The organism is Microcoleus sp. MON1_C5, from assembly GCF_036701875.1.
GTDB lineage: Bacteria > Cyanobacteriota > Cyanobacteriia > Cyanobacteriales > Microcoleaceae > Microcoleus.
Genome location: NZ_JAUBRN010000038.1, coordinates 1 through 57,671, shown reverse-complemented (window position 1 = coordinate 57,671; position 57,671 = coordinate 1). Strand labels below are relative to the sequence as shown.

Here is a 57,671-nt window from a genome sequence, read left to right as displayed (position 1 = left end):
CGCCGCTTGAAGCATCTTTTCATTCCTGGCTAAAGCATTATAGTTCTTTGATGAAATTTTGTCAGAACAGTTCTTGAATTGCCGACTCTACCTTCTGTCCAATTGCTGACCACGAATATTCAGACTTTACCAGTTCATAGGCAGAGTTAGCAAGTTTTTGTCCTAAGGAAGGATCTGACCAAAGCTGACACACTCCTTCTATCATCGTTTCAATCTCGTCCCTAATCAGCAGGTGTTCCCCATCCTTGACGTTCAATCCTTCAGATCCCTTGGCGGTACTAACCACAAGACAGCCCGCCGCAAAAGCTTCCAGGATTTTCAGGCGAGTGCCACTACCGTGACGTAACGGTACAACCATCACATTGGCAGCAGCCAGATAAGGTTGAACATCTGGAACTTCGCCAGTGACGATAATTCCAGAATCTCGTTTGGCAGCTTCAAGCATCCGTTGAGTAGGGGAATGTCCCACGACTAATAGACGGCAATCTGGATAAACTTGCCGTAGTCGCGGATAAATTTGGTCGATCAGGATCTCAACGGCCTGGACATTAGGAGGATACGTAAATTGACCACAATAAAGTAAATTCCGCTGTTTTTTCGACAATCCCTCGGGCAGAGTGCATTTACCCAAGCGGACGGTGTCGTAGTGTGTGACATCAATCCCATTGGGAATTACCCGTGCGTGCGAGACTTGTCCGTATAAATCCTGTAGCAGTTTGTCATCCACATCACTGCACATCCAGACTTGGTCTGCTTGGTCAAGCAAGTCACGTTCAGCTAGCTTGGTTCGGGAAAGGTCAAGAGAACGCTCAATCTTCTCCTTAATCGTTAACTTTCGGTTCTCAAGTGCAGAGTATGCCGAGTAATGTCCCTCTCTCACAAGCACTTCTACGTTTTGCTCTTCTAAGATAAAGCGACATCCATAACGCTTGATTATAGGCGCATATTCATACGCCCGGATGTCTGCTAGCACCAGATCGGGCTGAAATTCTGCGAGGACTCTCTCTAACTCTTGGGCAGCCGCCTTCGTATACCGCCCAATTGTGCGGGAAAATTTACGGGGGTGCAGCCACCAAAACCAAAGTTCCAACTTTTCCCAGAATGAAAGCTGTGGCTCAACCAAGTTGTAATGATGTTGTGGGTCAACACCAGGAATCGTTTGGTCATTAGGTTTCCTAGTAAGAATATAAAAAACACCAACGGAGCCAAACTTCATCATGATGTTTATGTCTTGCCAGATACGTAAAGCTCCCCCTCCCATCGGTGGGTACGGTTCCTTAATGGCGACGATAATAAGTGTACGAATTGAAGTTATAGTCACTGCTGTGTTTTTTATAATACTTGCAATAAAACATCCTCTGACAGAGGCTCTATTGGTCGATAATCTCGACCTGCTACATATTCGGGACGTGGATTTTCCACGGGAATGGGAATGTTCTCCACACTGTTGTAGGCAATTACTGCAATTGTACGATTGAACGGAGACATAATATTAGGTGCTGAACCATGAACGCAACTGGGATGAAACAGGAGAACTGAACCAGCAGAACCTTTAGGAGCGACAATTCCATATTTTTCGACCAACTTGGTAACAGTTGGCCTACTCAGCATATACTGCGTTCGACGAGATTTAAGATATTGTTTCTCTTCAATGGCTGAAGACTCTTCTTCTTCAGTGATGGGGTTAATCAAGCCTTCCTTATGAGAACCCGGCATCAGCAAAATCGGACCATTAAATTCGTTAACTTCATCCAAGAAGACGATGGCGATCACTGCTTGGTCTGTAGGCATACCATCTTCTTTACAAAAATAAAAAGAATCTTGATGCCACGACCACATCGTGTCTTCAAATGCTGGCTTAAAGTTAAGGCTACACCGATGGATGTAGACAGCAGAGTCGCCCAATATCTGCATTACCGGCTTGAGAAGTTTTGGGTGACGGACTAATCGATGAAAAACTTTGTTTTCCAGATGCGTGCCATGAATCATTTTGACAGTTTTTCCGTCTTTTTTAAGAATTTTCCCAGCCAAATCTTGGAGACACAGAGCACTGGCTTCAGTCCGCATCACCTCTACTTCCCCAGGGGCCAAAGAATTGGGCAAGAGCAGATAGCCTTGGTCTTCATAAGTTTTCAATTGATCGCTTGTTAGTTGCATGGGAAATTCCTTTTCCTAATTCAGCAATATTGCTTGTTGACAATATGCAAGTGTGATGCTTATCAAAAAGTTTTGAGCAAATATCGTCCCGCTCTTCCATTAAGATAATATGATGTCAAGGGCAAAATCCACACAACAACTTAAAGGATTTGGCAGAGCTAGGCATGATTAAGGCTTATATCCCTGTTCTTCTTGGAAGTTCTCGAACCGGAAGGCAGAGTGTGAAGGTGGCTCAGTTTATTTTGGAACAATTGCGTCAGTGCGATCGCGTGCAAACGGAACTCATTGACCTGCGCGAATATAGACTTCCCATTCTAGAGGAGAGATTGAATGAAACATCAACTCCTCTACCCACTGTACTCCAGTTCTGTTCTAAACTTGGTCAAGCTGATGGTCTTCTCATTGTTACTCCAGAATATAAGGGAGGATACCCTGGAGTATTGAAGAACGCCCTTGACTACCTAGAACCCCAGGCTTTGCGGTATAAGCCTATTGGTATCTGTACTGTGTCCTCTGGTGGTTTTGGAGGGCTAAATTGTCTGACGCAGTTACAACTCGTCTGTCTGGCGCTCGGAGGCTTACCTATCCCAGACAAGTTACCCGTCTCCAACGTACAGGATCTCTTTGACGAAAGCGGAAACTTATGTAATTCAGCATTCAAACCCAAGCTGGAATCGTTTATCGAGGAACTGGTTTGGTATACGGAGGCTATGATTAACCAAAAACAAGTCTCTAGGGCATTAGTCAAGTAGTTAGAGCTGACATAAGTGCTTAGTAGTGCATCCCCAATTTTAGGGACTGAACATTTCTTAGAACTCTCCCTATCCTCGGCTACCGCTGATATAGGCTTCTGTAGTAGGTTGCTGAGGATTTTCAAAGATTTGTTTAACCGAACCCGCTTCAATCAGTCTGCCGCTGCCATCTTTGACCCAGAACAGAGCGACATAATCAGCAATTCGTCGAGCCTGAGCCAGGTTGTGCGTAACAATTAAAATTGTGTATTTTCCTCGCAAACTTACAATTAGGTCTTCCACAATACCTGTGGTGATAGGGTCGAGAGCGCTGCAAGGTTCGTCCATTAACAGAATCTCTGGCTGCAATGCCAAAGTTCTAGCAATACACAAGCGCTGCTTTTGACCCCCAGAAAGGCGAAGTGCTGGAGACTTCAGCCGGTCTTTGACTTCATCCCACAAACCTACATCTACCAGAACCTGTTCAACAATTTCATCAATCCTCTGGCGATCTTTTATTCCATGCTCTCTAAGGGGAAAAGCGATATTTTTCCAAATAGAGAGGGGGAAAGGATTGGGTTTTTGGAAGATGGTGCCCACCCGACGGCGAAGCGCAACTGTATCCGTTTTAGGATGGAGAATATCTAAGTCCTCCAGCCGAACTTGACCGCATATTTTGCAGTTGGGAATCAAGTCAGTCAAGCGATTGAGGCACGACAAAAAGCTAGTCTTGCCACATCCCGAAGGCCCAATAAGTGCAGTAATACAACCTTTGGGAATGGAGAGCGTCACGTCTTCCAGGGCAAGGTTAGAGTTGTAGTATAGGCTCAACCGCTCAGTGTACAGGCAAGGTAGAGGCAAATCCTCCTCAGAAGGAGAAGAAATCAATTGTGTTTCTGATGAAGGCATATCCATAAGCGAGTCGCGATCAAAATGCCAAGACTTGGTGCAAGCAGATATCAATTTTGAATCCTACTATGGAGCCAGTGCTCTCCTATCCAAATAGCAGCGCCATTAGTCACTAATAGTAGAATCATCAATACCACAACTGAGGCATAAGCACTGCTATCTCCACCAGAAACATTCATCGATAAGCTGTATATGTGCAGGGATAGAGTACGACCAGAATCCAGCAGGGATTCTGGCATCCGCTCAACGTAACCACTCGTATACATCAGAGCCGCAGTTTCAGCGATCGCCCGTCCGATACCCAAAATCAACCCAGCAGCTAAACTAGGAAATGCTGCGGGCAATAAGAGGTTTACGAGGGTTGTGCTGCGTGAGAGTCCTAGAGAGGCAGCGGACAAGCGGTATTCATGGGGAACAGACCGCAGCCCCTCCTCTACAGAACGGATCAGAAGGGGCAGCACCATGCAAGCCAGGGTTAAGCCTCCCGAAAGAATCGAAAATCCAAGTCCCAGTGTCACACAGAAAAAGGCATTACCGAATAAACCGAAAACAATAGATGGAACGCTGGCTAGCATATCTAAACTGCGCCGCACCAACCGTCCAAACCAGTTATTCAATACAGTAAATTCAGCCAAAAATATCGCTGTTCCCAAGCCCAGGGGTACGGCAACGAGCAAGCAAACGCTCAAAAGCAGCGCTGTCGAAACGAGAATTGAGGCAATGCCACCTTGGCGACCTGCCTCTTCTGGCTCTGTAGTCAGGAATTCCCAGGACAAATGTCCGGCACCATGCCAAACAATATCAACTGAGATCCAGAGGAAAACTGCGGTGACAGAAATTGCAACTGCCCAAACAAGCAAACTAAGTAGGATGTCTGCGTAGGCAATCTTTTTGCTTCGTGCTATGAGGTCAGATTTGGTTGCCGCCTGACTGCGGGGGACGCCTGCAGGATTGTTCTGAGTTGGAGGGATATTGTGTCTTGACATTTGGCTAAAACATCTTTCTTAACTGTGAATTCAGATGCAAGATTCTCAAAACCTAGTTGTGATAAATTTCCTCTTGTGCGATCGCCTCTGCTAGTAGCACTAAAACAAGGTTTACCCCCATCAACAGTAGCCCGCTAACAAACAAAGCCGAGCGGTGATCTCCCAAAGCAAAATCCATTTCTAGAGCAATGTTTGCAGGTAGAGTCCGAATCGGCTCAAATACACTGCTAGGAATCTGAACAATGTTGCCACAAACCATCAAAACGATGATAGTTTCTCCTATAGCCCGACCCGTTCCCAGGATGATACTTGTGAACAATCCCGATCGCGCAGCAGGTAGAACAATCTCCCTGATGGTTCCCCAGCGAGATAATGAAAGAGCCACTGCACCTTGCAAATACTCTTGAGGTACTCCAGCTAAACTGGCATCAGCAATTAAGGCAATTGTGGGTGTAATCAGGAGCGCTAGCAACAAAATACCAGCTAGCAAGCTGGTTCCTGGCGGGTGTAAGCGATTAATCAGCGGCACCAATACCACTAATCCCCAAAAACCGTAGACAACACCGGGAATTCCTGACATGATCTCCAGCAATCGTCGATACAGATTGGCAACCGGTTTGGGGGCGTAGTAGTGGCAAAACAAAGCTGACAAAATCCCTATAGGAGCAGCTAGTAGAACTGCACCCGCTACAACCAGCAGCGTACTGATAAGCATCGGTGTGAGACTATAGACTCCTTCCATGGGATTCCAAGAAGTGTTCCTCAAGAATGGAAGTACACCTACTTTCCGGAACACCGGCAGGGACTCCAGAACCAAGAATCCGATAATAAACAGGACAATTGTTCCTACAATCGCTGCAATACCCCGCAGGCTCCAGATAAGTAACCGATCAACGTTTTGCGGGAACGAAGTTTTCTTTGCGGAAGATGTCATAGTTTTCCTGAGCCTGAACAAAATCGATGAATTGCTTGGTCAATTCCGTAGGTTGTCCCTTTGTCACTAAGTTAAGTGATCGCTGCCAGGGGAAACTGTTATCCGCAACAGCAGCACTTGTTGCTTTAACACCATCGAGAGTGAGAAGTTTCACCTTTACACCCTGCTGAATGCTTTGTTCTGTAGAACCAATAGAAACGTAGCCGATCGTGTTCGGATTTCCAGCCACTGTTTTAATCCCCTGCTGGTCATCCCCAACGACAACATCAGCTTTAACCGCTTTATTGTCAATGCCAAAATAGTGCAAAAATAGCGTCAGTGTCGAACGTCCCTCTGCCTTGTGTACGAGGGTTATAGGAGCATCTTTACCGCCTAAGTCTTTCCAATTCTTGGTTTTCCCAGTATAGACAGCAACAACCTGTTTGCTGACAATCTTATCTAAGGGGTTGTCTGCATGAACAATTATGCTAATCCCATCACGACCAATGAGAAAGACCTGCATCCCTTTTTGCTCTTCTTCAGTTAGAGCCTCCGAAACCATACCGATGTGGGCCAATCCTTGACGTGCATCTGTCAACCCCCGCGCCGAACCGCCTGTATGGACATCTATGCGAGTACCAGGATGCTGTTTTTCAAACCGTTTACCCAGTTCTGAAACCAAAGGGGCGATCGTACTGGCTCCGGTAATAATTAACTTTTGCTGCTTCAATCCAGCTTTGGGTTGTTCGGCACAGCTCGGGGACAAAAGACACAAAGCTATACCCATTGCTAGATGTAGCGTTATTCTAGGACTCATCAGGTATCTGTGTTCCTATTACGAGTTATCTCTATAGGTTAAAAAACCTGCTCATTACCCTAGCAGCTTCGTCTGATCCCTTAATGATAATTTTTGTAATAAGATACGAAATATCCATTTTCACTTTCGCTGGAACTGAATGGGCAAGACTACAGGTACTCAAGGAATCCTGCTGTTTTTTTGCATAGTTGCAGGATGATGGTATTTGTAGGGTAGCGCCACTGTGCTGCGCGATGACGCCTAGTTTGGGGCAACTACAGGGGGATTGCCCCTACAGTTTCATCCTCATGAGTTGTATCCTAATAATCGGCTCACATTGATTAATTGCCACACCACATAAGTAGAGAGCTACATTGTGAAACAAACAACTCAATACGCATCTTACATGAAAGCCGATCTGCGACCCTCTGCCAAGGAGCCGCTCGATCTTTCGCCCCTAGTCGGTGAGTGGGTCAATACTAAGCCGGACAGCAGTTACTTGGTTCGAGTCGTCCTCACCTCTAGGGACGGTCGCCTTGTGTTTCGGGGTTATGGAGCCAACGAACCCGATCCCATTGACTGGGGTGAGGTTGAAGCTATGCCTTACGTTGCAGGAACCTCGCAGATGGCAGGGGGATTTCAGGCTACTTACAACTTGGATGGGATTGAGACGCAGGTGATGGCAAACCAAAAACTGGGGGTTCTGGTTCTTAACTTGTATACCCGCTATCTGGATGGCAGCGATCGCACCAGTCACTTTACCCGCGAGTTTTATCATCGCTAATGGAAGAGGAGGATTTTAAGATGGAGCGAAACGAACTTTACGGTCACCAGCCCGAAAGTGGCAAGATTATTGATTTCACGCCTGTTTTGGGTACTTGGATAAACACAAACACCAAGACCAGATGGATCGAGAAATTTACCCTGACCAAGCATGATGAGAAAATCATTATGCACGCTTATGGTACACAGTCCCCCAAAGATTGGGGTGAAACTGAGGTGACACCGTTTGTGGATAACTTGAATGAGAACGCTTTCTGTGCGCGATACGAACTCGATTCAGTGGAATCCTTGTTGGCAGCTAACATGAGCAAAGGCTTGTGGGTCATTGCCGCCTTTCTCACGTTCAAAGATGGCAACCAACCCAATTTTCTGTGCCGGGAGTTTTACTATCGGCTGGACTAAGAAAAGGCTCAAAGAGGTCCTGCTTGGCCTCATCAGCAAGCAAAAATAAGTCTATAAAACTCCATTAGATGATTTCCAATCTAACTCTCAATAAGCAAACCCTGATTGAGCGTATTAGCCAACTGGCCCGCGATAAATTCGCCTCTCGTGCCGTAGACTATGACCGCACTTCCAGCTTCCCAACGGAAGATTTTGAAGACCTTTTTAATGCAGGTCTTAATGGGCCTGCTGTGCCAACTGAATATGGTGGTTTAGGGTTAGGACATGATAGCGATATCTTTACCCTCTGGATGATGACCAAGGAACTGGCCAAGGTAGATTTATCCTTAGCCCGTTGTTGGGAAGGACACGCAAATGCCCAAGTTTTACTGACAGCTATGGCTAATGAGTCTCAGAAAAAGCGCTGGTTTGAGGGCATTGTCGATCGCGGGGAGAAATGGGCCGCTTGGAGTGGAGAACCGCAGTCTCAAATTCCAGGTCAAAAAGTTGGCCTGGGGACAACTGTTCAAGTGGTAAATGACGGCTACATCGTTAATGGCACAAAGGTCTTCGCTACCAGCGCCCCAGCAGCACAGTGGGCAGTTCTGCTTGTCAACCCAGCAGGGGCTGGGGGAGCGCGTCATAACAATAGCTCGCCGGCATCGGTACTGATGCTGGGCTGCAATTTATCCGACCCCAGTGTTAGTTTTGATGATAGTTGGTGGCAGCCAATTGGCATGAGAGGTACAGTGAGTTACCTGGTTCGCTTTGAGGAGACTTTCATCCCTAACGAAAACCTGATTGGCTATCCAGGACAGTACATCCTTGAGGAGTGGCAGACGCGGTTTACACCTCATTATGGGGCTGCTTTTCTAGGAGCTGCTGAGGGAGCCTATGAGTATGCTTTGGCATACATCAATAAGCAGGAAAAAGGGCACGATCCCTACGTACAGCACCGGATTGCTAAGGCGGCAATGAATATAGATACTATGCATTTCTGGTTGCGGCACACAGCCACTCTCTGGGAAACAGGTCAGCAGTTAGGGGCCAAACAAGCAGGCAATCGGGCCCGTTACATAACTGAGCAACTGGCTACTGAAACGGTGAACGACTGCATAAACACTTGTGGTGCTCGCTCCCTGATTCAACCGAGTCCGATAGAGCGAATATTGCGAGACTTGTCCTTTTACGTCCTGCACGATAATCGCGATCGCGTTTTGTCATCCATTGGTCAGGAAATTTTAGGGCAGTCCTACGATCGTTCCTATTTTGGATCGTCCCCTAATCCAACGCCCTAAGCCGAATCGTAGCTTACCAAATAACGATTGCTTCTGCTGGTCGTTTTGGAATGTGATTTGAACCCACATTAATACCCAGCTATACGTTTATTTATTGTTTAGCAAGAGAGTCGGTGATTTTTTGAGCAATGAAATTTTGTAAGGATTCAGGTCTTTGATTGGGGAAGAAGAGAAGGGATGAAAAAGTCACAACAATGGGCAGATAGAGCATCACGGAAAAAAGCTATTGCGCTTTTACCCTGAAACCGACAAGTCTGAATCACAGATAACAAATCAGCAGTTTGTTCAAACCGAGACATTGACCGGGAGCCCCCAGATACCTTACGTTTAGTCACGGCTAATCGCAAAGAACGTTCTGCCAAATTATTATCAGGAGGAATGGATGGATGGTCTAAAAAGTACCACCACTGTTGCGCTTTCTCACGCAACGAGCGCAGTAACAGTCCAGCAGCATGACCAACATGACCTTGCCAAGTATTTAACAATTCTGCCAACCTGGTCTTAAAGTCCCTTGCCCAAGTGTGATAATCAAGCTCTTCAGGGTGTTCCCGCCATTTTCGATGTTGTCGAAATGCCTCATCAATTAATTCCAAAAATGCAGAAGCGACGACAGTGTTATTACCGTGGCCCATTTGCAAAACTTTCTTAAAACGTCGCCGTAGATGGGCTAAACATTTCTGCTGCCCTCCCACAATCACACCGTTATAGACGCTAAAATCATCGGAACTCAACACACCAGCAAACTCGTTCCCCAGCATTGTCTCTAATTCGGCTCTACTGCGAGTGTCTGCGGCATGAAACAGGCAAAAATCTTGACCCGTAGCTGTCCATAACCATTCTTTGACTCCCTTGACACACCACGGAGTTTCATCCACATGGACGGAAAGCTTGCAATGGTGCCCATTGCCATAGCTCTTCAACGGCAGGCTTTACAGTATCAGCTACCCGCCCGTTTGTTGCTTGTAATGTCCCTATCCCAATTTCGATTCCACCTAGTTCGCGCAGGAACTCTTGTTGTTTTTCATAGGATATGTGCCCATAATTACCTAACCATACCAATAATGCTTGTAGGTCGATGCTTAAATCTTGTCCTGGAACTATCCCTGATGCTGGTGCACCCATCACCATTGCTCCACATTCATTACATTGACATTTGACTCGTTGATATTCCACCACTTCAATAGGTAAGGCCACCGGCACAGGCTACCTGCTGCGAGCTCAAACCAATCGCATCACTTAATTCAGGACTACCACAATGCTCACAATACTCAGGAGTGCTGATTTGATATCTATCTACTCGCCCAAATCCTTTTCGGGTTTTACCGATATGTCCCGGCTGTCCTCCTGGTTTGCGCTTTGGTTGGGACTCTGACTCTGACTCTGACTCTTTTGAATTGTCAACTTTGGCTGTCTCTGATTTCTGTATCAGATCGCTCGATGGTGGTTTTGATGATGTTTTACTATTACTGGGCTGTCTCTCTTGGAGCTTTTCGAGCTTTTGTTGTAATTTTTCAATCAGCTTCTGTTGGGTGAGCACAATTTTGACCAGCTCCTCACGGCTCAACTGGTCAACCATTTCTAATTTTAGTGCTGCTGATAACTCTGACTTTTCGCTCATCTGACTACATTACCCTATTGTTCGGCTCTCTGCGGAACTATTTTTACCTGAATCCTTACGAAATTTTTGGCGTTGCTGATTTACGGTATGAAAGGCTAAATATGCCAGTCATAGAAACCACTATCCACAAAGTTTCTGGATTTTAAACTTATTTTTTTCATACCCTGATTAAGCAACGCCGAACCCATTTGACATCTTTTCTTAAAAAATAAGGCAGACAAACAAGTCGTCTCACATAACTCAATAGCCACAAGATGAGAAATCATGGGGCAATGGTGGCAAAAGATCCCAAATCGATATCGCACAGGGCTTACGCTTACAGCAATAGATCTCAAATGGGTTCTATAAGCGTAAGTTCCGCTCGCGTGACCAAACTAAATACTTTATTTTTGATGAAAATGTAAATCCTTCGTATCCCAATTACCCCACTGCAAACTCAGTAAATTGACGCACGTAAGGGGCTTTAAAAGCTAAAACAATATCTTCCTTGGGAACTCCGGCGGCTACTAACTCATTCGCTATTCCTGCTTCCGTTCTATCCCTCTGAATCCAAAATTTACCATCTTTTATATCAACGTGAATCACACAGCCGTAAACCCGTTTTTGCTCGTCCCAGCCCAAATGAACCACATGATAATGCTCCCGTTCGGTATCAAAAAGTAATTGAACTTCTGTTTCAGTATCCAAGTCATTCCTTGAGTGTTGAGACAGAATTGTTTGGATTAATTCTCTGTAGTTTACTCTTTCCATAAAAGTATACCCTCTTGAATAGCATCAAAAATGAGTAATTTGAGCTGATGCTCAGCGATTAATTCTTGAATAAAACGATTGCTGAAAAAATCATTATACACATCTTGGTTTATTGCTAAATACAAAATTCTGTTTGGTTGCTTTTTTCTCAGGGCAGAACGATAGCTGAGAAATTGACCCAAAGCTATATAAAAGCTGGCTAAATCAGATGCACCGATAAAAGACTTAATCTCTACAGCAATCTTGAAGCCATCTTTCTCTGCTGCTAAAATTTTCTCCCCTGCTAAGTCGATAAAAAAATCAAGTTCCTCTACCTTGATAAAAAGAGGATCGTGAGTGATGATCCATCCCTCTTTTTCTAAAGCTGAACGAACAGCATTGTGAAAGATATCTTTAGCGGACATATCATACCCACGAAATTGCTTAACCGAGCAGTATTGATTGCCATTCCGCCATCATATCATTACAGCCATTCGCGATCGCACTCCCCAAAAATTCTCCCCACGGAGCATAACTCTCCCACCCACCAGCGATAAAGCAATATCAGGCCATTCACAGCAACTAGCCCAAAAAAACAGGCTAAAGCTGCATAAAGGTGTTCTTCTACGAACAGGAGGGAACACACGGGCTCGTCCCCGGACGGTGAGGGTTCACGAGGGAAGAGCCAAATCGATCGATCGCGTGAACCGTTAACGGCGTAAAATTTAGTATTTATAATGTCACTTATAAATACTAAATGCTCAACCGAATTGGAGAGCAACAGCCAGAAACCTTGAAGTTGCACGCACCGGTGCCACTGGCATTGCATCCTGCGGAGGTGTACCTTGACAGTTTGGGAAGCGATCGCTCGAAGGCAACTATGGGGGCGGCGCTGGACATCATGGCGAAGTTGCTGGCGGGCTCGGAGTGCGACCGGATGACGTTGAATTGGGCAGCCTTGCGCTACAAGCACACGGCAGCGCTGCGCTCGGCTCTGGAGAAACAGTACGCGCCAGCTTCGGTCAATCAAATGCTGTGCGCCCTACGGCGGGTGCTTAAGGAAGCTTTGCGGTTAGATTTAATCGACCCCCTGGATTACAGTAAAGCTGTGGATGTCAAGAGTATCAAGCAATCGGGAAAACCAAGGGGGCGGGCGCTATCCCCGGATGAAATTGCAGCGCTGGTGCAAAGCTGCTCTGGTGAGAGTACGGTTGATGTTCGAGATGCAGCCTTGATTGCTATCTTGCGTGGAGGTGGCATTCGTCGTGCTGAAGCAGTCAATCTGGATGTGGCAGATTTCAACCTATCTACGGGAGCGTTGGAAATTAGAGAGGGTAAGAGCAAGAAATACCGAACAGTTTATATCTCAGAACCGGCGATCGCTTTGGTAGAAAAGTGGCTCAATTTGAGAGGAGAGGAATCGGGCCCGTTGCTTTTTTCCATCCGTAAGGGAGGAGAAATTCAATTTCGGCAGATGACGGATGATGGTGTTTTGAAGATTTTGCAGCGACGGGCGTTCCTCGCTGGAGTGGATTCTTTCTCGCCTCACGATTTTCGGCGCACGTTTTGCTCAGACCTCCTCGATGCTGGAGTCGATATAGTGACAGTGCAGAAGTTGGTAGGTCACGCTTCCCCTGTGACGACAGCTAAGTACGATCGCCGGGGCGAAGAAACGAAGCGACGGGCCGTGCAGCACTTAGGGTTTTGATTTTGAGGGTGGGGGTGCCATTCGCAGATTTTCTTGAGCCAGCCAATTCACCCTAATCAGGCTATCTTGTACATTCTTAAAAATGGCGGTGTTTGAAAGGTTTAGGCTTAACTTCTGCCTCGAAAGCGTACTGGCATTCGAGCTGATGGATAAATTAACAGGTTTTGCTGTAATTGTTCCAGAGAAGAACGACCTTTGACTAACTCCCAATCGAAGTGGCGCAGCAATAATGCTAACATCATCGTTCCTTCCAGCATTGATAGATGCTCTCCTAAACAACGATGCGAGCCGCTCGCCAAAGTCTATCATTGGCAGTGAACTTGTTTCCTTATTCTTGTCTAACCAACGTTCCGGCAGAAATTCCTCTGGATGAGCATAAACTTCTGGATCTCTTCCGGCTGCAAGCATTGACCAGGATATTCTCGTCCCACGCGGAATCACTGTTGGACATCGAATGCGAGGGTTGTGCAACCAGCGCCTGAAGCACCGTTAATGACTCTGAGCAAACCGATCGCGAGTTCGCGCATAGATTGTCCATTCGGTTAAATTAATGTATTCGCTGTAGACTAAGCCAATCACCATCCAAATGAGTGTTTGTAGATGCCGATAGTCTGCCCAGGGCATGGATTGATCAAACAAAGTCTGTAGTTGATGATAGAGTTAGGAGGTTCTCATTGGTTTTTGTGGTTGTGTGGTAACTTTCACAATAAACCGGAAATGCCCTTCGACTATGGGTTGAACCTCCTTTCCCTTGGAGTTTTGTCAGTCAACCAGGCGTCAACGACTGTGTATAAGTTTCACCCGTGGGCATCGTCATTTTCCTTTTTCTGCACGTTGATACCGGGCTCGATGTTTCTGGCTAAATTTATGGATCTGGTTTTCGGTCTTCCTCTTTTGCCAAGCTGGTATCCGATAAACCCAACAGCATGAAAAATATGTCTGTGCCAACTATTCAGCAACGTCTTGATAAATTACTCCTTGCTTTACAAGACTCTCGCTTACTTAACAATCGCGGGATTGGCAACGAAATTGGCTTTTATATATTTGATTATGACCCCGAACACGAGCCATTAGTGCAGCAGCACGTTGCTCGTTTAAAGCTGCAACTAACAAATTCTATCAATAATCTGAAAGTAGAGGAGATTAACCTCTACCATGCCATTCTAGAAATCTTGCAAGGACGGCGAGTTTTGCAGAAAGCATTTGATTTGGAAGCAACTAAAGGTAGCGCAGTTCTGAATAAAACTATTTCTCCTTTGCTGCGTCCTGCCCAGGTTGTTGACCATATCCATAAAAAATTGAGTGGTCAGGAGCAACTTGTGTTTTTGACAGGGGTGGGCGCGAGTTGGCCTTTGCTGCGATCTCACACTATCCTCAACAATTTACACGCAGCTCTCGATCGCACGCCACTGGTGATGTTTTTTCCCGGTTCTTACGATGGTCAAGAACTTCGCCTATTCAACACTTTTAAAGACGATAACTACTACCGAGCTTTCCCACTTATTCCCCGGCAGGAGCGTTGATTATGAATATGAATATCTCTGAATTATTTCTTAAAGACATTCACCGTAATATCAATGGTGTGATTAAAGTTGGTCAACTTGACAGCGATAACATTCGTCAAGAACTTGAAGAATATGTCATCACTCACGAACTAGATAAACACTTTCGCAGTTTCTACGATCGCTATACTACTGCTCTAGATACCCCAACTGACAAAATGGGGGTTTGGATTTCTGGGTTCTTTGGTTCCGGTAAATCTCACTTCCTGAAAATTTTATCTTATTTGCTGGATAATCGCTCACTGGGGAACTGCCACGCTTTAGATTACTTCGATCAAGAGCGAGTTCCCGATCCAATGTTACGCGCTAGTATCACTAAAGCGACACGGAATTCTACAGATGTAATTTTATTTAATATTGATTCTAAAGCCGATGCTAATAGTAAAAATGATAAAGAAAGTATTATAAAAGTTTTTAAGAAAGTTTTTGACGAGCATTTAGGTTATTTTGGTACAGTTCCAGCAATTGCCGAATTTGAACGTCAATTAGACCAACAAGGGAAATACGTAGCTTTCCAAGACGAATTTCAACAAGTTTCTGGACTGGAATGGAAAGAAAATCGGGATGCTTGGGGATTTCACCAAGATGAAATTTCTACGGCTCTACAAACAGTTAGCGGAATGAGTGCGGAAGCTGCTGATCGTTTGCTTGACTTTAACGAACAAAATTATAGCTTAAGTAGTGAAAAGTTTGCTCGTCTTGTTAAACAATACCTGGATAAAAAAGGCAATCAGCATCGCTTACTATTCATGGTCGATGAAGTGGGACAATATGTAGGAGATGACAGCAACCTGATGCTAAATTTGCAAACGGTTGTTGAGGATTTAGGAATTTCTTGTCAGGGACGAGCTTGGGTTGTTGTTACTTCCCAAGAAGCAATGGATGAAATTACCAAAAATCGCATAAAAGGGCAGGACTTTTCTAAAATTATTGGTCGATTTAGCCGACCTTTAAGTTTGTCTTCAGCTAATACAGATGAAGTTATTAAACTGCGTTTGTTGAATAAAAAAGAGGCGGCTATTCGAGGTTTAGAAGCTCTTTACAATCAAAAAGTTGCTATCTTAAAAAATCAAATTACTTTTACAGCGGACTGTGCTGAATTACCGGGATATCGTAATGCAGAAGAATTTATTGCTGGCTATCCTTTTATTCCTTATCAATTCAATTTACTGCAAAAAGTTTTTACGGCTATTCGGATGATGGGGGCGGCGGGTAAACATTTAGCATCGGGAGAACGTTCTTTATTAGATGCTTTTCAACTAGCTTCCAAAGCAGTAGCAGGTCAAGGGTTAGGTGGATTAGTTCCTTTCAATACATTCTACTTAGCTGTTGAAGGGTTTTTAGATAGCGCCATTAGTCAAGTTATTGACCAAGCAGCACGAAATTCTCAATTGCAACCGTTTGATATAGATTTGCTAAAAACCCTATTTATGATTAAATATGTTAAGGAAATTCGCGCCAATTTGGATAACTTGACGACTTTATGCCTGAGTAATATTGACCAAGATAAATTGGCACTTAAGGCGCAGGTAGAAGCGGCTCTGAACAGCCTGGAAAAACAGACTTTAATTCAGCGAGTGGGAGATGAATATAACTTTCTCACTTATGAAGAACAGGATATCGGACGGGAAGTAAAAAATACTGAGATTGACCCCAGTGAAGTAACAGCAGAACTGCAAAAGCTAATTTGGGATTCTATTTTTACCGACAAGAAAATCCGTTACGACCAACGGCATCAATATTCCTTTAATAGGAAGTTAGACGATCAACCTTATGGACAACAAACTAGCGACCTTACCCTTCATATTATTACGCCTTATGCAGATCGCTATAGCCAACTCCAACAAGATACTACCTGTATTCTCAATACGGGAGCGGGACAGGAGGTTTTAGTTAGATTAGCTGACGACCAAACTCTATTAGATGAACTGACTGAACTGGTTAAAACTGATAAATATATCCGGCGCAAAAATAGTGGCACCCTCAGTACCAGCGTCCAGACAATTCTGACTACTCGCAGTGAAGAAAATAGTCGGCGAAAGGAACGTATTACTACTACTTTACAAGATTTAATTGAGCGTGCAGATGTATTCGCTTGCGGTAGCAAGGTAGAAATTAACACTCGTGACTCGAAAAATGTTTTAACTGAAGGGTTAACTTATTTAATTGATAATGTTTACAAGAAGCTGAATTACGTTAATAGTGGATTTGAAACTGAAGAACAGGTAAGTAATGCTTTCAGCCGCAAACATCAAGAACAAAATACTTCGGGACAGGCGTTTAATGCAGCCGCTCATAGTGAAATGCTAACTTGGTTAAATGATGAAGCAAGAACTCATCGGCAAGTGACAATTAAGGGTTTAATTGACAAGTTTGCAGCTCGTCCTTATGGTTGGTCAGAGTTAGATATTCTGGGTCTGATAGCAGAATTGGTTAATCAGGGTAACTTAGAATTGCGATTGGCTCAAGGGACGGTAAATTCTCAAGAATTAGGGTTAGTTGCTAAATTAAGAAGTCGCAAAGGACTAAGTGAATATACTGTACGTCTCAGTGAAGTAATCAATCCTGCTAGTTTGAGAGTGGCTAAGGATTTAGCAAATGATTTATTGGAAATTACACCACCAAACGACCCATTAAAGTTATTTGAAATTTACCAAAATAGCTTAAGAGTTAAACAGGCAGAATTAAAAACTTGGTTAGCACAAGCACAATTAGAAGGACTGCCTTTTATTAAACTATTAGACACTCATTTAACTCTGGTCACTGAGTTGGCAGGGAAGGAAAGTCCAGCAGATTTTTACAATGCTGTTCGCCTTCATAAAAATGATTTGGAAGATTTGATTGAAGATGGACAAAAGTTAAAATCTTTCTACACTGGACAAGTTAAGGTATTTGAGCAAGCGAAGCAGGATTTAAAATTTCTGGAACTGGAGTTGCGTCATATTAATCATGCAGAATTATTGCAGCGGGTGGAAACAGTGCGCCAAATTTTGGCAATGGCAGACCCAACGACAAAAATTCCCCAATTACCGATGTTATTGCAGCCAGTTAAAGATAACGTGCGTGAGGTTTTACAGGGACAAATTGAACAAGCTATTTCATTTTCTGAAGATATTAAACAACAGCTTGTTGAATATGTCCAAGTTGCCTATCCTACTCAACAGATTGATTTGGGGCAGTATTTTACAGAGATTGAAGGGGCAATTTCTGTGATTAAAAATGCTACTAATATTGATTCAGTGATCGCGCGACAAAGTGAATTAGAGGGATTTGTCAATAAGTTTAAACAAAAAATTGATGCTGCTGCGGCTCAAATCATCAACAGCGCTAAAGAAAAAACAGGTTTTTATCAGGTGAATGCGATAAAAGCTATTGTACCAGTCCGGGTGGTAAGCTATGCTCCTAAACCTTTTTTAGAAACGGCTGAGGATGTAGAGTCTTATTTAGCAGCTTTACGAGGAGCATTACTAGGAGAAATTGAGCAAAACCGCCGCGTGCGTCTAGAATAAAGATTATCTTCGTTTAATAGATACATTCAATTTGGACTGTTAGTCTCTTTACTGAAAATGAACCGCAACTCTATCAAAACTTTTGCTACTTGGGCGCGTCGTCACCTCCGGGAACAAGTTACGGCGCGGGCTGCTTTATATGGGATTAGTGCTAAACAATTGGTGGAACCAACAACGGTTTCTGGGGGGTTATTAGTTGCGGGACAAACTTTGGATGCGCGGGAGGCGAAGCAGTATGAATTATTGCGTCAACATTTGAAAGAGTTGATGCAGAAAGGGAAAGTGGCGGAAGCGGTAGAAACGTTAATTGATGAAATTGCTTATACTTGGTTTAACCGTTTAATTGCTTTGCGCTACATGGAAGTGAACGGTTATATTGGGCGGGTTTTAAGTAGTAGTGACTCGATGTTTGTTGACCCGGATATTCTACGGGAAGCTAGTGAAATTGCCGAATTAGAAAAGTTACCGGGATTAAATTTAGATGTTTTAAATCAGTGGCGCAGTTTGGCGAGTCGGGAACCTAATTCCGATGAGTTTCTGTATCGGCGCTTATTGCTGTGTCAGTGTGAGGCTTTGGCGGAGAGTTTGCCTTTTTTGTTTGACCGCAGCAAGAATTATATGGCGTTATTTATGCCGGGTAATTTGTTAAATCAAAATTCGATTTTGCGGCGGTTGGTGAATGATATTAGTGAGGAAGATTTGCTGGCAAAACGACCGGATGAGGAAGACCAACAGGATGTGGAAATTATCGGTTGGTTGTATCAGTTTTATATTTCGGAAAAGAAGGATGAAGTGATTGGGGCAAAGTCTAAGGTGAAGGCGCAGGATATTCCCGCAGCGACGCAACTTTTTACGCCTCATTGGATTGTCCGTTACATGGTGGAAAATAGTTTGGGGCGGTTGTGGTTGGCGTCTCATCCTGAGTCGAAGTTGCGGGATTATATGCCTTATTATTTGGAAAGTCCTAACCAAGAGGAGGAAAAGAAAAGTTTTAAACCGTTACAACCGGAAGATTTAACGGTTTGTGACCCTGCTTGTGGGAGTGGTCATATTTTGGTGTATGCGTTTACTTTGCTGTTTTTGATTTACCGGGAACAAGGGTATTTAGAAAGGGATATTCCTGAGTTAATTTTGACGCATAATTTGTAGGGGTTGGATATTGATGAACGGGCGGTACAGTTAGCTAGTTTTGCGGTTTTGATGAAGGCGAGGGCGATTAATTCGCGGATTTTTAAAAAGTCTTTGGCGTTAAATCTTACGGTGGTGCGTGCGACGAATAGCCAAAGTTTACCTCCTGCTTCGGAGTTGAATGTTAAAGATTGGCAAGGGTTGATTGAGGCGTTTAAGGATGCGGATAATTTGGGGAGTTTGATTGTTCCGCCTGCGTTTGATGGGGAAAAGTTAAAGGGGCAATTGGCGGCGTTAGAGGCGAGTGATTCGTTGTTTAAGGGGTTTGTTCCGGCGTTGCGGGGGTTGGTTTTACAGGCGGAATTGTTGAGGGAGCAGTATTGGGTGGTGGTAGCGAATCCGCCTTATATGGGGAGTAAAAGTTTAAATCCAATTCTTAAAGACTTTGCAGCAAAAAATTATACGGAGAGTAAATCTGATTTGTTTGCTATGTTTGTTGAAAGGATTATAAACATAGCTACAAAAGGCGGATTTATTGGTTTAATGAGTCCATTTACATGGATGTTTTTAAGTTCCTATGAAAAACTGCGTAAGCGTATTCTAAAAGAAACTACGCTAACAAGTTTAATTAGACCTGAATATCATGCTTTTTTTGATTCAGCTTATGTTCCTTTGTGTACTTTTACTCTTTTTACAAAAGCTTTACCTGAATATCAAGGAACTTTTATTGATTTGAATCAATTTTATGGCGCAGATTTACAACCTGTAAAAACATTGGAAGCTGTCAAAAATCCTAATTGTGGTTATCTTTATTATGCGAAGGCTGCTGATTTTGGTAAGATACCGGGGAGTGCGATCGCGTATGCGACTGGTCTTAATTCACTAAAAATATTTTCAGAAAATCAGAGACTACGAAAACATTTGGATACGAGAATTGGATTAATCACTGGAGCTAATGATGAATTTATTAGAGACTGGCAAGAAGTTAAACTTAATTCTATTCACTTTAATTGTAAGAGTCGAAATGATGCAAAGGAATCAGAAAAAAAATGGTTCCCACAGTTAAAAGGAGGTGATTATCGAAAATGGTATGGAAATTTAGAAACCATTGTAAATTGGCAGCATGATGGTTATATTTTGAGGACAAGAAAACATCATAAAGATGATAGGACGATGGCTCATAATTTTAATTTGGACAAAATTTTTCTAAGAGGAATAACTTGGACAAAAATTTCGTCTAGCTTTTTTGGTGCAAGATTACAAGAAACTGGATTTATTTTTAATGATGCTTCTGCATCAGGTTTTCCAATTTCTAATAATGAAAAAGTTATTGATTTATTTCTAGGATTTTTATGCTCAAAACTTTCCAATCATTTTCTTAAAATTTTGAATCCAACCCTAAATTTTTTACCTGGAAATGTTAGTGATTTACCGTTTAAAGAATCTCGAATTGATCAATATAGAGATGTGATCGAAGAACTTGTCATAAATTGCGTTTCAACTTCCCGTCAAGACTGGGATAACTTTGAAACCTCCTGGGACTTCCAAACCCATCCCTTATTAAGATATAAAACCCCCAAACTTTCAGAAGCCTTTAAAAACTGGCAAACCGATAGCGAAAACGCCTTTCAACAACTCAAACAACTGGAAGAAGAAAATAACAAATACTGGATAGAAGCTTACGGTTTACAAGACGAACTCACCCCAGAAGTACCCGACGACCAAATCACCATCCGTCGCGCCGACCAAAACTGCGATATTCGTTCCCTCATTTCCTACGCCGTTGGTTGCATGATGGGGCGCTATTCCCTCGATAAACCTGGATTAATTCACGCCGGACAACCCTTTGACCCAACACAACACACCATTTTTCCTGCCGATATTGATGCCATTATTCCCATTACCGACCAAGCTTATTTTGATGATGATATTGTTAACCGCTTTGTTGAATTTATCCGCATCGCTTACTCACCAGAAACCATCACGGAAAACCTTGATTTTATTGCCGATACCTTAACCCGAAGAAGTGGCGAAACCTCCCGTGATAGAATTCGCCGCTACTTCCTAACTGAATTCATTTCTGATCATATCCAAACCTATAAAAAACGTCCGATTTACTGGCTATTCACCAGTGGCAAAAATCGCGCCTTTAACGCCTTAGTTTACCTGCATCGTTACAGTCCAGATACTCTCGCCCGACTCCGCACCGACTATGTTTTAGAACAGCAAGTCAAACTTGATGGCGAAATTTCCCGCACTCAACAGCAATTTGATAATGCAACCATTAGCATCGCAAAAAAAGCGGCTACCAAACGCTTAAAAGAATTGCAAACCCAACAGTTAGAGCTCCGCGATTATCAAGCCAAATTACAAACAATGGCAGATGCCAGAATTAAACTCGATTTAGATGATGGAGTTGCTTATAACTATACTCGGTTTAAGGGTTTAGTGTATGAAGGTTCAGATCTGAAAATGGCAGATTTGGAAAAAGCAGCAAAATGGAAATTAGAATTGTTAAAAGTAGACGGTTAACTATTCCCTAAGATGAACACGACCCGCATCCAAAGTAGCATACTAAATTTATTTCAAGATGATAACCGCTGGTCGCACCCAGGACGACGGGTCGTGTTTTGGTACGATCCAGATGGGCAATTTGCAGATGCTTTCAAGGAATTACAATTAGATGGCATCAAAAAATTGCAACTTGGCGACACTCCCTTTACCGTCAAACATCACCTATTCATCGAACAACCAGAACAACCCTTTTTACTCTACGCACCTTTTCCAGAACCCCCAAACCAGGATAACTGGTTACTCGACATCCAACTGTCCGGCTTAACCTTTTCGGCTGACCCTGCTGCCCTCATCTACGCGGACTTAGGCTTCAAACAGCGTAGCCTGGAAATAACAATTCGCGATCGCCTCAAATTCTTCAACAGCCGCAAACGCACCGAAGCCTTGCAAAATATGGGCTTACCCCCAGATACCGACGAACGGGCGTTAATTTTGGCAATGCTATCGGTACTAGCTGGGTTAAAAGTCCCCGATGCAGGCACACTGATTCGCCAAGTCTTGTTAAAAGGATTATTGGAATCAGATAATCTGCTGTGGAAAGACATTGAGCGTTTTGTTCATCCCCATGACTTCTGGCGAGTCGTGCAGGAACATACAGGTTTTGCCGACGCCACCCCCAGCTTGCGAAAACTGTTTGTACAGGTACTCATCACTCATTTTGAAAAGTCCTTACACGGGCCAATTCCTATTCCTTTTAAAGCACAAGTTATTACCCCTGGACAGCGGGCTTACGCCTTCATCGACCAGTGGATGCGCGACCAACAAGACTCACCCGGATGGAAGGAATTAAGCCAACAAATAGCAGAGGAATTAAACATTCTTGATGCCATCCAGAATTTATCTCCAGAAGTCCTTTATGAAGCCGCTACTTTTGAAGTAGTAGACCAAGCCATCATTCGCGCCTGCGTCAAAGCCTTACGTTCCCCCACCCCTGACCTTACCCTTTGGCCTAACTGGTTACAAGCCCGACGCACTTTGTTTTGGTTCTCCAAATACGAACCTTTTTATTGCGCCCTGGATGCAGCCATTAAACTTTTAGAATTAAAGCGCCAATATCCCGAAGGCTTTCGGATGCCTGCACCCCAACTTTTTCAAGCTTATGCCAAACAACTGTACCGTTTTGACCAAACTTACCGCCACTTTATTGTTGCCAGCGATGCAGCCTTTGGCGATATCCTCAAAGGATTAATCGAGGATATAGAAAACCTTTACACCCAATGGTATTTAGATGAATTGGGGGAAGCCTGGTCAGATGCCTTAGAAAACAGTTGGCAATTAGCAAATATTCCCAGCCAAACCAGCTTTTTCGGAGGGCACGTACAACCAATTATTAGTAGAAAAGACCCCGAAAAAGCTTTTGTGATTATCTCCGATGCCCTTCGGTACGAAGTCGCCAGCGAACTCGCAGAAACCATTCAAAAAGAACTTCGGGGTAAAACCACTATTGAACCTCTGTTTGGCGTTTTACCCAGCGTCACCAAGTTAGGGATGGCGGCGCTACTACCTGGGATGAAGCTGGAGTTACTGCCTGGAAATAGTGATGTACTCCGAGACAGACTGAGTACCCAAGGGACAGCAGCGCGTCAGAAAGTATTAGACCAAAACAGTCGTGTTGAAGCAACGATACTGACTGCCCAGGAACTTTTGACAATGAATGCCGAACAGGGACGGGCAGCGATTTCCCCCTACCGCCTCATCTATATTTACCACAACACCATCGATGCCATTGGTGATAAAGCCGCTAGCGAACATCAGGTATTTGCAGCTTGTTCCCAAGCTATTAGCGAACTGGTGCGACTGCTGAAAAAGATTTGTAATTCTCTTAACGGAACCCATGTATTAATTACCTCAGATCATGGGTTTTTATACCAGCGCCGTCCGATTGCTGAAGCCGATAAACGCCCTTTGCCACGGGGGGAAGGAGTGCTGGAAACAAATCGCCGCTATGTTTTGGGGCGAAATTTAGAAGCTGATTCCGGGACTAAAGCCTTTAACTTACCTTATGATACTGGGGGCGCGATCGCGATCGCTCCTCGCGGTAGTTTGCGTTTTGCCGTCCAAGGTGCAGGTTCCCAATATGTACACGGTGGTGCTAGTTTACAAGAAATCTGCATTCCGGTGATTACCTACCATCACCAACGCGCCGTCAAGGGCGATGAAGGGCCAGCCCGCAAAGTGGGAGTGCAAGTCAACGCCAGGGCCCGAAGAGTGACCAATAACCGCTTTAGCCTCAGTTTAGTACAAACTGAAGCTGTAGAGGGGAGATGGCGATCGCGTCAGGTAACTGTTGCCCTTTATGACTCTGAGAGTTTAGCACCAATTACAGACGTGCCGGGAGCAGAATTAAGTAGTAGTAGTGTTAGTCCTAGCGATCGTGAATTCAGCATCCGTTTGACCGTAACTACTACCAATCCACCAACAACTGCTTACTTAATTGTGAAGGATACCGATGATGAGAGCGAAATTTTGCGAGAAACTTGGACAGTAAATTTGGGAATTACCAATGATTTTGGTGATTTTTAATAAGTCATAAAAGGAGCATTTAAAATGGCGAATGACAACACAAAAAAGGGCGACTCTGACATCTTTATAGCTAATGATGTTTATCCAGATCCATTGCCAATATTTAATTCAAAATTTAAGACCAGAGAAGAAATAAAAAATGATTGTTTTATAGTCCTTGATACTAATGCACTACTGCTTCCTTATACAATCAGCAAAGCTAGTCTTGAAGAAATAAAAAATACATATACAAAATTAATTTCAGAGAAACGCCTAATCGTTCCCGGTCAGGTAGCTCGTGAATTTGCAAAAAATCGCGCCAACAAACTGGTTGAATTATACCAAAACATCTCAGCTAAAAGAGATAATATTAAACTTCCAACGGAAGATGATTATTATCCTTTACTAGAAAACTTAGATATTTATCAACAAGCAAAAGAGTTGGAAAATGAACTCCATAAAAAGAGAAAAGAATATAGTAAAAAAGTAACAGAAATTTTAGAGTATATAAAGCAATGGAACTGGAACGATCCTGTGAGTTCTTTATATGCTGATTTATTTAGTCGGGAAGTGATTTTAGATATAGAAATAGAACAAGACAAAAAAGAAAAAATAAAAGATGATTTGAAAAGACGCTCTTTGCATAAAATACCACCAGGCTATAAAGATTCTGGTAAAGCCGATGAAGGAATTGGAGATTTGCTGATTTGGCAAACAATTCTGAAAATAGGGGAGGCTCATAAGAAGAGTGTTATATTTGTTTCTGGAGAAGAGAAGCCTGACTGGTGGCATAGAAGTAACGATCAAAAATTATATCCCAGATATGAGTTAGTAGAGGAATTTAGACGAGGTTCTGAAGGTCAATCCTTCTACATGATTAATTTGGCAGAACTTCTTAAAATTTATGGAGCTACTAAAGAGGTAGTTGAAGAAGTAAAGCAGGAAGAAAAAAGAGTTATTATAAACTTTTATCACGGTAAAGGAAATCAAATGGTTCAAAAAAATCAAGTTAAAAGTATCGGTTACAAAGCATTATCAGCAGTTTACGAATGGTTAAATAATCAGAACAAGTATCAAGAAATTTCCCTAAATCAACAAAATTTTCCCGACATAATTGGCATTAGTAATGAAGGTCATAAAATAGGTGTAGAAGTAAATCTTATAAGCTCTGATCCGTTTCATTACAATTTATTAGTCAACCAATGGATTGGACAGTTTCCTATGCTAGAGAAACAAAACTTTCACAAAATGATGCTATTTCTTGTTGCCGAAAATGAGGAAAATATTCTAAGGTTACAAAGTAAAATTAGAGGCAGTGAATTAGATGTTCCCACCAAAAATTTAATAATTGGCGGTTATCTTGACTCAGAGGGGAAATTCCAGCCTATCTAACTTAAACATTTTTACTATTGATGTTAATTGCCGATCATGGAAAAACATGGATTACCTCGACCAAAAACTAAATCAAACTTACCCCGGCAAAGTAGTTCGTAAAGACCTCACCCAAAGGATCAAGGAAGGTGCTAACGTTCCAGTTTATGTGCTGGAATATTTACTAGGAATGTACTGCGCCACTGATGACGAAACCACTATTGAAGAAGGTATTCAAAGCGTTAAACGTATCCTTGCCGAAAATTACGTGCGTCCTGACGAAGCAGAAAAAGTTAAATCTAAAATTCGGGAATTAAGCAGATTTACCATTATAGATCGCGTAACAGTCAAATTAAACGAAAAAGCTGATATATACCAAGGAGAATTAGCGAACTTGGGAATCAAAGGGGTAGAAATTGACCCTGATATTATCAAACGTAATGAAAAGCTTTTAGGCGGGGGTATTTGGTGTATCTTACAACTAGAATATAAAGCTGGAGCAGATCCAAGCCCCTTCATTGTCGGCAGCCTCAAACCCATCCAGATGCCAAATGTGGATATGGATGAACTGTTTGCAGGTCGCCCAGCTTTCAGCAAAAATGAATGGATGGATCTGCTAATTCGCTCTGTAGGACTAGAACCAACTACATTCACTGAAGATGTGAAATGGCATTTGCTAGCACGGATGGTGCCATTATGCGAAAACAACTATAATTGCTGTGAATTAGGCCCACGTTCTACAGGGAAATCCCACATTTATAAAGAAGTTTCGCCCAACTCAATATTAGTTTCAGGTGGTAAAACTACTGTCGCCAACTTGTTTTACAATATGGCATCACGCCGAGTAGGGCTAGTAGGCTTATTTGATGTAGTAGCCTTTGATGAAGTCGCCGGAATTAGCTTCCACGACAACGATGGCGTGCAGATCATGAAAGATTATATGGCATCTGGATCGTTTGCACGGGGTAAAGCAGAAATTTCTGCCAACGCTTCAATGGTATTTGTGGGCAATATTAATCAAAGTGTAGAGTCCTTGGTTAAAACTTCCCACCTGCTAGCCCCCTTTCCCGAAGCGATGATTGATACAGCATTTTTCGATCGCTTTCATGCTTATATTCCTGGTTGGGAAATTCCTAAGTTTAGTCCGCACAACTTTACTAAACAGTATGGCTTTATTGTGGATTACTTAGCCGAATGGCTGCGGGAAATGCGGAAACGTAGTTTTGGAGATGGGATCGATCGCTATTTTCGTCTGGGAAATAACCTCAAGCAACGAGATGTACAGGGTGTCCGCAAAACAGTATCAGGACTGTTAAAGTTACTATTCCCTGATGGCTCATTTAGTAAAGAAGATGTGCGCGAAGCACTGGTATATGCACTGCGAGTCCGCCGTCGCATCAAAGAGCAACTAAAGAAAATTGGCGGGATGGAATTCTATGATGTCTACTTTAGCTACATTGATTTGGAAACTCTAGAAGAACACTTTGTCTCTGTACCAGAACAAGGGGGTGTAAGTTTAATAGGTGAAGATGCCCTTGCCCCTGGTCATTTGCACTTTGTCAGCACAGGCGATAGTGAGATGATTGGCACATTCAAACTAGAGTTACAAACAGTACCAGGAAACGGGAAGCTAGTTCGCACCGGAGTAGCCAGTAGCAGCCGTATGAAAGACCGGATGAATATTGCCTTAAATTTCTTCAAAGCCAATGCCCACCGAGTTAGCGGCACTATTCATCCAGAAAACGTAGATTTCTTACTTCAGTTATTAGATTTGCAAGGGGCTGGACTTCCCCAAGAGTGCGGGCTGGCTTTGTTTATCTCCTTATGTTCGGCATCATTAGGACGGAGCGTACAGTCCCAACTAGCAATTTTTGGAGAGATGACCTTGGGTGGTACTATTACCCCAGTTAGTAATCTGGCAGGTAGTCTCCAAGTAGCATTCGATGCAGGTGCCAAGCGCGTTTTACTACCAATGACCAGTGCGGCTGACCTGCCTACCGTACCCCCTGAACTGTTTGTCAAGTTCCAAACATCTTTTTACACCGATCCTGTAGATGCAACATTCAAAGCACTGGGCGTTAGTTGAGCATCAAACGCAGGTAAATTTCTTCTCCATCAAGCAAGAGTTGCTGACGTAACGCCCCTGGAACAGGAATAGGTCTAATTTCATAATTCCCTCGTGGCTTGAGGGCTTGCAATAACCCTGCACTCACAAGTACCAGCACCGTATTACTTGCAGTTTTCTGGTAAGTTGAATCCGACCACTTTGCGATGGTTGGACTTTGCTCCCGCTTAGTCTCGAAAAAGGTTCGCAAGTCAGCAGGGTTAACCGTATAAACAAGGCGCTTGAGTTTATCTAACAATACTTCATCAATCAGTTCTCTTAGAAGAAGGTCAGAGCGCAAAATTAAAAACAGATTGGTCAGGCGACGAATATCAGTAATACCTGTGGCTAGCAATTTAATGTAACTAAGGTCTACTTTTTGCAGGCGGTGGAAGACCGTGTTCAATGCCCGACTACGGGAAGTGAGAGATCGCAATTGAAATAAGTCCTCTTCAATTACTTGTTGCCGAATTTCATCGAAAGTCGCTCCTTGGTATATCAGTTGAGCCACTTTTACTGTTTCGGTAAGGATAAAGGCATTATTTGTGTGAGCTACGTAGGAAGTAGAAGTCATAAGTTGAGGCTTTAGTAACTCTGAAATGTTTGCGCCGAATTCCTGGGATTGAATAGATGGAGAAATCCAATGGAAAATTTTCCATTGGGCCAACAGTAACAACTACTCAACCGAAAACTCTAGCGATCGCCAAAGTCCCTGTCAACATCAAATCCCCCGTAGCGCACAAAACTGGTACGTTGCGTACCGTTGATGGAGTGACGGCTGTAACCAATGATGTTGGACTCGTGACGCTCCTCAATGGACGACATCTGGCGATTGCAGTTTTTGTTTCAGATTCTGGAGCAAACGATGCGGTACGGGAGGAAGTCATCGCAAAAGTGGCTTTGGCAGCATGGGACGAATGGGACGAATGGAGCAAATAGTTGCTGAAGGCGAAGGTGTTAACCGGCGATCGCTCTGGCAAGGCAACTAAACATCAGATTAAAGATGCCGATCGTCCAATGGAACTTCAATGTTCGCATTTGCGCGTTGCGTCGATCGCTGCTGGGGTGGCTGCCGATGGTCGCGCATTCATTCTCGGCCAATTCAGGGGGCGACAATGCAGCTAAAGTGCTTGCCCTATAAGCTTTATGGCTCTCAATCCCTTCTGATAAAATGACTTTTTATTGCGAACCAAACTCAGCATTGAGTCTACCCACTCCTGGCAATAGTCAAAGGCAATTAGCCAATTTTCGCCATATAAACCAATCCAAAACTTGCTATGTCTTTTTCTATTTCTATCTGGCTCGCTTAGACGACACACATATTTTTCTTGTCCTTGAAGCTGAGTTTTTTTCCCTTTTAACCATGCTGAAGTCATCGCCAAAGCGATTACAATCATTAAAGCAATTAATTTATCCGGTGATGCTTGACACCCCTCTAGGTTATATCCTCCGGTTTTACAATCTTTAAACATTGCTTCGATACCGTAACGTTTGCTATAAACTCCGATCGCGCTTTTCAAATCAGGGAGATTAGTTAATAGATACCAAGGTTCGTCTTCTTGTTTTCCTCGATATTTGCGTTTCCAGGAAGCAACTAGGTTAAACCGAGAAAATCCTTTCTTTTGAGTAAAGCTAATTTTCGGATAGAATAGATGAATTCCTGGTTGAACTGGAATGCTATCTAAGGGTTGAAAAAATTGTCTTTTTTCTCGAAAAGTCGTGCTGCATTTTTGACGGAGGACAAAACTTAAACGCTGACGGTGTAACCATTGCGCCAGCTCTATGCTGTGAAATTCGCGATCGCCTACTAGCGCTAATTTATATCTTTTCAAAAGCCGAATTACCGGACGCAATACTTGTTGCTGTTCGGCGAGATTTGAAGCCCCTTGTTTATCTAGCAGCGTCCAGAATATAGGAAACGCCCTTTTTTGAACGATCGCGCTTACCATTAAGACATTATACTCTTTCCATTGGGTTCTATCCAATGCAATGACTAATTGACTCCCGGCTGTGAACTGACGAGATATCACTTCTTTCACGATCGGGAACCACAGCACAAGTATGCTGAGCGCTTTAATCTGTAAAAATCGTTGTATGTGACGGCGGCGACTACTTTGTAATATGGGTAATGGTAGAGTAGCGGCTAATCGTTCGATCCTAACTTGTTTCTGAGATTGTAACAACCACACCAGCATCTGCAGGGTGAGTAATTGTGCTGGTGTGAGATATTTTTCGAGAATCTGATGATAGAATGAAGGTAACATTTTATTGGTTTGGGTCTTGTGGTATTAGCAGGACCCTTCTTTTTTATCACAACTGGGTAGTTTTTCGTTGTTGAGATTATTTTGTCAATAAGCAGAATTTTTTGAGGCTGGTCCATCGCTCGAAAACATTTGCCTGTAAAGGTTCGGGGGCGCTTGTCGCCCCCTGAACTCGGCCAACGAGTACGGGGGTAAATGAGCAGTCGTACAGAAACTTACGCTACGGCTGAAACTTTTACTGGATAAGCATTCTGGGAACTACTCTTTTTGTCTATCAAAAACTTAAAGAGTTGAAAATTAAACTGTACCAATTAGAGCATAGATTTTTTGGTACAGCTTTTTTGTACGGCACAGTAAGGATTTGAGGCTTTTTAATTTCAGACTGATCAATTGGTACAGGTTTATAAGAGGCGAGCGCAGTATTCAAAACGACTAATCAATTCCTTAGCGTAAGTTTCTGTACGACTGCTCATTTACCCCCGGAGATTGGCGAATAGTATTAGCAACTCTTCCCAAAAATTGGGATATCCACGAGTTGCTTCAGTCTCAAGGTGGCTATGGCCTAACCCATATCTGTAAACTGGAGCGGTTAGAGCGAAACCCCTTCCCTGTGGACGATGCCCGCGACCAGTTAGAAGCATTTTCCTATTACCTTGTCATTTGCCAGAGGACTATGGCTTGCTCCCATGCTAATTACTGGTTTTGATGCACAGGGAAAGCAGGTTTTTGATGAGTGGTCAGCTTGTCGCGCCGACTCTTGGCAAAATACTTATACGTGGTTTTCTACGGATTCAACCGACCTAGTTGAAGCCTTTCCTGGTTTTATGCGTCGATGGCAGAATAAGAACTGGCGGAAGGTAGTGCAAGAGTCTATTCACTGGTATGTGGAGAGTAAAAAGCAAGCTGGAGGAGTAAATGGTTCGATTGTTTTACAGCAGGCAGCATTAGAACGACTGGCATGGGTCTTGTTGGTAGAAGATAAACGCAGCCGAGCGTCAAAATGGGTTTCACAAACTCCCAGGCGCTGATGAAGTGAAACTCTTGCTGTCATATTTGGGGATAGACTTAAAAATCCCAGAGCGCTTAACTAACTTGATTCAGCTAGCGAATAGGCAAAACTGGGTTGATGGCCCACAGGCGATAACTAAAATACGCAACGCAATCGTTGATCCTAACCCAAAAAGCCGTCATAAAGGATGCGGAGCTTCAAAAGAAACCAGAGCAGAGGCATGGAGTCTAGGTCTGAAATACCTGGAGTTTGCCCTGCTCAAGCTATTTGATTATCCGTATGTTTAGCTCTCTCACGCTTGATGCCAACTGGCTTGAGATAAGGAGCGAGATGGAGAATCTACCCCTGAAAGGAGAAAGAGGGTGGTTACAGGCGATTCTGAGAGGAGTTTTTTAGGGTGATCGCGAAGCTGGCAGAGTCTGATCGCACCTCAATTATTCAAGAGCCTGCTTTAATAACTCTCACAAAGCCCTCAGACCTAGTTGCAGCCCTTACTACTTTGCTATCAAAATAGTTTACTATCTTTGGAAAGAAATCACCAAAACCCTATTTATAACAAGTTAAACCAACGCATAATAGTTTGTCACGCTCAGCTTTCAAGCTATAATGATATCAAACTAGCAAGTAGCACCAATGTTCGTAGTTAGCCTTTTGTCGAGAAAAGGAGGTTCGGGAAAGACAACCCTGGCCGTCCACTGGGCAGTTGTTGCCGTAAAGTGCGGCTTGAGTGTCGTATTGGCAGACATGGATTCCCAGAAGTCCTCAGCATCTTGGTTTAACAAGCGAGAAGCTGAAACCCCGCTGCTGATACAGCCCCAACCGTCCAACATCTCTGACCACATTCAAGCTTGTGGCGACGGTGGTATTAACCTAGTGCTGATTGACACTCCCCCTGACATTGACACAAATGCCGTCCATGCGGCTAGAGTCTCAGACTTGGTAGTAATTCCGGTGCGGCCTTCTGTACTGGACTTGGAGGCGATCGCAGGTACGGTGGAACTGGTACGAGGCATAGGCAAGCCCGCTGTATTCGTCCTCAACCAAACACCACCCAGGTCAGGCGTTACCGATGAAGCTAAAACCGCCCTAGCTGCCTACGCTTTGCCCATTTGTCCTGTGGCATTAGCCTCTCGCATTGCCTACTCACGCGCCTTGATTGATGGTCGGGTAGCTTCTGAAAGTGAGCCAAGGGGAAAAGCCGCGATAGAGATTAAAAAAAGTTGGAACTGGATTGCTCAACAGTTGAAAGCAGGGAGTAAGTAATGCCCAAGAAGAAACCAAGTTTATCCGATTTGACACTCTCCAAGGGGACAACCACAGTACAAGCACCGTCCTCCACGACAGAAGCTGAACCAAAACGCAGGGGGCAGACGTTACGGTTAGATGAAGGGGCGTGGAAGCAACTCAAGCATCTGGCAACTGACTTGGGGAAGCCTTCTCACGATTTGCTCATAGAGGCCGTCAACGATCTGTTTAAAAAATATGGCAAACCGCCGATCGCTTAAACTTGCACTCCTCTATCAAGCATCAACCAATGGTAACGCCAGCTTGGTCGCACCTATCCGACCAAGCTGGACGACAAGCAATAAAGCTACTTTGCTATCAAAATAGCTTTATAAAAATTTGGGCTGGATTCTTTAATCTCAAAGTTAGAAACAAATTTTAGCTCCACCAAAACTCCAATTTTACATATCAAAGTATCTTGCTATCACAATATTAAGGTTTGCTATCCAAATATTAAAGGAGAATCCCCTGACGGGAGTGACAACGCCTCTGAAACCTTTATGGGCAAAGCGTTGAGGCTTCTGAGCTTTCCTCAAGATAGCAGCGATTATACAAGAGCTTATTGAGAATTATGATAGTAGCGCTCGCCGCCGATCCTTATTCTCCCTTATCGAAGCCCGAAAAAGTCGCTGCAGCTATGCCAGCCGCAGGCATCGCACGCACATATCTTTTTTGACGTAGCTTAACTCAAACCTTTACAAGTGTATGTCTTTCAACTTGCTTGTCACCCCGTCAGGACAATAGACATTCTCATTAGAATCAAATTACCTATTGTCCTCACACATCAAGTTCAACTACATTCCAATGGCACTGACGGAAGGACTAAGCTGTATTCAGTGCCATTCAACTACATACAGTAGAAGGCAAGACTACAGCTTGTACACCTACTCCTTATCCCTCAAGCCACATTCTTTGTCGCACCAGATTTTACCTTTTCTCCAGCAGAATTGTTTCGGTCTACGTTTTTTCCCCCAGTAGCCCTATCAATTTCTCTTTCAGCCTTTTCTCTCTGGAAATTTTGAATACTCTGTCCAGGGCTTGGTTGATCTGTATTGGCGGGAACTGGCTTCGACATATTTATAATCACTTCTGGAAGGCTCGGTTGACCGGCACTAAAATCACCCGGGTTTACCGGGCCCTCTATACGAGGGATTGTATCATCCAGCATTTGACGAATACGATTGAAAAAGCCTGCAAGAATCGGCTGACCAGAAGTAAAACCTAGTACACTATTGTTTTCCAAGCTAGCGCGTGTGTCTGCAAAAGCAGGACTCGGAACATATAGTATTAAGCCAAACACAACTAAAAGGCACAAAGCGATAAACCGTGAAAATTTGCTTTTCATAAAAACTCTAAATGAGTGATCCTGCACTAAGTGTTTGCGTACAGCTAGTTCAATTTTGCACGGGTACAAAGTTGATTCAGGACATATTATGTAAATTTATACTAAGATGTCCTGTTGCGTTTTATATGGAAGATTTAAGAATTTAATTTCTCATACTCCACTTTTGCCTGTTTCCAATCCATTATTGTCCAAGGTGCAAGAGCTGAGGGCTAATCGGTCTTTGGAATTTCGCTGTTCTACGCCCTTGAGCAGCAATGGAACGAAACTGTACGCTAAGACTTATAACCAAACTTAATCTGAGATACGACAACAAATAGAACACAAGCTCGCTTCTTTATATCCAAAATGCTGAAAGCCTTGGTTCGCAAAGATTTCACTCAATAGCTTCAAAGGGATGACAGAGTATAGGCTATACTCTGCCCTGGTTAACTGAGTGTTAGCCCAGCCCAAAGGCGCGGTCTGGTTGAAAAAAGGCTGTAATCTTTACCTGGTAATGGTTTAAAGTGCTACTTTGCGGCTGGTGTCACCTTCGCTATTTCTGCGCCAGTTTCCAGTAGTCTTCACGGGAGGAAAAATTCTATCACTCACTTTGGATGAAACTGCTCCCCCCGACATTCGACCTACAGATTATTTTTATTCAAAAGATCCCTCTAAATATTCTGATTCCTCTGAGTCTTCTGATGAATCAACCGGATCTTTGGCACTAACCGCATACTCTTTGGCCAAAGTAGCAAAAGGAAAGGGAAACGGCAAAGAAATCTCATCTGCAAAATAGGGCCAGCGGTCTCTGAGACTATGGACGAAAAAAGCCAATTTTTCTGAATCTATTTCAGGGCAATAAATGACAGCTATCTCTAGGAGTTTTGGGTTCCCAGCTTGTCTGCTACCATTATCAAGCCGAGACTGCTTTTGTTGTAAGGTGTTTGTACCTTGTTCAGTAGTTAACGGCTTTCTCATGCTTAGATAAAGCATATATTTTTTATCATCACACACATCTTTCCAACAGAATAAACCGCTAGTTCTGCTACCGGGAGAACCCTTGACAATACCGACAGGAACTTCGCCGTCTGGAACTCGCAACCGCACAAGCCACAAGCGATTTAGTTCTGATTCTGTCATGTGTTGTTTCAGTTCGTGGGGTAAATCGTTGGCGGGTAGCTTGGGGTTTTGTAGCCACGTCAACATTTTGCGGGCATTTTGCGCTTCCACCATGAAGAGTACGCGAGGTAATTTCTCATTTTCAACTGGTGTACTTAGACAATCACGCAAGCAATCAGCAATGAATTTATTAAGCAACTGCTGTTCGGGTTTTTTCTCACTAAATGACTGTTCTTCATCGCTGTCACCAATCGCTTCATCTACATAGGAATCCAAATCCCACTTTTCAGTAATGAGAGAGCTAAGTCCAACAGGGTACGATACCCATTTTTGCGTCCCGAATAAAGAAGGAGTAGTAACTTGTACGATTCCCTTTACGGGGTTAACTCGCACCATTAATGCAACAGTAGCAGGGGTGTTGGTAGCCGTTGTTTTTCGAGTACGGCGCAGGACGCGGAAGCACGTCAGCCACAAATTTGGATCGATACCATCCTTTTCTAGATCAATTAGAGAAGCAGGCAGAATTCCAAATTGTCGCAATAAATCCGAAACAGCTTTTTGCACTCGATTAGGAGCATCTTTAGTGACAGATTCTGTACCGTTTTTCAATTGAGTTGTTACTGCGTGAATGTGCTGATTGACATACCCAGCTTGCACCACTCCAATTCTTATTGCTAACTTGGGATCTGACTCCGGTGGGAAAAATAATTTTTTGGGCTTTATTTCAATTAATGCACCGCATATTCCTTGAGATTTTGGTAGAGATGAAACAATCTGAGAGACGCGCTCATCGATTAATTTAATGCGCTGTTGTTGTCGGCTGTTGCCTTTGACTGAGGAATTTTTTATATCAAGTCTCTGTGTCAAATCTTGAACGTGCTGAGTTTTAATTCTCAGAGAACCAAATGAGCCTTCGTAGATAGTTTCTTCCCCTTGTACCTCTAATTGATAAATCTCAGTCGCCCCCTTCCGTGATAAGTCAAGTCTCTCGCAGATTTCAGCAATGAGCGCATCCCGACATTCTTTAGTTTCCCAGAGTATAAGTATGGTATACAAAGGAGTTTCAGCGGAACGAAATACAGCGGGTGCAGTAACTTTAGGTCGCAGCATTGGGGTAGATAAATCGTCAGATTTTTTAGGTGATTTATCGCCTTGCTTTTTCGGATTTCCACGCTCCCAGAAAGATACAAATTTACTAGATACCTTAATTGCTTCACCAACTCGCTGAAGAGGTAAATTTTCGCCAACTAACTTATTTTGAATTGCCCCATCCAGGTTAGCTAAATCTCGTGGACTGACACCGCGAAGGCAAGGGAGTTTACCCCAGGAGGTATCGTAAGAAATTGCCACCTGTATCCCACCTGGTTCTTCTCCAAAACTTGACCATTGATGTTTTGGGTCAGAGGCTAAAATATTAAGTTCAGGAAGTGGAGATTCGTTAATCTTTAGAAGCTCAGTAATCGCTCTTGACCATTTTGGTTGTCTCCCTTCTTGTGTTATCATTTGCTTGATCCGTAAAGGCATAAAACAGAACGGCTGCCGAACCCCATCTAACCACCGACGATTATCGCCAATATAAGCGGTAGCACCTCTATAGGAAAATTTATCAAAAGGCTCCACAATCCATTGTCGGATTGAAAGTTGATGGTAAATAATCGGGTCTTTGCGCCAAGGAACTGTCTGCAAATTAAAACGAATAACAAATGAAATATCCGCTGTACCGACTTGTTTATTTCTTCCAATTAGCGAAACCGGATGAGGAGGCCATGACATTAGTTCAGAACCCTGATTGAGGGTAACAACTCGGTAGAAGTTGAGTTCATACTGATTGTTATCACCAAAGCAAACTTTAGGATTTTTGAGAAATTCAACAGCTAGGTAATCTGGAATTGCTTGGAAGCGAACCTCATCATAGGAATTTTCTGGCGAACGCAGCAGAGAACAAATTTTAGGGTCTTCCCAATGCCAAGCGTTATTATCTAGCTTCTCAAAAATTGACTCTACTTCCGACTCTCCCAAACACTCGCTAAACTCTTCTCGTAACCAATCTTTAATCAATTCTGGGAAGTCAGAAAGGTCAGCAGCTTCTGTTGCAAATACCCAAGGCACAGATGGATACTTCCAGCCATAACGAGCAGTTTGGATGATTTTTGGAAAGCTTGCAGCTACAATGGGGTCGAGAGAAGAGACTGGTACAGAAGGATAGCCTTTACCAAGTAGCTTAAAGCGCTTTTGTGCAAGAGATTTAGCCACTTGTTGCCATGCAGTAGGAACAATTAGAGAAAAGAGATTGTATTGTACATCCTCCGTCATTTCCCAAGCTCCGGGTAGAATTGTTTTAAATGTCATAGTGTAATTCCTTTGTTTCTTTGAGTGCATTTAAAAAAGCACCGTAGAGCGAACGCGCTAAGGTTCTTTCACAAGGTCGTTTTCCTTCCCCCTCAACCGAGAGTTGAAGTTCTTTGAGAATTCCCACTAAAAGTGAGGTGACATTGCTGTCGAATTCCCCTGCGGCTGAATTAGGTGCGAACTTGACATCCAAAAAATGAACGATACAAGGAACACCGCCACGCACTAAACGCCCAATGATTTGCCAGATACTAACTAATTGAGTCCAGCAAAGTACAGAGCGTTCATCATCCGTCAACTGTCTGAAAGACATCGCTCGACAACTCAAATCGAGCATCTTTGCCACCGCATACTTGTAAAATTCGTTCTCAACATTCGCCAGCGTGAAAGCGTCACCGCGCCGTTGCATGGGTTCGTAAAGATTAGAGTTAGAAGCATTTTCTAGCGCCCAATTGTTAAGTTGCTGGACAGTGGTTTGCCAATCATCCGGGACAGGCATCGGCCGACACAGAAATACTGCTGCACCAAATGCTGCTATCTGGCTATTGTTGAGGATGTTATGACCCCGCTCTAAAGCCATTAAAGGAGCTACTACAATCTGAGTAGGAAGCTGATGCAAATCCCGAATTTTGCCCCGGCGAATTCCGCTCAAATTAGTTGGAGCATTATCACGACGAAGGACTTTAATTCGTTCCCCTTGTGGAATGACTTCGCCTACGATATTTTCAACACGGTAAACCGATTTCAAAACCGACTCAACCCATTCGGCTTCGTCATAACTGTTGGTAATGACCAGCACCCGATGGCGCTTATCCCACCGCTGGGGGTCAAGCTTTTCTTTATCTTTTAAGGTATCAAATAACAGATCGAGAAAGCTCTTAGCTTCTCCTGATTTATTACAGATAGCCTTAACCATTTCTTCAGCCTTCTTTTTCCGCGCAGCGGGTGGCTGTCCCGATAGAGCAATGTACCTCCCTGCGCTCTGCTGCGGCTTGAAGAAAAACTCACTTTCGCCAATTCCCGCATCGCCAACTTTGTCATTATTCCGCGCTGGTTCTAGCAAGACTGTAGGTTTTTTCTGAATGTGATAAGCTGGACTCCCTGGAGCATAACTCGTGCCTGAAATGAGCACCGTATGGGGGCCATTCCAACCATCAACAGCCCAAAGAGTGGGGAAATTTAAAAGCAAGTAGCGACCTACTCCCACATAGCGGAAATACTCCAATTTTCCCCCTACATTGCTGCGGCGATCGCGCGTATATTTAAAGCCTAAAATATTTCCCACAGGCGCAGATGGCAAAATCGGTAGATAATCGCGGGGCGGGCGATACACGAGAGAAAGACTGGTGTCGTGCAAATCAATAATGCTTGTCCCCATTAAAATACTTAAATGATCGACCAGAAAAGCTAACCGATTCGTCAGCACAGCTACAAGAATAGCGAAGTATAAGTGACCTGTAACTTCCTTAAACTTAATGTTATCTGTGATAGAAATTCCCAAAGATTCAAGCCATCTATTTAGCCAGTAAGCCACTTCATCTAATACCGCTCGCTCACTTTCTGCACTTAATATGGTAAGGGCGATCTCTGAAAGTTCTCCTCCCTTACGGCGGTTAAGGGGAGCTTGCAAAAATTTCTCTATTGTTTGTAATAGCTGTTTACGCCGCTGCCGTTCCTCTTCAGGTGGCAAACCCGCGTCAATCCGTTTTAGCCGTTGTTGGCTGCGCTCTTTACGGGTGAGTTTAATTTGGGATTCCTCATTTTCAATTTCTGAGGTCGGTTCAAGAATATCGCGGATAATGTGAGCAAATACGGAACGACCAGTGAAAGGATTTGAACCTAACCATTCAACCAGTTTAGGTTGGCTGTGCAGTTTGGGAAGGATAATATCAGTGGCAATTTGAGCGTAATCGTTCGCTTTTTTAGCGGCGGCTACTAATTCTGCTCCCATACTGCGACGATCTGAATTGTAAATAGCAGTTGCAAATTTGATGCCAAGTTTATTTAAAAATGAGTTTCCCGAAGCATCAACTAACACTTCATCAGGAGCAAAAGCTTCGTCGAACTGCACCTGTACCCGGTCAGCTTCGTCAATAAATAGAAAATTACATTCGCGGTAAACGACTTCAGCAAACGTAAGTTTTTCCTCAAATATTTGGCGGGGTACGCGGGTGTGAATGAAGCTAGCGGTCGTCAATACCCACACGAAAGCTTGCGCGATATCTCGTTCCAACTGGTGGCGAGGGCATTTGTAATAAAAAGGACAGGTATATTTATTTTCTGTTTCGCCTTCCTCCCAATCTTCTAAATCCTCCGAGTTTATATCATTGTCTTTGTCTTTTTTAGTTGTAGTTACTTTCTGGTAAAGGTTGTGACAGGGTTCAGAGCCAAATTCCCACTTATCCTCTGATTGCACTAAAGCGAGTAAGGGACAGACGGGACTAAACCAGCGCCATGCTGGATGAATCGCACCTTGGTCAATTTCCTCACCCTTTGTTGCTAAAATGGGTTCGTAAACTTTTTCCAGTTGTTGGGAGCGCTTGCTCCCCAATACGGGAGCCGCACAAATGCCCAATCCGTGCCAAAATAGGGAAGCGAGGCGCACGGCTGCTACCACATCATTGACGATTAAAGCGCAGCGATATCCCTGTTTTGCCAAATGATAAATAAGAACTTCGAGCAGAGTAGATTTGCCGACATTTAATAAACCGACAATGTGGATGAGTTGTTCTAGTTTCAGTTCACAACCTGGAGAAAAATCATCGCTTTTATCGTCATACAGCCGTAAGGCAATCCCTTGAAGGCGGCTATAATAATGTTCTGGATCGTACCTTGATTTAGCCAGTTGACTATCCATTTCCTGGGCTGAAATCAGCAACTCGTCTAGTGTAACGGTATGAGCAGGATTCTCCTGAGTGCGCGTGCGGTAAAAAGAAACCTGTGATGAGAATGCCTGATGAGAAACAGCTTGGGGAATATTGATGGGAACCTCAATAGGAGCATTCCCTTTGTGGGAAATCTTAGCATACCAATACCCAGAATTTGCTAGTTTAATTTTTATTTTTTTGTGCGGTGGGGTTGCTGATAAGGTTTGGCGATATAGCTGCCAGCGACGAGGGTAGGTACTTGAGGGAATTAATTGCGGGGATTGATTGATGTCCGTCAAGCTGTAAATTCTCAAAATTTCAGGGGTGTTGATGTATTCAGAGAGCGAACGTTCCCATTGATTCCCTTTGCGACGCACCAGATAAAAGCGAGCTTTTTGTACCAAGAACCAGTTGCTATCACTTTGTAAATTGATATTGCTTGGCAAATTGATATCATTTTGCAGAAATGCAACCGGAAAACGATAACCTGAAAGTAGGCCTGAGACTGAAATGGCAGATTCTTCCGGTGCTATTTCTTTTAATAAAGTTAGCCCTAATTCTACTTCTACAATCAGTTCGGCTATGCGCTGTATTTCTCGGTTTTGTACTTTTTCATCACCATCAGGTAGGTTAAAAATAACATGAGATTTTAAGTCATCAGAGTTACGTATAGCTTGGCGCAATTGTTTGCTCCAATTAGTGATGTCACGCATGGTTTCTCTCCTTTAAAAGTTTCTCAGCTTGAGAGATGATTTCACTGACAAGCTTCAATCGCAATCCACCCATAGACGGTTCTAGTTGTTGGCGTACTATTCTGATTCGCAATTTTTCTTCTCTCTCATCTGGGAAGACAATAAAAATTTCTGTAAATTCAGAGCGACGCTGTAATTTTTCCCTAGTTTTCTGCAAACGCTCTTCATCTAAGTACGACCAATCTTTTACATCAATCGCCCAGCGGATTTTCTTGCTAAATTCCACAAGCAAGTCAAATTCATCAATCTCCGGCCACAGGGTGACGCGGATGCCTAATTTTGTAAGAGTTTCTGCTAATTGAATTTCCCAAAGTCCAGGGATTGTCCCATACCGATATACGCCTGGAGTTACAACTTTCCAAGTTTCTGCTTCCTGTTTGGGAATTGGTGGCGACGGCGGCAGATGAAGTTGGGCGCACAGTTGTTCGCAAGTTCCGTTTCGGCAGCTATAGGTTTGAGCTTGGCGACGGTGCATTACATATTTGCAGCGTGGGCAAAAATGATAGCTGTTTTCTTCTGCTAAATCGACTAAATCAATGTAGGTTTGTAGCAAGAAGTCCCGCAGGGGCCTGAATTGGGAGGACGAAAGGAGGCGGCGGTATTCTGAGTAGGGGAGGACGGGACGTTCAATAATCAGTTTGCGGAAAGCACGATAGGCATCTTCTAGTTGATACCCTCGGCAATGTTCGAGAACATCTTGCAAGATTTTTTCCTGCACCTGCTTTTCTATGTCGTCACCTGTAACCTGCCATTGTTCAGCAAAGTTGGAAATTGCTCCATCTTCGATGAGAGTGACATCCGGTGAAAGGTATTTAATTTCTGCTGCTGGTTTCCACTCGACTACCGGATTTTTTGCCCATTCAAAAAATTCTGGGAGGTTCGAGGGGACTTGTTCATCTCCTTGCAGTAAAGATGTTAGGTACATTCGGGACATCCCGATGCGGAGTGCTTTTGGAATGTGCTCTCGCTCACTCAGTTCCCGCTTTTCCCACTCTGCCAGTCCCGTTGCTAGGTACCGCAAGGTTTCCGGTACCGATATCTGTAGTCCGGGTTCAACTTCTGGGTCGCCTGCAAGCAGGCGGAGACTACGGGCTGCATTATCTTCCCATTCTATGTCAATGCCGCGCATGGTCTGTAACCATCGTTGTACCGTTGCTTTCTGACGCGGCTGCATTCCTAGTTCTACGCACAACTCTTCCAGGGTCGGCCCCTCTTTGTGGACGCGAAACCACTCTCGCAGCGCCTCTAGGATTTTGTCTCTATGTCTGGTGACTTTCACGGGCCGCCCTCCTCAATCTGGGGTGTAGCCCAATTCTCACACCACCATCACTGGCGTGTCAAGAAAATTTTTCAATGTTTCTCTAATGTTTCCAATGTTTCAATTTTATTCGGCTGGCTTCCCTGTCGGGCAAGAGACTGTATTTTGCTACTTTGCTATTTTGATAGTAAAATTTTAAAAAGTAGTTTGCTGGTTTGCTTTTATACCTATAGTTTTTAGACTTATTGGATAAAGCTATTTTGATAGCAAAACATCAAACTATTGTTGAAACCTAACTGGATTATTGCTTGTTACCCCATCAGACAGCAAACCATTTCTTCCTCACCAGAGTTCTGACTGCGTTATCGGCTCCGCACCAGACAAGTTACTCGCAACAATTGAGAAACTGGGGATTGTACTGCTCTTCTGTCACTCTACATTAGATGTTCAAATGTTTAAATGTTTGAACATCTAATGCAAAAAGTACAGAATTCCGCGCTGTGGAGTGCGTTCTGCATTCATTAAATTAAGTAGCAGGCTGCTGATAAGCTTGGCATGGAAGATGAGAAGGAGCGGCTGAGAGTGAGGAAATTGTGGCAACAGGGGGCGATCGCCAAGCAAGAGTGATCGAAAACTATTTAATGTTAATAATGAAGTCGCAGTAGGTGCTTCCCTACAACAGCAGCACTCCCAGTGCCAACTGGGTTTCGTAGCAGCTCAATAAATCTTGGATTGGAGCAGCCGATCGCCCAGACAACTTCCGCCCAGACGATACTCTCCGCGTTGCTCGGCAAAGTACGACCAAGCAATAACAAAGGAAGTGGCTACAACAGGGGACACATTGCACCGAGCGCAGATCACACCCGTAACGCAGCGAATAACCGCGCTACGTTTTTAATGAGTAATATGATGCCCCAAATGCCTAAACTCAACAGACCTGTGTGGCGTAACTTGCGTAAGTCCCGTTGTAATTAAAGCCAGAAAAACAGTAAAAAAAACCCCTGCACGGTGATGCAGGGGAAAGCGAATTACACTTTGCTAGTCAGAAGTTGAGTCGGGATGCAAAGACTTCTGGACTAGCTCCATAACCGCTAATTGAATCGGTCTGTGCTTCTGCACAGGCCGGCGGCGGTCGTAAATCGCCCGGAGAATCTGCGGGCTATGACCCATGCCATAAGCCAGAGAAGCAATGTCCGAGTCAGACGCTCCGTTATCCAAAAAATGAGTCGCAAAAATGTCCCGCAGCAAGTGAGGAGTCAATCGCTGCCCCGTTAAAGCATGAGCAGCCGTGCTGATATAGCTAGCCATACTGTCCTCAGCAAAAGGCGTGCCATTATGCCGCACAAAAACGAATTCACCCACCGCCTCGAACTGCAAGCGACCCGGCCACAAACGCCCAACCTCCTGCTCACCTGGTTTGAAAGCTGCCCCGCAGGAGCGCCAACTCCCATCCGGCATCTTATAATAGCCATAAAGCCATGCTTCCAAATAATCGTAGAAACAGCGCCCGTCAGGGAACTGCACGTTGGGAATCTCCAACTCTTGGTTTCCGTAAGTCTTACCGGTTTTGTAAGACTCCGACGTTACATCCTTGAACCAGCGGCCATCCGGCGTCCTAGACAGATAACCGCAATTCCTGTCACGGTTACGACCCGTCGGTAGAGGCTGGTACAAACCGTCAGCAGGTACATCCACAGGCCGCTTCACAGGACACTCAAGAGCCATTTTTAGCTCCCTAAACTCCTGCTGTCGCCGGGGAGGGCTATAAGTGAAACACCCCCAAAGCAAGTAGCGCTGGAAGCTGTAAGCAGTCGCCTTCAGAGACCTCGGAGAACCACACGCCAACTTCGGTTGGCACTCATCGCGCAGCGGTTCGACAATTAGTTCCAAAACTTGCGGCAAATCCAGCCACTTCTTATCAATATCCGCCACGGGGATGTGGTTGTTCAACTCCTTAGTTCCCAGTGACAGCCGTCCGCGCAAAACCTTCACTGCAGGCACTTCGCTGTAATCGCTAGAAGTGATTTCATTGTGGTATTGAAACTTCGCCACCGCCAGCAGCGCACAGAGGTAATTTTTGCGAGTGTGGGGGCTTTTGGCACCCCGCTCCTCGATCAAAAAGTTGCTGAATTCGCAGACCCAACAATCTACATACTCCCCTGCCTTAGCAGCCATTATGGCCGCAGCTTCCTTAGAAGCCGCATACTTGAGTTCAACCGGCGGAATTAAAGTATTCAAAGACAGCTCGTCCAACGGCACTCCCCGGTAGTGATGGAACCAGCCCAGCAAGTGAAGAACCAAACCAATTTGGTCGCTGCAGGCTGTAGTTTTCACCGGGTCTTCTAATCTACCCGGGCAGTGGGCGGAGGTACGAAACTTGTAGAACAGTTCAGTTTTAGCTTTTAACTTCTCTGACACTTGCTCTGGTTGCAAGCCGTAAGGCGGCAAAGCAGAGCGACTCGTCAGTAGCGTTTTCGCCATAATTCCATAGCCTCGACGGCGACGACCTCCGCAGCAATCAACAGATTTCTCAGGTAAGGTATTTCCCGGCCACCAGCCTTCCTGGCTAGACCAAGAAACAAGTTCCTTAAGTCGGCAGCTATAAACCTCCTTACTACTATCCGAGGGTTGCAGCAGTTCAAAAGCTTTTTCTTGAGCTTCCTTCGCAGTTGTGAATTGCTCAACGTTTATACCTTTTTTAAAGGTCGTGGCCCTGTCTATTTCAACTCGCGTGGGCCTGCGACCTTTGAAAGGCTCCAAGCCCCATCCTGGCAAAGTGTAACGGTTGATAGCCGTTTCAGTTTGAGCGATAATTTCTTGCGCTTTCTTTCGCGGGTGCTTACTCTGAATGTGAGTAGCATACAAACCGAGAATATCGGTCAAAGAGAGATTTTTTTTCATTGTTATAAGTCCTCGTAAAATGAAGGTATTCTGGTTTAGGTCTTGTGGCACTGCTACGAAGCTTTGAAAAGAGGGTTTCAGAAACTGGCTCTCATTCAAACAATAGCAAAAACTACAGTAAATCATAACTTTACTGTAGTTTTTATGTTAGGTGGCGGTCGGCTGTAAACCTTATAGACCAAGGCTTTTTTTCTTAAAAGCCAGCTTAGTTTATAAATAAGTTTTTGGCTACTTATAACCTCAAAAAAGCTTAGGTAAGGCATAGGAGCTAACACCTTGCTATGCTTAGTAAGGTAGAAGCTCGACACCGCACTCCAACCAATCCGCTGGCTAAAACTAGCAAAACTTAGCTCTTGTTTAATAGCTAACCTTTGCAAATTAGCCTCTTTTAGCTTTTGTATTTGATAGCCAAAATACAGTTGTGTGGTTCTGGGGATAAAAAGATTCATAGTGCAATCAGTGATGCTAAAAAAGGGCTGGAGTGTAGGAAAGTTGGGGTTGAGGACTAAGGATTAGTTTGGGTTGGTGAATGAGCTGGTAACTGCTCCAGTGTTCTAGCAAATTGCTCAACAACTTCTGACCGAGAAAGGCCTTTTTTTTGTGCATGAACATCCAGTAGGTGGATAGCCCTTGGTGTGAGGCTTAGGCCATAATTTTTTTTGATTTCGTCGTACATTTCGGGGACATTCCGCATACTTTTATGTTTTGGCTTAGCCATGTCAAAAACTCCTTTTTGCTTGGGTGAACAAACTTTCAATTGAATTCGACGTAAAAATAAACACAAAAAAAGGAGTTCGGGGGAACTCCTGTCAGGATTGATATTTTATTTAGTTATTGGCTGTAAAGCGTTGAAGAAGCCAACGCTCGCCAGCCAAGGTTATTGTCGAAATTTTAAAGAAAGTTATGAGTGCTGAGTTCGGATAGTGGGATGCTGTTTGTCAAGCAGCAAGCACTGGAATTTATAAAAAATTAGCGACATACAAGCTATTATAACTTACTAAATCAACATTAGCCCGATAAAGCTGTAGCGATTTCCCTCCCTAGGCTGGAAAATATACAAAGCTGACAAAGTACCAAAAAAGCAACGCATTAAACCAACGAAACTACCTATGACAATTGGCAAGCTTGAACTGATCATCAAAATTAACGAACTACCGAACAACGTAGAGACTAACAAAGACAACTGGAAAACCTTTGAGCTTGACTGCGACGGTCGGGTAGTGTCCGTTACTGTTAAGCCAAAAATATGGAAGAAGCTTGAAGATGCTGCTACCAACTATCCCCAATGGGTGGCTGCTATCGGTGGCAAAATGGGTGAATCTACCTCTAACGGCTTTGTGGTATCAGACCCGAATATCCAAGTCTTTGAGAAAAAACCGAAGGAACCTAAACCTGAAGCCCAGCAGTGAGAGAGATTTGAGTAGCAATTGTGCAGAAACTTGCGAACAGGGCTGAAAGCCTCGCTTAGCAAGGATTTCAGCCAAATCAGTTAGCAAGCCAATTTGGGGTAAATGGCTTGTATCCCCGCCTATCCCTTTATAGAAATAGTGGCTTCCTTATTCACTATCGATTTACCGAGGAATCAACCAGCAGCCGACGATCGCCAAAACATCGGTGGATGCAAGAAAAGCCCGCGTCGGTTGCCTCCGCAAAATCCTCCTCAATAGCTTAAGCTACGGCGTGAGATGGGTAGCCGATCGCCTGTTTGATTCTATCAGCTCCGTCGTGGGCGATCGAGCTGTCCCTCAAGTCGCTCGCTACCCAGGTGTGACGGGAGGAATTGACGTTAGTGCTGCTACGAAGTTGTCACAACAACAGGAGCAATGTGAGCAATCGGCACAGTCGGAGAGCGGGTAACACTCAAGCCCCTTGACACCTAGGATGCCCCATTCATCAGGGTGCATTATTTTTGGTCAGCACGTAAAAGTCCGGTTTGTACGGACAAAACCATTGCTTGCTACTAATCAAGAACAGCCATAACCAGTCCCAACAGGTCAAGACACGAACACCACAAAAAGGCAGTAATTTGGCAGGAAATTGCAGACGGAAAGCAGGATATTTTCAGGTAAATACAGGTAAAATGCAGCCCCTACAAATACCTGTATCTCACTGATTTTGTACTGCAAACGCCTGATTTTATACTGCAAACCCCTGACTTTAGGGCACACAAAAAATCAGCTAATTTTTTTGGTGACGGCTTAGATCGACGGTGCGGGGAGTTCGGTAAAATATTTTGGGCAACGCGCGACCAATTCCTGAAAATCTAGGAAGTGCCGATCGCCGACAACTTCCACCACATCCGCCGCCACCAATTCGCCACGGTTGATCGCCGCTTCTAAATCGCAATCAATACCCAACGCAACTCCGGGCGAATTCCAGGCGATCGCCTGTTTGATTCTGTTGGCGAAGTGGTGGGCGATCGGGACTAGCAAAGCTTGGAATTGCTGCTATTCGGTTTGGGTGAGGTCGGCCCAGATTTTTGCTCGATCGACATAGCCGTTCTGGTAGCAAACTTTGAGCACTGCTGCTACGTCTTGGGCTGTTTGACGATCGGCAGTGGAGATGGCGGCCCGGATAAAGCCAAGACATTCGAGGTGCGTGGCGGGGTCGGTCTGTGCGGGCGATCGGGTGGCAATTAGATTATTCGGCATCCTCAGTCACCTCCGGCTGCTCAAGCTTCTCTAAATCCTCCTTATCCAGGTCGGCGGTGTAGCTGCCGTCAGCCTTCCGGCAGGTGATTCCGTTCCGGTTGCGAATATCATCAACCGTTAATTTGACACCCGCGTACTGTTCCCCAAATTTCGTTCCGGTGTACCGTACCTGCGTACCCTTGAGCCAGCCAGTCGCTACCAGGAGTTTGAAGTTGAGGACTTCTTCCTCGCTCAACTTGGCTTTTACCGCTTCCTGTTGAGTTGGCGAGTTCTTGATTTTCTGCCAAGCTTCTCGTGCAGCAGCGCAGTCAATGGTGGCAATGGCTTCTCGAATGTTTTTGATGATTGCAAAACTTGATAACTCATCTGCAATCGGCGGGACTGTTGGCGAAGTGTTGGCAATTTCAAAAGTGTTGGCATCAACTGTAGACATTTTGCCAACACCTTCTACCGCTTGCTCAATATAGGTTTTAGCGCTAAGTGTTGGCGTGTTGGCAACTTCCTTAGAAATCTCACTAACTTGTTTATCCTCCCCTAAGCCAATTGGTTCAACTAGCTCTGGTGATGGGGGGCTTAAATCAAAAGTTTCGATTGCGTCTACAGTGTCAACACTTTGATGTTTTACATCTTGAAATCCTGATTCCGTATGAGGTTGAGGTTGTAAATTACTTGCCAACACTTTGTCTACACTTGCCAACACTTTAGAAGTGTTATTTTCTGAAATATCCACAGAATAGGGGTTTTGGTCTTTTTGAGACTCTTCAGAGTTTGTCAACACTTTTTGCACAAGTACCATCCGCGTACCCGTGCCTTGAGTTTCAGCTAAACCCATCACTTTTAACTCAGTAAAAAACTCACGAACCTTGAGAGCCTTAGTTTGCTTGAGATCCCTTATGGTTTGTATGGCCTGCCTTGCTGTGAGGGATTTAAATTCGGCTACCTTATCTAAGAGTTTCTTGAAAATAGGCGACAACTCACCAGTATCAGCATCCCCCTGTGATTGCAGGAGCGTTACTTGACCCAAATAAAACTCGGCAAGTTGGCATCCAGACTTCACAATCGACAGTGGAATTTCTTCCGGGACATCAGCAGAACCGCTGGCTACTTCCCAAAGAACGTGCAGCAAGCCAATTAATCGCACCGATTGACCGGGCATTTTTGCGATCGCCGCCTGCAACCCTGGTCTAGCCTCGGCGCGCTTCTGTTCATCTTTTTTATCGTGCCAGTCATCCCAATAAGTTTGACCTTGCTTGTCGAAATGAAGCTTAAGGACAGGCAGAGCATCAATTTTCTTGTAGATACCCTCTAGTAAATTGCCTAAGTCGTAGCGCGTATCGTCGCGCGGTATCTTGTACGGCCGCATCGGCATATGATACCAAAGGAAGCGGGCCCATTCCCCTTGAGAGTCGCTAAAGTCTCCTAGTAGAGCGCGAAGTGTGTCAGGTTGAATGCCTCCAGTGATTGACAGGGAATCACGAGCTAGACTAACGCGAGAACCATCACCCGATCGATTTTTCTTGACACCGCCACCGTTCCACCCTGACAAATAGCTTTCTTTATCAGCACCCTTGCCACCCTTGTAAGCGCCATGTGAGGCAAATAACCCGCTAAGCTCGTCTTTGATTAACGTTAAACCGTGGTCTGGTTGTTGCCCTTTTACCTTGTCCACAGCTTCGACAGTGGCGTTATCCAGATAGAGCTCACGAGGCGGGTTCGGTTTTTGTGGCAACTCACCGCTACTATCCTTTCTTTGTCCCTGACCCTGCGTTGCTTTGAGCGTCTGAACTTCGGTGTCATATATTTGAATGGCTTGCTGATACCGTGCATCTTCAACGCTTTGAAGTCGAACCAAGGGATTTTTTGGAATATTCAATGTCGGAGTTTTTCGCGCACCAGAAAGTGCTACGACGCCAGAATAAATCAAGAAGGGTTCGACAAAGTTGATACATTCCTTTGCAACGACACGGGAATTGGGATTGATTAATCCTGCGACGATCGGCAGCAAGTGGGTTAACACAGCTTCAGGATCTACTCCCATCCATGTCGCAACTTTCTTGATAGGTTCTGCTAGCGACGGGTGCAGGTAATTTTCAAGTGTCAGGCGGCGGTTGCTGATTTTCTGTAAATTTTCTACGTCTCTTTTTCGATCGAGTCGCTGATCGGCACGTTCAGTTTCCTCCAAAATTTCGTAATAGATGCGCCAAATTGTTTGAGGGTTGCCACCGTTAGCTAAGCCAAATATTGCCTCCGTAAGTTCCGATCCGGCTGTACCCATTTTGATGAGCTTGGTAAGTTCCGCTCTCAGATCAAAAAGCATGGGGGGGAAAAGAGGGACTACATTGCTGTTTGTCTCGCCGATCGAGTCTGGTTTTGCGCTTGAAACTTGCAAAACTTTCTTCTCTCCGATCGTCGCGAGCACATCCGCTGCACTCAAGCTTTGACTCTCAATCCAATCCTTGATATCCAATCCTTGGCTTTTCGGTGGATTGTCCCAAGCTTTCGATTCGGGGTAAGGATAAAGCCATTGAGCCTCTGGGAAGTGTTCGGAAACCTTCGCCGCGTCCTCAATCCCTGGTATATCCCGGTCAACGACAATAACGACAACTTTCGCGCCATCTAAATCACTTGTGTTGGAATCTCCCCAGTTACCCATACCGCCGATGCTGGTAGTGGCGGCCAGACCTAAATCCCACAAAGTGTCAGCACAAGATTCGCCGTCAACGAGGGCAATTAGCTCCCCCCTTGCTTTTGCTTCCTGCACCTCGGCATATCGGTAAATCCGGATACTAGCGCGGTCAACCTTAGTTGGATCACCTTCCTTTCCTAAGCCAGACAACCAGCATTTGTTGTCTTTGTCCCATCGGTCTTGCTCAAACTTCTTTTTTCTGCCATCACCAAAATCGGTTCGCTTGACTCTAACAAGCGGGGAACCGTCTTGAGCTCGATAGTAGTAATAAGTAGTTGCCGCTGGGCGGATTGGCTTTTGCTCTTGAATTGGGGCGTAGTAGAAGTGGCCATCTTTGTCAGTCTTGCTTGTAACTTCCCAACCCGTAGCGGGCGGTTGGTCACGGTTGCAGACTGAAAGCTCGCCGATCGAGTAGCACCAGTCTGGTTTACCACAGTGCGGGCAAGGGTTTGCTTTAGTGACAGGGATTAAGCTGCCTGATTTTTTAGAAAAATTGGCTACCATTACGCTAATCCCCCGATCGCTTCAAAACTGATAGCAGCGAATTCCCGATTAAGTATCGTAGTTAGGGAGGATCGCGCTATGATTGAGTCATAGACGGAATCGAAAGGGCTCTTTACGCTATGGGTAGCGTTAAACTTCACAATTTGCTTAATAGTACCGCTACAGCTAGCGCTATCATCTATAGCATCAACCGTCAAAACAACGCCCAAGACGCGCTTTGTTCTTTTTTCAAAATGTGGCATTATTAGAGTAACTCTTAGCGAGGTGGACATGACTGATTTGCTGTCGACATGACTGATTTGCTAACGTTTGTCGTCTCTCTGGCAAGTTTGATCGACAAACGTTAAAGGTTTATTTTATCTAACAATAGAAGCACTGAAAGCCTTATGCTGTCAGTGCTTCTTTGTTATGAGATTGTACTTTGGCGCCCGAATTGGCGTATTTATCTAGGTGATCTAGGTAAAGCCACATTGCCTCCTCTACAAAGGCAGATCGAGACACTTCAAAAGGCACTGCATATTCATCAATTGCCTTGGTTAATTCCGGCGAGAGCGCAAGAGTCACTCTCAATTGCCTGGTACATGGAAGCAGCATAAGCACCTTCTTAACTTTACTTTCTACCAATTCTCACATCATATTCTATACCCTTAGCAGGTAGGAGCGGCAGATAATAAGCTCAATTTAGCAGGTTTTTTTCAAAATACCAACAGAGCGAATATTGAACTTTTTCAGGTGTATTTACTAAGTTTTGTGACAAGTATAGATAAACAGGTAATTGACTAAGAAAACATACTGGTAGGTAAAAAAGAGAGCTAAGAGTTAGACATAATGTGAGTTACAGCCCTCATCTCTCTTGATAAAAGTGGCGCTTATTCGGGGTTAATTTCATTAAGTCTTGAACTGCTCCGGTATATTTGTTTAGGTATGTAACCCCTTGTTGGCTATCTAGACCGCTGCCAAAGGCACTCCGTCTCTGATACTTTTTTTTTGATTCTTTAGAGTGAAGACTATACTTTTTGAGCGATTTAACTTTAGCGTTTTCTCTTGAACGGCAGCATTACTATAAGCGAGTGCTATTAATAAAATGAGAGCCATCAGTCGCTTCCCTTTTAAGCCTGTTCACTCTAAATAATAACCTCCACTTCTCTAATCAAGGAAACTGTTTTCAATTTCCATCCGATGAAGAGTAAGCAGCGATTGCAATCGCTTAGAGAGCCTAAACTTGTCAGGATAAATCAACCCTCGTTAACCGATATGCCTAGATAATTTTTACCCCTTACAAGTCCCATCAACTCCCCCTATGGGTTGAGTCTTTCTGACTTAGACTTTAGGGAAATAGAGATTTTTTTGGGAACTAATCTTACCTCCTTCAACGGCTGGCTAATTTGAGGTTAGATTTCGATACAAAGAGAGCATTTAAGCCGTAAACAAAAATATACACCTGTCTCCCTGACACAGGTAGCCCGCTCAATCAAGCAAAATTTAGGTGTCTCTTGAAACCACTACTTTATAATCTTTCAAGAGCGGTAAAATTTCTGAGATCGCATTCCTTTTTTCTGTCAAATTACTACTTCAAGGCTTGGGTAACAGTGACCAGGATAAAGGGATAGCTCTCTTCTTGCCACTAGGCAAACCAACAGTATGTTTATATATCTCCATTGGGTGCGATTGATGACAGTTGATAAAGTCTGACCCACTTGGCAATAGGTGGTTAACCAATAAGTTATCAGGAGATACCCAATCGGGCGTTCCGGTTAATTGAGGTAAATTCAAGAACCTTTGTAATTTCCGATGTCGGCTTTCGGCGGTAATCGGGTAGGGAAACCAGAGGGCTAATTGCTCCAACTTAACTTGTCTGGACGATTGCAGTAGATTGAGCAGGATACTTAAGACTAAAAACTGAGTACGAGTTAAGTGTTGTTGGAAATGCGTCTGATAAAATAGAAGTAATATAATTTATAATAAGTCGTCGCTCGTTTGAAGGGGCTTATTTTAAAAAAGTACAAGTGGGTCAACGCCTTACCTTGTCTAGCCTCTAATGGGGTTGTTACCTCCAGAAAAAAATATGGACTAAGTAGTGAAAAAGTCCGATTGACCGTTGCAATATAGAGTTAATTATTCAAAGTAAGTTTTTAAGCTGTTCAAAAATATAGTGAAAAAGTTGAGAAGCCGATCACTTCCAACATCCCCTACACTTCCACGCCCATATCACAAACGCTTCATTTTTGACCCATTTGTGATATGGGCGTAAATTGCGGGTTAATCTGCCTTGCTACGCTTGGTTTTTGCTGCTGTTGCTGGCAAAGCGGGAGTTTCATATTGTTCTAGCCCTCTGTTTATTAGCTCTTCTAATACTTCTCATGTCCCGTCTCTGTAAAGCACACGCTGCTTTACAGCGCGCTCTCCCTGACGCAGGGACGCGACCCCTAACAAATACAGGTTTTGGTTTCAGACACAGACTAAATCTATGGAAAAAAAACCGCGCTACATAAGCGTTTTCAGGACTTGTAGTCATGTAAAAGATTTTTCAAAACCCGGAAAGTCTCACCCCCTATTGGTTTGGGCCGGAACGATAGCGAGCAGGCGGGGGAAGTTCCGTTTAAAACAAAATTATCAGGCTTTACTAACGCCGAGTCTGCATTGTTCAGACGACGGAATTGTGACCAATGTTCATTTAATAGCTTCAAAACTTGGTGGCGATTTAACGCGGAGATCGATCGCACAAGCTGAGAACATCGACCTCAACATTACCTAACGTTCTGGGCTTCATCTCATACAAATCATTCAGAACAGCCTTGACGTTCGGAAACGCAAAATATTCCGTCAGTTTCCCAATGCGGTAATTAAACGCTTTGTACCGATGTTTGAAGTACAGCTCCACATTCCCCCGGTGTTCCCACAGTCCCAGCAAGCTGACGGCGACATCCGAGTAATGCGCTCTCACATCCCGCTGCACTTCCGCGATGCGTTCCTCGATCGATCGAGTTGTCACTCCAATTTTATAGAATATGTTGCCGTCAGCTTTGACTTCAAGGAAATAGAGCGAATTCACCAAAATCCGACGAAGCTGTGATCGATAAATTAGCAAATCAGCCCGCCGTTCTTCCAAACAAGATAAACCCGCAGATAAAGCAATCTCTACAGAGTTTTCCAATGAAGCTAGCTCGGACACCAGCAAAGGTTCTTGGACTTGGTTGAACAACACCAGGGGAAGTGCGCCGACGGGGATTTTACCCAAATCGGTAAAGTGATAAGTGCGATCGCCCTCTGATTCCAACAATCCTTTCAATTGCCATCGAAAGTTTACCAAGTCTTTGGGAATAGCGTAATCCTGTGCGCCGTACTCTTTCCAGAGCACCTTCAACTGTTCTAATTCCTCACCCTTAAGTTGTATGTTGAAATTATCATAGAGAGGCAGCGATGGGAAAGCTTTGGTTTTAATCCGCTGCGACACGGGCTTGCAAGTTTCCTCGGTGTGGGCGAAGTGATGTTCTTTCACCGAACCCTTTTTCGCTGTCAATCCGCCACCGCAGTAGAGGCAAGTTAGCTGAGTTTTTCCGCGCACAACCTCATCAATGCTCGCCAGTTCTCCGGTGGGAGCAACACCAAATTTAAGCCACATTGTCAACAATTCTCCTTTCAGCAGGTTTTGTAGATCACCCGCTCCACATAATTAACGATTGTAATAACCGAATTAGACATTAGACACTGCCATCCGAAAAGATTACACCCATCCATAACCCCATTGTCGAGAGTTTACCGGTGTATCTCGAAATGGTAGAGCTATTAGTAAATCTGCTGGAAAAACTACTTTATCACGGTTCGCAGTTATTTTACTAGGGCTGCTAAGAACGACTTCTTTTCAAGGCAATAGATAATTGCCTTAATCGTTCGCTAACTTCTAAATTCGATTCTTTTGACTTCAAGTTATCAGGTATCTCAGCAAACAGAATTGGATTTCCTTGCAACCATTCATTGAGAGCTACGCCAGTCCAAGTACCTTCTTTCTCTCTAAAACTATCGACTAAACCCTTCAGTTCTTGAATACAGTATGACTCGAAACCAGAGGCACCGAAAATTGCATAGCGTAGGTATTCTTCAAACGCATTAATATCATTCTCTACCTCAAAAGCTACAGAGTCTTGTGGAGATGTCAGGTCTGTAGAAACTTCTACCACTATTTGCGTTGCTATTCCAGCAATTTGTGTCGCTACTCCTGCCACTCCTAAGACTTGTTGCCGAAGCTCAGGATTAAATAGTAAATCAGATCCATATTTTACATATTTTTTGAGAATTTTAAAGGCAGCTTCTTCGCCACTATAGTAGTTATCAACAATTTCAATATCTACCCCTAAACTTTTTATTATTTTATTTCGAGTATCACTATTTACAGGGCCACGAATCAGCGCTTCAGCAACTGGACGGGCAAAGCGTAAAAATAATACGCTTAAACTATTTTCGAGTTTTGCTAAAAAATACTCCTCTGAATTTTCAATTAGCCTAAATTTTACTTGGTTACTTTCCCATAATAAACTTGTCATGTAGTCAACTAATTTTAAGGCTTCATCCTTAAGTTCTAAAGCAAGTTGATGAGCAATTGAAGATAAAAGCTTACTAATATCGCCGTACAAACTATCACGCAAAGCAAAATTGGCTTTCATGCGATCGAACTCGGGATTTGAGTTAGCAAGAAAAATCGTATCTTTCTTTTTAAATGTTTCCTCCCTAAGTTTCTTCATTTCTGCCTCAACGATTTGTAAATATCGCTCTCTAAATTTTTCTATTTGAGTGAATGAGTTAGCACTTGAACTCTCTAAGGGTTTATTGACAACAGAATGTTCGTAATATTTTTGTAAGTCAGCTCTAATTATTTCCCATTTTTGGTTCCACCATTCTGTAAACAAAACTCGTCGATTATTTTCTTCAAAGAGCTTTGCTTCTTCAGGATTTTCAGGATATTTTTTGCTAACTCTAATATAAATTTCTTCAGAATTGCTGATAATTTTATCGATAGACGCTTCGCATCTTTTCTTTAAAATATAGCGTTTTTCACAGCTATGAGGTACACTTAGTAAAGTAAAACTATTGAGAGGAAAATCATCAATGCAACCGTATTCACTAGATTTTAGAAAAAAAATAATAGAAGTGAGAGAACAAGAAAATATTTCAATAAGAAAACTAGCAGAACGTTTTAAGGTAGCCAAGAGCTTTGTTCAAAAATTACTAAAAAGAGCCCAAGAGACAGGAGATATAAGTCCTCTTGCTCAAGGAGGAAGTCCACCCAGCAAATTAAATAACGAACAATTAGTGACTTTAGTGGAAATAATAGAAGAGAATAATGATGCAACTTTAAAAGAACTAACTGAAATGCTTGAGTTAAAAACCGGAATAAAAGTAAGTATATCGACCATGGGAAGAATTAGCAATCAACTCAATTATACTTTCAAAAAAAAACACTCTATGCGGCAGAGAAAACAAGCGAACGAGTTCAAAAAGCCCGAGTAGAATTTTGGGATAAAATCAGGGATATTAGGGCAGAAGACCTGATTTTTATAGATGAATCAGGAGTTAATCTAGCAATGGTACGACTATATGGAAGAGCCTTAAAAGGTAAAAGAGCGAGAGGAGAAAAACCACTAAAAAGGGGAACCAATATTTCTTTGATATCTGCTTTATCTAGTACAGAACTGGTGGTATCAAGGAATATTTATGGTGCAGTAAATGGAATAACATTTGAAGCATTCATCCTGAGAGAATTAGTCCCTAAACTTTGGAAAGGTGCTTGTGTAGTTATGGATAATGCTAAAATTCATTGCGGAGAAATGGTGAAAAAATTTATCGAAGAGGCAGGAGCAAAGTTAATTTATTTGTCTCCTTACTCTCCCGAGTTTTCCCCGATAGAAAATTTTTGGTCAAAAGTGAAATTTCTGTTAAGAAAACTTAAAGCCAGAAATTATTTAGACTTAATTGATGCAATTACAGATGCTATGCTACAAGTTACTAAAAAAGATATTCATAACTGGTTTGCTCATTGTTGTTACTGTACCTCATGACTATAGTAAACGCTATAGTCTAAAAATTCCTCAGTTGCGTAAGTAGTATCAATTTTTAAAGCTGTAAAAGCTAATCCAGTTCAAGGTCTGGGATGCGCTGTTTATAAGGTTGGTTATTTGGTTGAAATTTTTGCTGTTCTTGCTCAATTAATTCTATCCAGATATCATTCCAACTTGACTGTGGATTGACAAGTTCTGCATCCGGTAGTAGCGAGATCGAATTTCGAGCGAGCTGATAATCTTCTGCAATCGCTATAATAACGCTATCGAGTTTTTGTAAGAATTGTATAGGCAGTTGTGAAGCTCGTTCAATTCCTAGGTAAAGTGTCGCTGGTGCTGTTGTAGAGTTATCCTGTTCAATAAGCAAAATTGAAAGGGCTTCGATTGGGTTACAGGCAATCACAGCTCGCTCAATTTCTCCAGTAGTCGCTACCCAGAAAGCAGCTTCAGATGACAAGGGATGCGTTGTAGTAAAGTTGCCTCTTTCATCAAGAACAAAAGCGAACCGGGCTTCCCCCTCAAGCGTCCGTCCTGTAAAGACAGCCTTTTCTGAGCCGGCATACAGCCAAGAATGAGAGTGCAATAAATCGAGTAACTCTAAAGGTAAACTGTACTCGACTGCTAGATGCGAACGCACTTTTTGCCACTGAGTTTCATTCCTTTCAGGCAGGATTGACAGTTGTAACTCTAACTCATTGGCTGTTGCAGGAGTTGCAGGTGCGGTTGCTGCTAGCTCAGATTGTGACAACTCTAACTCAATTGCTGTGGTAGGAGTTCCATGTGTAGTTGTTTCTAGCTCAGATTGTGACAACTCTAACTCCGATGCTTTTGTACTCGTTGCAGGTGCGGTTGTTTCTAGCTCAGATTGTGACAACTCTAACTCCGATGCTTTTG

General features: G+C 43.7%; 47 protein-coding genes and 3 pseudogenes (1 of these 50 running past the window's edge). 21 read left to right on the top strand and 29 right to left on the bottom strand.

What is annotated here, in order from left to right:
• The 3 genes in view from QUA71_RS18750 to QUA71_RS18740 are tightly spaced (at most 46 nt apart) and all read right to left on the bottom strand, a layout consistent with a single transcriptional unit that may run on beyond the window.
• Positions 1-15, bottom strand: partial view of a sulfotransferase domain-containing protein gene (locus QUA71_RS18750; RefSeq protein WP_333287247.1) — the 5' portion only. Its footprint begins 720 nt before the window's first position; only the first 15 of its 735 coding nucleotides appear in the window; the start codon lies at positions 13-15; its stop codon lies off the left edge, out of view.
• Positions 16-61: 46 nt separating this feature from the next.
• Positions 62-1,321: a glycosyltransferase family 4 protein gene (locus QUA71_RS18745; RefSeq protein WP_333287245.1), complete on the bottom strand. Its 1,260-nt coding sequence runs from the start codon at positions 1,319-1,321 to the stop codon at positions 62-64.
• Positions 1,322-1,332: 11 nt separating this feature from the next.
• Positions 1,333-2,157 carry a phytanoyl-CoA dioxygenase family protein gene (locus QUA71_RS18740; protein WP_333287244.1) on the bottom strand — a complete coding sequence of 275 codons (825 nt, stop codon included), beginning with the start codon at positions 2,155-2,157 and terminating at the stop codon, positions 1,333-1,335.
• 164 nt (positions 2,158-2,321) lie between these two features.
• On the opposite strand from QUA71_RS18740, the gene QUA71_RS18735 reads away from it, so the two are divergent.
• Positions 2,322-2,909: an NADPH-dependent FMN reductase gene (locus QUA71_RS18735; RefSeq protein WP_333287242.1), complete on the top strand. Its 588-nt coding sequence runs from the start codon at positions 2,322-2,324 to the stop codon at positions 2,907-2,909.
• 69 nt (positions 2,910-2,978) lie between these two features.
• On the opposite strand, the gene pstB is transcribed toward QUA71_RS18735, so the two are convergent.
• From pstB to QUA71_RS18715, 4 genes are read right to left on the bottom strand one after another with little or no spacing between them, the layout of a single operon-like run.
• The gene (pstB, locus tag QUA71_RS18730) at positions 2,979-3,803 is read right to left on the bottom strand and encodes a phosphate ABC transporter ATP-binding protein PstB (RefSeq protein WP_333287240.1); all 825 of its coding nucleotides are present in this window, start codon (positions 3,801-3,803) and stop codon (positions 2,979-2,981) included.
• A 44-nt stretch (positions 3,804-3,847) separates the two neighbouring features.
• Positions 3,848-4,783 carry a phosphate ABC transporter permease PstA gene (gene pstA, locus QUA71_RS18725; RefSeq protein ID WP_333287239.1) on the bottom strand — a complete coding sequence of 312 codons (936 nt, stop codon included), beginning with the start codon at positions 4,781-4,783 and terminating at the stop codon, positions 3,848-3,850.
• A 52-nt stretch (positions 4,784-4,835) separates the two neighbouring features.
• Complete coding sequence (pstC, locus tag QUA71_RS18720) at positions 4,836-5,717, bottom strand: phosphate ABC transporter permease subunit PstC (protein WP_333287237.1); 882 nt, start codon at positions 5,715-5,717, stop codon at positions 4,836-4,838.
• Positions 5,674-6,513: a phosphate ABC transporter substrate-binding protein gene (locus QUA71_RS18715; RefSeq protein ID WP_333287235.1), complete on the bottom strand. Its 840-nt coding sequence runs from the start codon at positions 6,511-6,513 to the stop codon at positions 5,674-5,676. Before QUA71_RS18715 ends, pstC begins: the two co-directional genes overlap by 44 nt.
• A 355-nt stretch (positions 6,514-6,868) precedes the next feature.
• Here QUA71_RS18715 and QUA71_RS18710 point away from each other — a divergent pair, with 355 nt between their 5' ends.
• The 3 genes from QUA71_RS18710 to QUA71_RS18700 all read left to right on the top strand — a co-directional run bounded on the left by QUA71_RS18710 (position 6,869) and on the right by QUA71_RS18700 (position 8,954).
• Positions 6,869-7,276: a hypothetical protein gene (locus QUA71_RS18710; RefSeq protein ID WP_333287233.1), complete on the top strand. Its 408-nt coding sequence runs from the start codon at positions 6,869-6,871 to the stop codon at positions 7,274-7,276.
• A gap of 20 nt (positions 7,277-7,296) precedes the next feature.
• Complete coding sequence (locus tag QUA71_RS18705) at positions 7,297-7,677, top strand: hypothetical protein (RefSeq protein ID WP_333287232.1); 381 nt, start codon at positions 7,297-7,299, stop codon at positions 7,675-7,677.
• Positions 7,678-7,745: 68 nt separating this feature from the next.
• Positions 7,746-8,954, top strand: a complete 1,209-nt coding sequence (locus tag QUA71_RS18700) for an acyl-CoA dehydrogenase family protein (RefSeq protein WP_333287230.1) — start codon at positions 7,746-7,748, stop codon at positions 8,952-8,954.
• A gap of 146 nt (positions 8,955-9,100) precedes the next feature.
• Here the strand turns inward: QUA71_RS18700 and tnpC are convergent.
• From tnpC to QUA71_RS18680, 4 genes and pseudogenes are all read right to left on the bottom strand, one after another.
• A pseudogene (tnpC, locus tag QUA71_RS18695) lies at positions 9,101-10,572 on the bottom strand (IS66 family transposase).
• A 420-nt stretch (positions 10,573-10,992) separates the two neighbouring features.
• A complete protein-coding gene (locus QUA71_RS18690; RefSeq protein WP_106332496.1) occupies positions 10,993-11,322 on the bottom strand; it encodes a XisI protein in 330 nt (109 codons plus the stop codon).
• A complete protein-coding gene (locus QUA71_RS18685) occupies positions 11,310-11,726 on the bottom strand; it encodes a XisH family protein (RefSeq protein ID WP_106332495.1) in 417 nt (138 codons plus the stop codon). Before QUA71_RS18685 ends, QUA71_RS18690 begins: the two co-directional genes overlap by 13 nt.
• A gap of 59 nt (positions 11,727-11,785) precedes the next feature.
• Positions 11,786-11,947 (bottom strand): hypothetical protein, encoded by a 162-nt coding sequence (locus QUA71_RS18680; RefSeq protein ID WP_333287227.1) that lies wholly within the window; start codon positions 11,945-11,947, stop codon positions 11,786-11,788.
• A gap of 111 nt (positions 11,948-12,058) precedes the next feature.
• Between QUA71_RS18680 and QUA71_RS18675 the strand changes: the two genes are divergently transcribed.
• Positions 12,059-13,009, top strand: a complete 951-nt coding sequence (locus QUA71_RS18675) for a tyrosine-type recombinase/integrase (RefSeq protein WP_333287225.1) — start codon at positions 12,059-12,061, stop codon at positions 13,007-13,009.
• A 107-nt stretch (positions 13,010-13,116) separates the two neighbouring features.
• On the opposite strand, the gene QUA71_RS18670 is transcribed toward QUA71_RS18675, so the two are convergent.
• A complete protein-coding gene (locus QUA71_RS18670) occupies positions 13,117-13,266 on the bottom strand; it encodes a hypothetical protein (RefSeq protein WP_333287223.1) in 150 nt (49 codons plus the stop codon).
• Positions 13,267-13,363: 97 nt separating this feature from the next.
• A pseudogene (locus tag QUA71_RS18665) lies at positions 13,364-13,417 on the bottom strand (hypothetical protein); the annotation flags it as partial.
• A 527-nt stretch (positions 13,418-13,944) separates the two neighbouring features.
• On the opposite strand from QUA71_RS18665, the gene QUA71_RS18660 reads away from it, so the two are divergent.
• From QUA71_RS18660 to brxL, 7 genes are read left to right on the top strand one after another with little or no spacing between them, the layout of a single operon-like run.
• Positions 13,945-14,532: a DUF1788 domain-containing protein gene (locus tag QUA71_RS18660; protein ID WP_333287221.1), complete on the top strand. Its 588-nt coding sequence runs from the start codon at positions 13,945-13,947 to the stop codon at positions 14,530-14,532.
• A 2-nt stretch (positions 14,533-14,534) separates the two neighbouring features.
• Positions 14,535-18,080: a BREX system P-loop protein BrxC gene (gene brxC / locus QUA71_RS18655; protein WP_333287220.1), complete on the top strand. Its 3,546-nt coding sequence runs from the start codon at positions 14,535-14,537 to the stop codon at positions 18,078-18,080.
• 57 nt (positions 18,081-18,137) lie between these two features.
• Positions 18,138-19,229 carry a hypothetical protein gene (locus tag QUA71_RS18650; RefSeq protein ID WP_333287218.1) on the top strand — a complete coding sequence of 364 codons (1,092 nt, stop codon included), beginning with the start codon at positions 18,138-18,140 and terminating at the stop codon, positions 19,227-19,229.
• Positions 19,230-19,232: 3 nt separating this feature from the next.
• The gene (gene pglX, locus QUA71_RS18645; protein ID WP_333287216.1) at positions 19,233-21,740 is read left to right on the top strand and encodes a BREX-1 system adenine-specific DNA-methyltransferase PglX; all 2,508 of its coding nucleotides are present in this window, start codon (positions 19,233-19,235) and stop codon (positions 21,738-21,740) included.
• 12 nt (positions 21,741-21,752) lie between these two features.
• Positions 21,753-24,305, top strand: coding sequence for a BREX-1 system phosphatase PglZ type A (gene pglZ / locus QUA71_RS18640; RefSeq protein ID WP_333287214.1), 2,553 nt, complete (start codon positions 21,753-21,755; stop codon positions 24,303-24,305).
• Between the two features lie 24 nt (positions 24,306-24,329).
• Positions 24,330-25,676 carry a PIN domain-containing protein gene (locus QUA71_RS18635; RefSeq protein ID WP_333287212.1) on the top strand — a complete coding sequence of 449 codons (1,347 nt, stop codon included), beginning with the start codon at positions 24,330-24,332 and terminating at the stop codon, positions 25,674-25,676.
• A 46-nt stretch (positions 25,677-25,722) separates the two neighbouring features.
• Positions 25,723-27,741: a protease Lon-related BREX system protein BrxL gene (gene brxL / locus QUA71_RS18630; RefSeq protein WP_333287210.1), complete on the top strand. Its 2,019-nt coding sequence runs from the start codon at positions 25,723-25,725 to the stop codon at positions 27,739-27,741.
• Here brxL and QUA71_RS18625 read toward each other — a convergent pair.
• The gene (locus QUA71_RS18625) at positions 27,734-28,333 is read right to left on the bottom strand and encodes a DUF1819 family protein (RefSeq protein WP_333287208.1); all 600 of its coding nucleotides are present in this window, start codon (positions 28,331-28,333) and stop codon (positions 27,734-27,736) included. The two genes, brxL and QUA71_RS18625, sit on opposite strands and share 8 nt — an antisense overlap.
• A 56-nt stretch (positions 28,334-28,389) precedes the next feature.
• Between QUA71_RS18625 and QUA71_RS18620 the strand changes: the two genes are divergently transcribed.
• Together QUA71_RS18620 and QUA71_RS18615 are read left to right on the top strand one after the other, a co-directional pair.
• Entirely contained in the window at positions 28,390-28,698 is a 309-nt protein-coding gene (locus tag QUA71_RS18620) for a hypothetical protein (RefSeq protein WP_333287206.1), read from the top strand.
• On the top strand, positions 28,699-28,884 hold the full coding sequence (locus QUA71_RS18615) for a hypothetical protein (RefSeq protein ID WP_333287204.1): 186 nt from the start codon (positions 28,699-28,701) through the stop codon (positions 28,882-28,884).
• Here the strand turns inward: QUA71_RS18615 and QUA71_RS18610 are convergent.
• On the bottom strand, positions 28,881-30,023 hold the full coding sequence (locus QUA71_RS18610) for an IS4 family transposase (RefSeq protein ID WP_333287202.1): 1,143 nt from the start codon (positions 30,021-30,023) through the stop codon (positions 28,881-28,883). The two genes, QUA71_RS18615 and QUA71_RS18610, sit on opposite strands and share 4 nt — an antisense overlap.
• 683 nt (positions 30,024-30,706) lie before the next feature.
• Between QUA71_RS18610 and QUA71_RS18605 the strand changes: the two genes are divergently transcribed.
• The 3 genes from QUA71_RS18605 (at position 30,707) to QUA71_RS18595 (ending at position 32,534) form a co-directional block, all read left to right on the top strand.
• Positions 30,707-31,048, top strand: coding sequence for a hypothetical protein (locus tag QUA71_RS18605; RefSeq protein WP_333287200.1), 342 nt, complete (start codon positions 30,707-30,709; stop codon positions 31,046-31,048).
• A gap of 614 nt (positions 31,049-31,662) precedes the next feature.
• A complete protein-coding gene (locus QUA71_RS18600) occupies positions 31,663-32,292 on the top strand; it encodes a ParA family protein (protein ID WP_333287199.1) in 630 nt (209 codons plus the stop codon).
• On the top strand, positions 32,292-32,534 hold the full coding sequence (locus QUA71_RS18595; protein ID WP_333241805.1) for a ribbon-helix-helix domain-containing protein: 243 nt from the start codon (positions 32,292-32,294) through the stop codon (positions 32,532-32,534). The genes QUA71_RS18600 and QUA71_RS18595 overlap by 1 nt, the downstream gene beginning before the upstream one ends.
• A gap of 677 nt (positions 32,535-33,211) precedes the next feature.
• On the opposite strand, the gene QUA71_RS18590 is transcribed toward QUA71_RS18595, so the two are convergent.
• The 4 genes from QUA71_RS18590 to QUA71_RS18575 all read right to left on the bottom strand — a co-directional run bounded on the left by QUA71_RS18590 (position 33,212) and on the right by QUA71_RS18575 (position 42,003).
• Entirely contained in the window at positions 33,212-33,658 is a 447-nt protein-coding gene (locus QUA71_RS18590; RefSeq protein ID WP_333287197.1) for a hypothetical protein, read from the bottom strand.
• Positions 33,659-34,291: 633 nt separating this feature from the next.
• A complete protein-coding gene (locus tag QUA71_RS18585; protein ID WP_333287195.1) occupies positions 34,292-37,105 on the bottom strand; it encodes a pPIWI_RE module domain-containing protein in 2,814 nt (937 codons plus the stop codon).
• The gene (locus QUA71_RS18580) at positions 37,095-40,685 is read right to left on the bottom strand and encodes a pPIWI_RE_Z domain-containing protein (RefSeq protein ID WP_333287193.1); all 3,591 of its coding nucleotides are present in this window, start codon (positions 40,683-40,685) and stop codon (positions 37,095-37,097) included. Before QUA71_RS18580 ends, QUA71_RS18585 begins: the two co-directional genes overlap by 11 nt.
• Positions 40,678-42,003, bottom strand: a complete 1,326-nt coding sequence (locus QUA71_RS18575; RefSeq protein ID WP_333287191.1) for a restriction endonuclease-related protein — start codon at positions 42,001-42,003, stop codon at positions 40,678-40,680. Before QUA71_RS18575 ends, QUA71_RS18580 begins: the two co-directional genes overlap by 8 nt.
• Before the next feature lie 672 nt (positions 42,004-42,675).
• Between QUA71_RS18575 and QUA71_RS29290 the strand changes: the two genes are divergently transcribed.
• The gene (locus tag QUA71_RS29290; protein ID WP_445243799.1) at positions 42,676-42,957 is read left to right on the top strand and encodes a DNA/RNA non-specific endonuclease; all 282 of its coding nucleotides are present in this window, start codon (positions 42,676-42,678) and stop codon (positions 42,955-42,957) included.
• A gap of 63 nt (positions 42,958-43,020) precedes the next feature.
• On the opposite strand, the gene QUA71_RS18570 is transcribed toward QUA71_RS29290, so the two are convergent.
• From QUA71_RS18570 to QUA71_RS18560, 3 genes are all read right to left on the bottom strand, one after another.
• On the bottom strand, positions 43,021-44,883 hold the full coding sequence (locus QUA71_RS18570; protein WP_333287189.1) for a hypothetical protein: 1,863 nt from the start codon (positions 44,881-44,883) through the stop codon (positions 43,021-43,023).
• Positions 44,884-45,005: 122 nt separating this feature from the next.
• Positions 45,006-45,332, bottom strand: a complete 327-nt coding sequence (locus QUA71_RS18565; protein ID WP_333287187.1) for a hypothetical protein — start codon at positions 45,330-45,332, stop codon at positions 45,006-45,008.
• A 56-nt stretch (positions 45,333-45,388) separates the two neighbouring features.
• On the bottom strand, positions 45,389-45,601 hold the full coding sequence (locus tag QUA71_RS18560) for a hypothetical protein (protein ID WP_333287185.1): 213 nt from the start codon (positions 45,599-45,601) through the stop codon (positions 45,389-45,391).
• Between the two features lie 391 nt (positions 45,602-45,992).
• Between QUA71_RS18560 and QUA71_RS18555 the strand changes: the two genes are divergently transcribed.
• A complete protein-coding gene (locus QUA71_RS18555; RefSeq protein WP_333287183.1) occupies positions 45,993-46,292 on the top strand; it encodes a hypothetical protein in 300 nt (99 codons plus the stop codon).
• 205 nt (positions 46,293-46,497) lie between these two features.
• Positions 46,498-46,740 carry a hypothetical protein gene (locus QUA71_RS18550; RefSeq protein ID WP_333287181.1) on the top strand — a complete coding sequence of 81 codons (243 nt, stop codon included), beginning with the start codon at positions 46,498-46,500 and terminating at the stop codon, positions 46,738-46,740.
• 341 nt (positions 46,741-47,081) lie between these two features.
• On the opposite strand, the gene QUA71_RS18545 is transcribed toward QUA71_RS18550, so the two are convergent.
• The 6 genes from QUA71_RS18545 to QUA71_RS18520 form a co-directional block, all read right to left on the bottom strand.
• Complete coding sequence (locus QUA71_RS18545; protein ID WP_333287179.1) at positions 47,082-47,315, bottom strand: hypothetical protein; 234 nt, start codon at positions 47,313-47,315, stop codon at positions 47,082-47,084.
• A 15-nt stretch (positions 47,316-47,330) separates the two neighbouring features.
• Positions 47,331-47,534 carry a hypothetical protein gene (locus QUA71_RS18540; RefSeq protein WP_333287177.1) on the bottom strand — a complete coding sequence of 68 codons (204 nt, stop codon included), beginning with the start codon at positions 47,532-47,534 and terminating at the stop codon, positions 47,331-47,333.
• Positions 47,524-50,724, bottom strand: coding sequence for a DUF3987 domain-containing protein (locus QUA71_RS18535; RefSeq protein WP_333287175.1), 3,201 nt, complete (start codon positions 50,722-50,724; stop codon positions 47,524-47,526). Before QUA71_RS18535 ends, QUA71_RS18540 begins: the two co-directional genes overlap by 11 nt.
• A gap of 384 nt (positions 50,725-51,108) precedes the next feature.
• Positions 51,109-51,288: a CopG family transcriptional regulator gene (locus QUA71_RS18530; protein WP_333287173.1), complete on the bottom strand. Its 180-nt coding sequence runs from the start codon at positions 51,286-51,288 to the stop codon at positions 51,109-51,111.
• Positions 51,289-53,425: 2,137 nt separating this feature from the next.
• Positions 53,426-54,346: a GIY-YIG nuclease family protein gene (locus tag QUA71_RS18525; protein ID WP_333287171.1), complete on the bottom strand. Its 921-nt coding sequence runs from the start codon at positions 54,344-54,346 to the stop codon at positions 53,426-53,428.
• 223 nt (positions 54,347-54,569) lie between these two features.
• A complete protein-coding gene (locus tag QUA71_RS18520) occupies positions 54,570-55,928 on the bottom strand; it encodes a hypothetical protein (protein WP_333287170.1) in 1,359 nt (452 codons plus the stop codon).
• On the opposite strand from QUA71_RS18520, the gene QUA71_RS18515 reads away from it, so the two are divergent.
• Positions 55,828-56,777 (top strand): IS630 family transposase gene (locus QUA71_RS18515; protein ID WP_333287168.1). Its coding sequence is split into 2 segments (ribosomal slippage): positions 55,828-56,164 and positions 56,164-56,777, totalling 951 coding nucleotides; the frame shifts between segments, so codons are not numbered across the junction. The two genes, QUA71_RS18520 and QUA71_RS18515, sit on opposite strands and share 101 nt — an antisense overlap.
• Positions 56,778-56,847: 70 nt before the next feature.
• On the opposite strand, the pseudogene QUA71_RS18510 reads toward QUA71_RS18515, so the two are convergent.
• Positions 56,848-57,671: pseudogene (locus QUA71_RS18510) on the bottom strand (relaxase/mobilization nuclease domain-containing protein); the annotation flags it as partial.

Coding starts and splice junctions, on each gene's coding strand:
- QUA71_RS18675 (WP_333287225.1), top strand. CDS start 12,059: ATGCTCAACCGAATTGGAGAGCAACAGCCAGAAACCTTGAAGTTGCAC.
- pstA (WP_333287239.1), bottom strand. CDS start 4,783: ATGTCAAGACACAATATCCCTCCAACTCAGAACAATCCTGCAGGCGTC.
- pstB (WP_333287240.1), bottom strand. CDS start 3,803: ATGGATATGCCTTCATCAGAAACACAATTGATTTCTTCTCCTTCTGAG.
- QUA71_RS18715 (WP_333287235.1), bottom strand. CDS start 6,513: ATGAGTCCTAGAATAACGCTACATCTAGCAATGGGTATAGCTTTGTGT.
- QUA71_RS18635 (WP_333287212.1), top strand. CDS start 24,330: ATGGCGAATGACAACACAAAAAAGGGCGACTCTGACATCTTTATAGCT.
- QUA71_RS18535 (WP_333287175.1), bottom strand. CDS start 50,724: ATGGTAGCCAATTTTTCTAAAAAATCAGGCAGCTTAATCCCTGTCACT.
- QUA71_RS18605 (WP_333287200.1), top strand. CDS start 30,707: ATGCTAATTACTGGTTTTGATGCACAGGGAAAGCAGGTTTTTGATGAG.
- QUA71_RS18705 (WP_333287232.1), top strand. CDS start 7,297: ATGGAGCGAAACGAACTTTACGGTCACCAGCCCGAAAGTGGCAAGATT.
- QUA71_RS18570 (WP_333287189.1), bottom strand. CDS start 44,883: ATGAAAAAAAATCTCTCTTTGACCGATATTCTCGGTTTGTATGCTACT.
- QUA71_RS18735 (WP_333287242.1), top strand. CDS start 2,322: ATGATTAAGGCTTATATCCCTGTTCTTCTTGGAAGTTCTCGAACCGGA.
- QUA71_RS18685 (WP_106332495.1), bottom strand. CDS start 11,726: ATGTCCGCTAAAGATATCTTTCACAATGCTGTTCGTTCAGCTTTAGAA.
- QUA71_RS18690 (WP_106332496.1), bottom strand. CDS start 11,322: ATGGAAAGAGTAAACTACAGAGAATTAATCCAAACAATTCTGTCTCAA.
- pstC (WP_333287237.1), bottom strand. CDS start 5,717: ATGACATCTTCCGCAAAGAAAACTTCGTTCCCGCAAAACGTTGATCGG.
- QUA71_RS18580 (WP_333287193.1), bottom strand. CDS start 40,685: ATGCGTGACATCACTAATTGGAGCAAACAATTGCGCCAAGCTATACGT.
- QUA71_RS18560 (WP_333287185.1), bottom strand. CDS start 45,601: ATGGCTAAGCCAAAACATAAAAGTATGCGGAATGTCCCCGAAATGTAC.
- brxC (WP_333287220.1), top strand. CDS start 14,535: ATGAATATGAATATCTCTGAATTATTTCTTAAAGACATTCACCGTAAT.
- QUA71_RS18650 (WP_333287218.1), top strand. CDS start 18,138: ATGAACCGCAACTCTATCAAAACTTTTGCTACTTGGGCGCGTCGTCAC.
- QUA71_RS18565 (WP_333287187.1), bottom strand. CDS start 45,332: ATGAATCTTTTTATCCCCAGAACCACACAACTGTATTTTGGCTATCAA.
- QUA71_RS18620 (WP_333287206.1), top strand. CDS start 28,390: ATGGAGAAATCCAATGGAAAATTTTCCATTGGGCCAACAGTAACAACT.
- QUA71_RS18595 (WP_333241805.1), top strand. CDS start 32,292: ATGCCCAAGAAGAAACCAAGTTTATCCGATTTGACACTCTCCAAGGGG.
- QUA71_RS18585 (WP_333287195.1), bottom strand. CDS start 37,105: ATGACATTTAAAACAATTCTACCCGGAGCTTGGGAAATGACGGAGGAT.
- QUA71_RS18555 (WP_333287183.1), top strand. CDS start 45,993: ATGACAATTGGCAAGCTTGAACTGATCATCAAAATTAACGAACTACCG.
- QUA71_RS18610 (WP_333287202.1), bottom strand. CDS start 30,023: ATGTTACCTTCATTCTATCATCAGATTCTCGAAAAATATCTCACACCA.
- QUA71_RS18590 (WP_333287197.1), bottom strand. CDS start 33,658: ATGAAAAGCAAATTTTCACGGTTTATCGCTTTGTGCCTTTTAGTTGTG.
- QUA71_RS18670 (WP_333287223.1), bottom strand. CDS start 13,266: ATGCTGGAAGGAACGATGATGTTAGCATTATTGCTGCGCCACTTCGAT.
- brxL (WP_333287210.1), top strand. CDS start 25,723: ATGGATTACCTCGACCAAAAACTAAATCAAACTTACCCCGGCAAAGTA.
- QUA71_RS18600 (WP_333287199.1), top strand. CDS start 31,663: ATGTTCGTAGTTAGCCTTTTGTCGAGAAAAGGAGGTTCGGGAAAGACA.
- pglZ (WP_333287214.1), top strand. CDS start 21,753: ATGAACACGACCCGCATCCAAAGTAGCATACTAAATTTATTTCAAGAT.
- QUA71_RS18540 (WP_333287177.1), bottom strand. CDS start 47,534: ATGCCGAATAATCTAATTGCCACCCGATCGCCCGCACAGACCGACCCC.
- QUA71_RS18660 (WP_333287221.1), top strand. CDS start 13,945: ATGTCTGTGCCAACTATTCAGCAACGTCTTGATAAATTACTCCTTGCT.
- QUA71_RS18525 (WP_333287171.1), bottom strand. CDS start 54,346: ATGTGGCTTAAATTTGGTGTTGCTCCCACCGGAGAACTGGCGAGCATT.
- QUA71_RS18700 (WP_333287230.1), top strand. CDS start 7,746: ATGATTTCCAATCTAACTCTCAATAAGCAAACCCTGATTGAGCGTATT.
- QUA71_RS18740 (WP_333287244.1), bottom strand. CDS start 2,157: ATGCAACTAACAAGCGATCAATTGAAAACTTATGAAGACCAAGGCTAT.
- QUA71_RS18625 (WP_333287208.1), bottom strand. CDS start 28,333: ATGACTTCTACTTCCTACGTAGCTCACACAAATAATGCCTTTATCCTT.